This window comes from Collinsella sp. AM34-10, assembly GCF_003469185.1.
Lineage (GTDB): Bacteria > Actinomycetota > Coriobacteriia > Coriobacteriales > Coriobacteriaceae > Collinsella.
In genome coordinates, this window is sequence record NZ_QSIL01000010.1 from 1 (window position 1) to 42,318 (window position 42,318).

The following is a 42,318-nucleotide window of genomic DNA, read 5'->3' on the forward strand; positions in this document are numbered from 1 at the left end:
GGGAATGTAGAAGGGGGAGGCCTCGCGGCCTCCCCCTTTTTTGCGTTATATACAAGCTGTCCCTTGTGAACGGGCCCTTCTTTTGACTCTCTTACTGTTTGGCTGTTTTTTGAACTGTCGCTTTGTATTTGCGCGATAATATCTCGCATTGACGTTAGGGAGGGCTTGATGTTTACCGTTTTTGTTTTGGGCAATATTGCTTCGGGTAAATCGACTGCCTGCCGCTATCTGGAATCTCGCGGAGCCCTGCTTATCGATTTAGACGTTCTTGCCAAATCGCTGTACGTGCCGGGGTCGGATATCGTCAATGCTCTTGCTGAAGAGTTTGGCTGGGATATTTTGGACGAGGAGGGCGGCGTTCGAAGTAACATCCTCGCTTCTCGAGCTTTTGCCTCTCCTGATGCGGTTGCAAGGCTCAATAGCATTGTGCACCCCGTTCTCATTGAGCAGCTTTCGCTGAGGATTCTCGATCCTGTCTGCTGTACGGTTTCGACTCCTCGCTATCCCTTTGCGGCGGTCGAAGTATCTGCTCCAGCTGGCTTTGAGGACGCCTTTGGCCTTGCGGATGAAATTATGGTTGTTAGCGCTCCTTTGGAGGTCCGTCGCGAACGCGCTATTCACCGTGGTATGGAGGCATCCGATTTTGATGCTCGCTGTGCTTGCCAGCCCGATGAGTCTTCGCTTTGCAGTCTAGCCACTACCGTGATTGATAACGCGGCGGGCGATAGCTCGCTCTTTGTACAACTGGACGCATGGCTTGCCCGCCATGGCCTTATGGACGCTACGGATAAGGGGACGACAGATGCCTAAGACGCGCTTCTTTACGTGGTATCGCCTTGTGCCCCTGACTGTCGTTTTCGTCTTTGGCCTTATCTCGCTCGTTTACTCGTGTGCTCCCGCCGCTTTCTTTAAACCGTTCTATCCGATTGACTATGAGGCGTATGTAAAGCAGTCCAGCATTTCGCATAATCTCGATCCGTATCTGGTATGTGCCGTCATCAAGTCGGAATCAAACTGGGATCCCGAGGCGGAATCAAACCAGGGCGCCCAAGGTCTCATGCAACTTATGCCCGAAACCGCTCAGGATATGATCGCCAAGGGCCTTGTCGACGGGGACGAGTATTCTGCCGATAACCTGAATGACCCCGCTTCGAATATTGAATTTGGGTGCGCATATCTCTCGTACCTGCTGACATATTTCAATGGCTCGACGGATAGCGCTATTGCTGCTTACAATGCCGGAATGGGCAATGTCGATGGGTGGGCGCAGCAAAACACATCGCTCCATAACGCGATTACCTTCCCCGAGACGCAAGCTTATTTGATTCGTGTCAATAATGCATGGGTTCGCTATAAGACCCTCTATCCCGACCGGTTCGTATAGGACTATGCCTGCCGCCTGCGTATACTGCAGATGTATGAGTTAGGAGTATCCATGGCGGATTTTGAAGTTGAGCGTGTTGGCGGAGAGCTCAAACGCTTTGGCGTTGAGGGCTCTGAGGTGCCGTTTGAGGTCGTGTCTCCCTATGAGCCTGCAGGTTCCCAGCCAAAGGCCATTGAGTCGCTTGTGCAGGGTGTGAGGGACGGAGACCGCTATCAGGTTTTGCTGGGCGTAACCGGCTCGGGCAAGACCTTTACCATGGCCAAGACCATCGAAGCTCTCGGTAAGCCAACGCTGGTCATGGCCCCCAACAAAACCCTCGCCGCCCAGCTCGCGAGCGAGCTCAAAGAATTCTTTCCCAACAACGCCGTGGTCTACTTCGTCTCGTACTACGACTACTATCAGCCCGAGGCATATGTACCGCAGAGTGATACGTATATCGAGAAAGACTCCTCGATTAACGAGGAGGTCGAGATGCTGCGCCATCAGGCGACGGCATCGCTGCTTTCTCGACGGGATGTGATTGTCGTCGCATCGGTCTCGTGCATCTATGGCATCGGTTCTCCCGAGGACTATGCGGGCCTGGCGCCGAACGTCGATAAGAAGGTGCCGCTCGAGCGCGACGACTTCATCCATGCGCTCATTGACATTCAATACGACCGCAATGACTATGACCTGGCACGTGGCACCTTCCGCGTGCGCGGCGATGTTGTCGACGTATATCCGCCCTATGCCGAGCATCCGTTGCGCTTTGAGTTCTTTGGCGACGAGGTCGAGCTGATTGCCGAGATCGATGAGGTCACCGGCGAAATGCTACGTGAGTACGAAGCGATTCCCGTGTGGCCGGCTTCGCACTACGTGACCGAGAAGCCAAAGGTCAAGGCGGCCCTGAAATCAATCAGCGAAGAGTGCGAGAAGCGCGTGGCGGAGCTCAAGGCGACCGACAAGTTGCTCGAGGCGCAACGTCTGCAGCAGCGGACCGATTATGACCTCGAGATGCTCGAGACGATGGGCTTTTGCAACGGCATCGAAAACTACTCGCGCCATCTGGATGGACGTAAGCCGGGTGAACCGCCGTTTACCTTGATTGACTACTTCCCCAAGGATATGCTTTGCATCATCGACGAGAGCCATGTGACGGTGCCGCAGATTCGCGGTATGCACGAAGGCGACCGTTCGCGCAAAGTTACGCTTGTTGAGCATGGTTTTCGTCTTCCGTCGGCGCTCGATAACCGCCCGCTTCGTTTCGATGAGTTTGAGGCGAGGATTCCGCAGTTCATTTACGTCTCGGCCACGCCAGGCGACTATGAGTTGCGTGTGAGTCAAAACGATGTTGAACAGATCATTCGACCGACCGGCCTGCTCGATCCCAAAATCGACGTTCGTCCGGTCCGAGGCCAGATTGACGATCTTGAGGACGAGATTCGCGAGCGCGTGGCCCGTAAGGAGCGCGTGCTGGTGACCACGCTGACCAAGCGCATGGCCGAGGATCTGACCGATCACCTGCTCGATGCCGGCATTAAGGTCAACTACATGCACTCCGATACAGCGACGATGGACCGTGTCGAGATCCTGCGAACGCTGCGCGAGGGAAAGATTGATGTTCTCGTTGGCATCAACCTGCTCCGCGAGGGTCTGGATCTCCCCGAGGTCTCGCTGGTGGCAATTCTCGACGCTGACAAGGAAGGCTTCTTGCGCAATCGCCGTTCGTTGATTCAGACGATTGGCCGTGCGGCCCGTAATGCCGACGGCGAGGTCATCATGTATGCAGACGTTGTGACCGATTCGATGAAAGAAGCCATCGAGGAGACGCAGCGCCGTCGCGAGATTCAGATGGCATATAACGAAGAGCATGGCATTGTGCCCAAGACGGTCCGCAAGGCCATTAACGACATTTCGAGCTTTATTGCCGAGGCCGAAAAGACTGTGGGTTCCAAGGGGCGCTCGAAGGGCGACTCCCTTGGCCATGGCGCATTCTATACGCCCGATGAGTCGGGCGAGGGCGGCGTGCCGGAAACGGTGGCACCCGAGCAGACACTTGCGGAGCAGTTGGAAGAACTGCCGCATGACGAGCTTGTGCGGATCGTCGAAACCATGGAAGAGGATATGCGCAACGCTTCTGCCGCCATGGACTTTGAGGAGGCGGCGCGCCTGCGCGATGCTGTCGTTCAGATTCGGGCGATGCTCGAGGGTGCGTCTGAGGACGAGACGATCGAGCGCTTACGTTCGCAGGCCCGCAAGGGTTCCACGTTCGCATCGGGCAGAAAACGCCAGGGTGCACGGTTTAAGAAATAGCGAACAGGCCCCGAGTTCCCTGTGGAGCTCGGGGCCTGTGTCTTTTGCGTGCTGGAATTCGTGCGCTAGAGGTCTGCGATCAGGGCTTCGGCGCAACGGATGCCATCGGTAGCTGCGCTCATGATTCCTCCGGCATATCCGGCCCCCTCGCCGCAAGGGTAGAGCCCCGGGGTCGATACAGCGTGGCATTGACGGTCTCGAGTAACGGTGACCGGAGAGCTCGAGCGTGTCTCAACACCGGTGAGGACGGCATCGGGATGGTCGTAGCCACGCAGTTTTTTGCCGAGTAAGGGAATTCCCAGACGAAGCGACTCGATGATATGTTGCGGCAATGACTCATCGATTGCTGTCCAAGTCACGCCGAGCGGATAGGTGGGCTTTACCTTGCCGCATGTCGTGCTGGCGCGTTCTGCAAGGAAATCGCCGACGAGCTGTGCCGGTGCGTTCCAGTTGGAGCCGCCAAGGCGATAGGCAGCCCGCTCGCAAATGCGCTGGAGTTCTACGCCTGCAAGAGGATCGTCGCTGGGGAGATCGTCGGGCGTGACGTTAACGAGGAGAGCGGCGTTTGCGTTGCGGCCGGCGCGGGCGTTGAGACTGGCGCCGTTGACGCACAGATGGCCGGGCTCTGAAGAGGCTGCGACAACCTGTCCGCCAGGACACATGCAGAATGAGAATACGCTGCGGCCGTTGGGAAGATGGGTAACGAGCTTATAGGGGGCTGCTCCGAGCGCGGGATGACCCGCCGCGGGGCCATATTGCGCCCGATCGATATCACACTGCGGGTGTTCGATGCGAACGCCCATGGCAAACGTCTTTTGAGCGAGGGCGACATCATGGGTTTTGAGAACCTCGAATACGTCGCGGGCAGAATGACCGCAAGCAAGGATGAGATGCTTTGTGTTGATTGACTCGCTTGTCGCGTCGTGGGACGACTGGATGTCGATACCGACAATGGCGCCAGATGTGTCAGTGTGAATGTCAACGAGTTTCGTTCGATAGCGAACGGTTCCTCCGAGCTGTTCAATGCGCTGGGAGATGCTGGTAACGACGGCGGGGAGGATGTCGGAGCCAATATGCGGTTTTGCATCCCATAGAATATCGCGGGGAGCGCCCGCTTCGACGAAGGTCTCGAGGATAAGGCGATGGGCGGGATTTTTGGTTCCCGTATTGAGCTTGCCGTCCGAGAAGGTCCCCGCGCCGCCCAGACCAAACTGGATATTGCTCTCGGGGTCGAGGATGCGCTCCTTTAGAAAGAGGTCGATCGCATGTGAGCGGCGAAATGCCGGGTCGCCGCGCTCGATGAGCAGGGGTTTAAGGCCCGCTTCGGCAAGGGTCAGGGCGGCGAAGAGACCGGCGCAACCGGCGCCGACAACGACGGGACGCCCCTTGGGTGCATTCGGGACGGGGTTGGGGAATGAAGGAGCCTCGCCGTCAACCATGCGGATGCGCGAGCGGTTGCGCTCGGCGACGCGGTCGACCACTTCCTGTTCGAGTCGGGAGCTTGTCAGCTCAACTCGAAAGCTCAAAATAAAATGAACATCTCGCTTTTTACGGGCGTCGATTGACTTGCGATGGAGCTCAATGGCTTTAATCTGGGAATCCTCGCATCGAAGGGCTCGTTTGACGGCGCGTCTGCCAATAGCAAGGCAGGCGTTTTCGTCGCCGGCCTCATCGAGCGTCGCGTTGACTTGGGTGATTTCGATCATCGAGGTCTCCTTAGAGGCAAGAAAGAGGCCGTCCGGTATCCCAGACGGCCCGAATGCGTTTTTGATTATAGACTGCGCGGCTACAGGCTGCTTGCAGCGCGAATACCCGAGATCCAGGCCCACGCAAGGTTAAAGCCTCCGCAATCGGCGTCGATGTCGAGCGCTTCTCCGCAGACGTAAAGCGGGGCGCCTGTGGTGCTGTTCACGTAAAGATTGGGTGTCGAGACGCACTCGATAGATATGCCGCCACGCGTGACCTGTGCTGAGCGCTCCTCTGCCGTCCCTTCGACGGACAGTTTAAAGTGCTTGAGGATTGAGACCAGGTGGATGACATCGCGCGAGCCGGGATGGCACCGCTCGAATGCCGTACAGACGACGTGTGAGAGCTGCGGGGCGAGCATGCCGTCAAGCCAGTGGGAGTTTCGGGGCGAAAAATCGCCGAGCACGTTGACACGCTGCTCGAGCGTATCGAGCAGCTCATCTTTGGAGAAATCTGGAAAGAAGTCGATCAGAACAGTGTCGCCCTGGTTGATACGGCGAGAGAGATTGAAGGCGGCGACGCCTGAGATGCCGAAGGCACGGAACAGCACTTCGCCATCTTCTCGCCAGAGCTCTTCGTGGCTGCGCGAGAGCGTTAAGCGGGCTCGGACGCGCAGACCATCCAGAGTTCCGAGTGCCGTCCGGTCGCCGACGACTGATGCCGATACGGGGCACAGGACGGGGCGCAGGGGCGTCAAGGGAAGGCTAAACACCTCGGCGATGCCGGTGGGGTTGCCGCCCGTAGCGATAACCACGGCCCTTGCCTGCAGGGCATCGCTCGTGCGAGGAGTATCGGCTAACGCCTTTCGAAGCGAACGGAGCTCCGTCTTTCGGTCGCCGTGCTTTTTGGGTTTGAGTACATGAGCGGGACGGTCGATCTGAAGCGTCCAGCCTTCGGAAGCCTTATGAGCCGCAATGACGTTAGTTCCGCAGAGTAGGGTGATGCCCAAACGCTCGCATGCATTGAGGAGTGCATCGCGAACCGACTCGGCGCGAAGGGAGCGCGGGTATAGGCGGCCTTCCTCACGGATCGTCATGATGCCCAGCGAGGAGAAAAAACTCTCGAGATCTTGCTCGGGTTGGGGGCCCATGATGGATTCGACAAAGGCGGGGCGGTTATATCGCCGAATGTCGATGGATTCGTTTGAGAGGTTGCAGCGGCCGTTTCCGGTTGCGAGCAGCTTGAGACCGCAGGCGACGTCGCGCTCGACGACGCAGACCCTTTTGTCGACACGCGCCGCCGTAATGGCGGCGGCGAGGCCCGAGGCCCCGCCGCCGATCACCAAGACGTCATAGAAGGCGCTTGCGTTCACTTAGGCCTCGTCTGTCTTGTGCGGGGCGATGGCCTCAACGGCGGAGACGGCCTTGGGCAGCATGTCATCGGGCAGTGCGGTCTCGACTTCACCCTTATCGCAGGCCTCGGCGAGTGACGGATTGATGGGAAGCTGACCCAAGATGTCGAGGTTGTAGCGCTCGGCGACTTCGGGGAGCTTGCTCTTACCAAAGACCTCGATCTTCTTGCCGCAGTCGGGGCACTCGATATAGCTCATGTTCTCGACAATGCCCAGAATAGGGACGTTCATCTTCTCGGCCATGTTGACTGCCTTGGCGACGATCATCGAGACCAAGTCTTGCGGGCTCGTGACGATGACGATGCCATCGACGGGCAGCGATTGGAAAACGGTGAGCGCGACGTCACCCGTTCCCGGAGGCATATCGACCAGCAGGTAGTCGATGGGGCCCCACGAGGTCTCGCTCCAGAATTGCCTGATGGCGCCCGCGATAACCGGGCCACGCCAAAGGACGGGATCGGTTTCGTTTTGGAGCAACAGGTTGGAGCTCATGACCTTGACGCCGTGCTCGGAGATCTCGGGCAGCATGAGGTTGCCGAGGGCATGGACATGGCGTCCGCTCATGCTGAACATTTTGGGGATGGAGGGGCCGGTGATGTCGGCGTCGAGAATGCCAACCTTGTTGCCGCGGCGGGCGAGCTCGGTTGCGATGGCGCCCGTCACAAACGACTTGCCGACGCCTCCCTTGCCGGAAAGCACAGCGATAACGCGCTTGACCTCCGACAGCGTATTCTCTTCAAATTGCGACGGCGTTGATTGTCCGCCGGCTGCTTGTGCGTGCTCGCAACCCATGTATGACTCCTTTGTATATGTTGGGGCCGGAGCCCCGCGGTGTGACACGAGCGTCATTGTACCCTCGTTTGCGAGCGGGAGTCATTTGCGATGCATTTGGGCCGAGCGTGCTTGCAATACGATGGGTCCAAGCGAATGGGCGGGCTTACTGAACTTTGCTGGCGAACTCGAGGTATTGCATGCGCTGCAGCTTGTCGATCGTCGAGGCGTATGGGCTGTCTTCAGATTCCAAGTCGTAGCGCAGCCCGTCGGCACCAATATAGCCGGCGACATTGATGGTGGGCACATCTGACCTTGTTGCAAGCAGGGCCTTTTGATAGTCAGTGAGCGGGGCGCCGATCTTATTAAGGGTAATAGCTGCAATCTCGTTTGCCCCGACGGTGTCGTAGACGTTGAGCTCGGTATTGCCGGCGATTTCATAGTTGGCCCAGACGAAATAGGTCGACTGATAGATACGGAAAGCGTGGCTTGCCGTATCTTCCTGAGGGTACAGCTCGTCGTTGAGAGTCGTTGCGGCGCTCGGCTGATGGTCGCCAAAAAAGACAAGAACAACCGGTCTGCCGATATTGCGGAGCTCATTGATAAAGTACTCGAGGTCCCGGTCGGATGCATTGATGCAGGTGAGATAGGTATTGAGCGCGCTATTGGCGCCCTCGCTGGCTCCCTCGACCCAATAGTTTGTCAGCTCTTCGGCGGGAACGGTGCCATAGTCGTAGCCGCCGTGATTTTGCATCGTGACGTCAAAGATGAACTGCGGGGCTTCGTCGGTTCTGAGCAGGTCGAGTATCTTGTCGTAGGTGGCGTAGTCGCATACGCCGGCATGGTAATAGGGCGCACCTTCGAAATCGCCGATTGAAAGAAAGTCTCCAAAACCCAGCTGCTGATAGATTTTATCTCGATGGTAGTTGACGGGGTTTTGCGGGTGCATAGCAGTAGTAGTATACCCAAGCTCTTTAAGGTCCTTTGCCAGGCTGTTGACACTATTCATCTGATACAGCTGATAGGGGATTTTGCCTAATCCGACAAAGGCCGTTGTCGCTCCGGTCAAAAATTCGAATTCGGAGTTCGCCGTTCCGCCACCGGTGACCGAAGCGAGCATGGTGCCGCGAACAAGTGTGTCGGGAAGCGAGTTGTAGAATGCGGGACCGGTGTACCCGGCCGCCTGGAGCTGCTCAAAGCACGAAAGGTCGCTAAAACTCTCGTTCATGACGGCAACAATCGTCGGCTTGATTTCATTGAACTGGGCAACGGCCGCCGCGCGCTGCTCGCTCGAGCCATACGTGCTGTCGTAGGCGGCGGCGAGCTCCTGTTCGATGCTCTGCGCCTCATCGGGCGTATAGTCTTCGGGCTTTTCAATGGGCAACTCGTTGACCATTTCGGTGAACGAAGTGATAAAACCCTGAGACGCATACGTGGTGATGGGCTGCCAACGGTCAAATCCAAAATCCAGCGACTGCTCCAAGTCGATGTTGGAAAAGCCCAAGAGCCCCACAACGGTCACTAGCAGAAAAGCGCAGAGGTTAGCGGCGATTGCGGGGAAGACATGGGCGGGCGTACGGAGCTTTCGCGGTCGGATAAGCGAAAGAAGCCCCAGGGAAATCTCCAGCAGGGCGAGTGAGGTTACGATTCCTGCAGTGAAGGTGAACTCATATCCCTCACTTACTTCCATTGCGGTGCCCAATGCCAAAATGTCGCTCGGCAGGATGGCCTCGCCTTTAAACGTTATGACGAAGTGCTCGGCAATGCCAAGGGTGCAACAGACGACGGGCACGAGGGCCATGACGCCTCCATGACGCTGTCCCAGCAAATAAAGGGAGAGCAGAACCGTCGCGAGCAGCCCAACGGAAAACCCGAATGAGTTGGCGGGAATGCGATAGAACGTTTCGTTGCAGGCAATTTCGAGTGAAACGAACGAGAGCGCTGAAACAGCGGCGACGACAAGGATGTCGCGGCAAATACAGGCAACCGTTCCCGTCGCAAGATCGGTTTGGTCGATAAGTCCCGAAACCAAGGGCTCGACAAGAAGTATGACGGCGGCAGCACCGAGCGCCGAATAAGAAAGGACCCATAGGGAACAGTCCTCATTTACGAGCAATTGATTCGTAATCCATGCAGCTACCATGCCGAGCGGGATGAGGAGCATCGCGCACCAAAAGACGCGGGCAATGGGCGGTTTTTCGTTGTGTCTGATTGAAAAATACACGCGCACGACGACGGCGGCCACGATAAGGACGGCGATGAATATGGGCAGATTGGCCATGCCACTCGAAGTGATTTCAAGGGGGATATCTTCGGTCATGGACGTTCCTCTGTTACAGCAAATTAAGTTCAGTTTTAGATTACTCTAACCTTTCCACGGCATTTCGAGAAACAAAGCACCCGACACGCAAAGCAAAAGGTCTGCGAATCTTGTATTACGAACATCTGTGCGCGTTGAGTGCGTTAAACTCATCGACAGTGTGATTTGAGGTTATAGGAGGCAAGGAGCTTCCATGTCTGATTCTTCTATCGTTATCCGTGGTGCGCGCGAACACAACCTGCGCAATATCGATGTTTCCATCCCGCGCGACGAGCTCGTGGTCATTACCGGTCTTTCGGGCTCGGGCAAGAGCTCGCTGGCGTTTGACACGATCTATGCCGAGGGTCAGCGTCGCTACGTGGAAAGCCTGTCGAGTTATGCGCGCCAGTTTTTAGGCCAGATGGACAAGCCCGATCTAGACTCGATCGACGGCCTTTCGCCGGCCGTCTCGATCGATCAGAAGACGACGTCCAAGAATCCGCGCTCGACGGTGGGTACTGTAACTGAGATTTATGACTACCTTCGCTTGCTTTTTGCACGCGTGGGCACGCCACACTGCCCCGAGTGCGGTCGCGTTATCGAACGCCAGACCACCGACCAGGTCGCCGATAAGGTCCTGGCAGCGGGAGAGGGTCGTCGTGCGTTTGTGCTGGCACCGGTGGTGCGCGGGCGCAAAGGCGAGTACGCAAAATTGTTCGAGGATCTTCGGGCTGAGGGCTTTAGCCGCGTGCGTGTCGACGGCGAAGTACGCTCGCTCGACGACCCCATCGATCTGGACAAAAAGTTCAAGCACGATATCGAGGTCGTAGTCGACCGCATCGTGATTCGGGAAAACTCTCTGGGCCGTATCGCCGAGTCGGTTGAACAGGCGACTGCCTTGGCACACGGCAATGTGAACGTGTACATGCTGCCCGATCGCGATGCTCCCGAGGGAACCGAGGGCGAGCTGCTGGAGTATTCGTTGGCTCTGGCGTGCCCGGAGCACGGGCACTCCATCGACGACCTACAACCCCGCGACTTTTCGTTCAACGCGCCCTATGGTGCGTGTCCCGAGTGCGATGGTCTGGGCTTTAAGAAAACGGTCGATGCCGAGGCGCTGATTGAGGACCCGTCGAAGTCGATTGCCGATGGGGTCTTTGGAAGCCTGTTCGGCAATTCGAACTACTACCCCCAGATCTTCGCCGCGGTCTGTAAGCACTTTAAGGTGAGCGCGGATACACCGTGGGAAGACCTACCTCCGCGAGTGCGCCGTGCATTTTTGGATGGCATGGGCGACAAGAAGATTTCGGTGGACTATCAAAAGCTCGACGGTCGTCGCAGCCAGTGGGACACCAAGTTTTCGGGCGTGCGCAATATCCTGTACGAGCGCTATACCGAGACGACCAACGAGAACACTAAGGCGCGCCTGGAGAAGTACATTCGCGAGGAGCCGTGTTCGAGCTGCCATGGTGCTCGCCTGCGCCCCGAGATGCTCGCCGTCACCGTGGGCGGCAAGTCCATTTATGAGGTTTGTTGCCTGTCGTGCCGCGAGTCGCTCGAGTTTTTTGAGGACCTTGAGCTCACCGAGCGTCAACAATTCATCGGCGGTCGTATCGTCAAGGAAATCCTGGAACGCTTGCGTTTTCTGGTTGATGTCGGCCTTGATTATCTGACGCTCGATCGTGCTTCGGCGACGCTTTCCGGCGGTGAGGCGCAGCGCATTCGCCTGGCTACGCAGATCGGTGCGGGCCTCATGGGCGTTCTCTATATTCTGGACGAGCCTTCGATTGGTCTTCACCAGCGCGACAACGAGCGGCTGATTAAGACACTCGAGCGCCTGCGCGATATCGGCAACACCGTTATCGTCGTTGAACACGATGAGGACACGATTCGCGCTGCCGACTATGTGATCGATATGGGGCCAGGCGCGGGCGTCAACGGCGGGCACGTGGTCGCCGCGGGAACGCCTGCCGATATCATGGCGTGCCCCGATTCCATGACGGGTGCTTATTTGACCGGCAAGCGGATGATCCGCGTGCCAGACGAGCGCCGCAAGCCCGGCCGCGGCTGCCTTAAGATCACGGGCGCCCGCGCCAACAACCTCAAAAACGTTACCGCCAAGATTGAGTTCGGTACGCTCACAGTCGTTACCGGTGTTTCGGGATCGGGCAAGAGCTCCCTGGTCACCGATACGATTGCGCCCGCGCTTACGAATGCCATCCACCGTTCGACGCGTCCCGTGGGTCCGTACAAGAAGATTGAGGGCATCGAGTGCATCGATAAGGTGATCGACATTGACCAGTCGCCGATCGGTCGCACGCCGCGTTCGAACCCTGCGACCTATATTGGCCTGTGGGATGATCTGCGCGCGCTGTTTGCGAGCACGCCGGAGTCGAAGGCGCGTGGCTACTCGCCGGGACGCTTCTCCTTTAATGTGAGCGGCGGACGCTGCGAGGCGTGCAAGGGCGACGGCCAGATCAAGATTGAGATGCACTTTCTTCCCGATATTTATGTTCCCTGCGAGGCTTGTGGCGGCAAGCGCTATAACCGCGAGACGCTCGAGGTTACCTATCGTGGCAAGACTATCTCGGACGTACTTGACATGAGCGTGGCCGAGGCACTGGCTTTCTTTGGGAATATTCCGCAGATCAAGCGAAAGCTTCAAACCCTGTATGACGTCGGCCTAGGTTATGTGAGCTTGGGCCAGCCCGCCACGACGCTCTCGGGTGGTGAGGCGCAGCGCGTAAAGCTCGCCAAGGAGCTTCATCGCCGTCAGACGGGTAAGACGTTCTATATTTTGGACGAGCCTACGACCGGTCTTCATTTTGAGGACGTTCGCCAGTTACTTGATGTGTTGCAGCGTCTAGTCGATGCGGGCAATACGGTGTTGGTGATCGAGCACAACCTCGATGTCATCAAGGTCGCCGACCGTCTGATCGATATGGGTCCCGAGGGTGGCAACGGTGGCGGAACTGTCGTGGTCTCGGGTACGCCAGAGCAGGTTGCGGCATGCCCGCAGAGCTATACCGGCAAGTTCTTGGCGCCGTTGCTCAAACGCGATAAGGAGCGTCAAGCGCAACTCGATGCCTAATACATAGGTGTTTTTGAAACATGAGCGCCGCCGATTCCTTGCGATTCGGTGGCGCTCTCTTTGTCGAGATAGCGTATGCCGCGCAAATGGACATATACTTAAAAATTGCGTTCTTATATGAGGGAAAGGATATGCCATGCCGAAGGCCGTGAAGACGCCAAAGACCAACGCCATGCGTGAGCTGGAAAGCGCCGGCATCCCCTATGTTCTCCATACGTACGAAGACGATGACGACGAATCGTCGGGGCTGGGCGTCGCGATTTCCGAGCAGCTTGGCGAGGAGCCCGGTCAGGGATTTAAGACCCTGGTCTGCACGACGCCGTCCAACGACCATGTCGTGTGCTGCATTCCCGTTGCCGACGAGCTCGACCTCAAGGCCGCCGCGCGCGCCGCAGGCGAAAAGTCGCTGACCATGATGCATGTCAAAGATTTGCTTGCCGCGACGGGGTATGTCCGCGGCGGTTGCAGTCCGGTCGGTATGAAAAAACGCTTCCGGACTCTGATCGATGAGACATGCGTCCTTTGGGATACCATTTTTATCTCGGGTGGCAAGCGCGGCTATCAGCTTGAGCTTGCTCCCGATGACTTAGTTGCATTTTGCGGGGCGACGGTTGCCCCGATCACGAGAGAGGACTGAGCGATGCCGCAGGAAGAATCAAAGCGCGGAGCTCACTTTGCAAAAGGGTCGGCTCCTCAGACGCCCGCGCCCGAGGCCGCTTCGTTCGATAACGAGATTCGAAACGCCTGGTCCGCTGCCGCTGACCCGGGCGAGACGGCCGTGTACTTGCGTGCCGCCGGTGCCGGCACGGCACTTCCCCGTACGGTTCTTTCTTCGGCTCGTCCCGATGAGACGGCTGTCTTTTTGGCCGCCGCTCAATCGAGCGCCAGCGTGATGCCGATCGCCTCCGAGGCTCCTCGTGAGCCGCGTCCCGATGAGACGGCGGTGTTTTTGATGGCAGCCCAGGGAAAGAGCACACCGCAGAGCGCTCCTGCCGCTCATTCCGCCAAGCCCACGGCTCATGATGATGGCGAACCGCTTCTTTCGGATGACGAATGGTCGCCGCTTGGTTCGACCGATCCCGTCGAGGGCGTGGCCATCGACGGTGATGACGACTGGGACCCTCTGTCGTTTTCTGCCCGAACCGTCGCCGCCAATGAAGTTGACACGGTGTTTGGCGACCATGCCATATTCGATGATGATGCCGTATCCGGTAACAACATGCCGAACAGCGATGACGCCGCACCTGCTGATGACGCCGTTTTGGTTGACGATCCCTTTGCGATGACCGGCTCCTTTGCCGTCGTGGACGATTTGCCGCCACAAGATGAGGTTTATGAGGACTCTCAGGACGACGTAGACGATATGGGTTCGTCGGACTACTCCACGGTTGGTCGTTCTGCTGGCCTTATGACCGTGCTGACCATCGTGTCGCGTGTCACCGGGTTTATCCGCACGTGGGCCATGGCGGCCGCCATCGGTATGTCGCTGCTCTCGTCCTCCTATCAGGTTGCCAACAACCTGCCCAACATGCTCTACGAGCTCGTGATGGGCGGCATGCTCGTTACGGCGTTTTTGCCGGTGTATATGGGTGTGAGGCGCGAGCAGGGTCGCGAGGCATCGAACGAGTATGTCGGCAACCTGCTTGGTATTCTGCTTCTGCTGCTGGGCGGTATCTCGCTGCTGGGCACCGTGTTTGCTCCCGGCTTTATTTGGACGCAGTCGTTCCTTTCGGGCGATGGCGGCAGCATGGATACCGCTGCGTTCATGTTCCGCTTCTTTGCTATTCAAATTCTGTTTTATGGCTTGGGCTCGGTGTTCTCGGGCGTTCTCAACGCACACCGCGACTATTTCTGGTCGACGTTTGCCCCGGTTCTCAACAATGTCATCGTCATCGCCAGCTTTATGGGCTTTGCTCCCGTGTCTGCACAATTTGGCGAGCAGGCCGGTATTATCTTGATCGCAGTTGGTACGACCCTCGGCGTCTTTGTCCAGATGGCCTGCCAGATTCCCGCGCTTGGCAAGCATGGCGTGCATCCTCATATCCATATCGACTTTAAGGATCCCGCGCTGCGACAGACGATCGCGCTTGGTATCCCGACGCTGCTCGCCACGGTGTGCATGTTTGTCTCGACCTCCATTACCAATGCCGCCGCGCTGGTGGTGCAGCCCGAGACCGGCCCTTCCGTCATCGCATATGCGCGCCTGTGGTACACATTGCCCTATGCGCTGATCGCCGCCTCGCTTTCGACGGCACTCTATACCGAACTCTCTCACGATGCGCAGGAGAAGGATTACGACAGCGTCCGCACGGGCATTTCGCGCGGTGTCGCCCAGATGCTCTTCTTCCTGATTCCGTTTGCGATGTATCTGATCGTCTTCGCCCGTCCGCTCAACATGATCTACTGCGCCGGCAAGTTCGATGAATCCGGTGTGGCGCTGGTGTCGGAGTTCCTTATCTATCTGGCACTTTCCCTGCCGCTCTACGGCGTGGTCGTGCTGATGCAGAAGAGCTTCTCGGCCCTGCTCGATATGAAACCTTATAGCCGCTATTGCCTGTACTCCGCTATCGGCCAGGCCGGTTCTGTGCTGCTGTTTGGCGTGGTGCTGGGCTACGGTATGCCGGCAATTGCGCTTTCGTACGTCGTTGACTACGTGGTCTTGGTCGGATGCTCACTGTGGTGGCTGCGCCGTCGTCTGCATGGCCTTCAGGTCAAGTCTATCCTGCATGGCGGTTTCTTCGGCCTACTGTTCGGTGGCTTGGGCGCTGCCGCGGGCGCCGGCGTCATGTGGGCACTTGAGCACTTTGTCGGAGCGCTTGGCAGCTCGATCCTCATTACCCTGGGCTACGTTTGTGTTGCAGGCGTCGTCTCGCTCGCTGTAACTTTTGGTCTTGCCTTCGTCTTTAAGATGCCCGAGGTCTCGGCGCTGCTTCGTCGCAAGTAGGTGCGCGTGGCAGGTCACGACAACATTCCAACACTTGCCGAGCAGGTTTCGCGCGTTCCCACGCAACCCGGCTGCTACCTTTGGAAAGATGCCAAGGGTGATGTCATCTATGTGGGCAAGGCAAAAAACCTGCGTGCCCGTATGCGTCAATACGTGACGCTGCAGGACGAGCGTCAAAAGATCCCGCTCATGATGCAGCTGGTGGCGAGCTTCGACTATATCGTGGTGGAGACCGAGCACGAGGCATTGGTGCTCGAGCGCAATCTGATTGGCCAGTACCATCCGTACTTTAACGTCGATCTCAAAGACGATAAAAGCTATCCCTTTATCGCCATTACCAAGAGCGACTTGTTTCCGGCTATTAAATACACGCGAGAGCGTCATAAACCGGGAACGCGCTATTTTGGCCCCTATACCGATAGCCGTGCGGCGCGTGAGACCATCGATACGCTACGCAAGGTTATTCCTATTTGCTCGGCATCCTGTGCGGAATGGCGCCGCTGCCGCCGCATCGTCGAATCTCATAAGGGCGAAGAAGACATCGTCAATATGATTTGCGCGCAAAACGGGCGTCCCTGCTTTGACTACCATGTCGGGCGCGGGCCGGGCGCATGCATCGGCGCGATTTCCCCTGCCGACTATGCCAAGAACGTCAAACGTGTCGAACGTTTCTTGTCGGGCCATCGCAAGGATGTCGTTGACGAGCTTACGTCCGAGATGACGGAGGCAGCCGAGACGCTCGATTTTGAGCGTGCGGCGCGCGTCAAGCGTCGCCTGGAAGTCATTAGGGGCCTGGACGATCGCCAACAGGTCGTTTTTCCATCGAGCGTCGATATCGACGTCATCGGCTTCTATCGCGAAGAGACTATCTCTGCCGCCTGTGTCTTTGTCGTTCGCGAGGGCCGAACGGTTCGAACTTGTGAGTTCATCCTCGATAAAGGCCTGGATGTCGACGAGGAAGAGCTTCAATCGGGCTTTCTTAAGCGCTATTACGACGAGACGGCTGATATTCCAGCCGAGATCAATCTCTCTGTCGAGCTTGAGGACGCCGAAGCGTTGGGGGAGTGGCTTGCGGGCAAGCGCGAACGCTCTTGCCATCTCCATAGGCCGCAGCGCGGCGAAAAGCACCGCCTGCTCGATATGGCTTCCAAAAATGCGCGCCATGCCCTCATGCGCTACATGATGCGCACGGGGTATGCTGACGATCGCACTAATCAGGCGCTCCTGGAGCTCGAAAGCGCGCTGGCGCTGCCTGCGCCGCCGTTGCGCATCGAGTGCTTCGATATCTCGACGTTGCACGGCACCTTTACCGTCGCTTCGATGGTGGTATTTACCAACGGCCGTACCGACAAGGGCCAGTATCGTCGCTTTAAAATTCAGGCCGAATTGGACGAGGCGAACGACTTCGTATCGATGTCCGAGGTTCTGGGGCGTCGCTATGCTCCCGAGCGCATGGCGGACGAGCGCTTTGGCTCGCGCCCCGATTTGCTCGTTGTCGATGGCGGCAAACCGCAATTGACCGCTGCAATTAAGCAACTTGAGGCGCTTGGCCTCGATATACCAGTTTGTGGCTTGGCAAAGGCCGATGAGGAAGTTTTCGTGCCGTGGGACGAGACCCCCGTCGTGCTGCCGACCGGCTCCGCTTCGCTTTATCTGATCAAGCAGGTTCGCGATGAATCCCACCGATTTGCGATTACGTTCCATCGCGAGTTGCGCGATAAGGCTATGACGGTTTCGGTGCTTGACGACGTTCCGGGCGTGGGACCCACCAGAAAACGTGCCATTATGCGCCATTTTGGCTCGATGAAGCGTTTGCGCGCGGCAAGCGAGCAGGAGATTGCGGAAGTTCGAGGCGTTCCGGCCGATGTCGCCAAAGCGGTCCACGAGGCACTTGTTGCATGGAATGCCGAGCGCGCCCAAGCATCGGCCAGCCGTTCCGAAAACTAAACGCGCTTCTAAACAACTGATATACATGATTGGCTGATTTTCAATCATTTATTTCGCGGCGATTACCTGCTGATTTCGGGTTTTATTAACGCTAAAACGTTTGACTAGCCATGGCGAATAACCCTGCTATCCTGCGGGTTGACGAAGACTGATATCTCACCTCGTCGATACATACTGTCTGTCGAATCGTTTGTCAATGAATTCGGTGAACGGTAGTAAATACCGTTCAAGCGTATGTATGTATCGGTCGCCGAGCGCGGCACCCAAGTTGGGTTTGTCGGTAGGTAAGGTATATATCGTCCGCAAGTTGCGCGGGGGCAAGTCTAGGTGCTCCCGGGTAAGATTCTCTATTGATAGGAGAAGACATGGCCATCATCAACAAGGGTATGTCCAGGCGTTCGTTCCTCGGCCTCACCGGCAGCGTCGCTGCTGTCGCAGGGCTTGGTCTCACCGGCTGCGGTGGCAGCTCTAGCGACGAGGGTTCCGCTTCCGGTTCCACCGATTCCGCCAACCGTGGCGGCGGCGTGATCACCGCTGGTTCCGCTTACGCTCCGTCCAGCTTCGACCCCGCCAGCACCGGCTCCGCTGTGGGCCTGGGTGCTAACTGGCACGTCGTCGAGGGCCTCTACGGCATCGATTACCACGACTACAGCACCTTCAACGAGCTCGCCACCGACGACCCCAAGTCTGTGGACGACACCACTTTCGAGGTTACCATCCGCAAGGGCGCCAAGTTCTCCGATGGCACCGAGGTCACCGCTGACGATGTCGTTGCCTCCTACACCGCTTGCGCCGCTTCCGCTACCTATGCTCCGTTCTTCCAGCCCTTCGAGTCCATCGAGGCTAAGGACGCCAGCACCGTGACGGTCAAGACCAAGGTCCCCAACTTCTCTCTGCTCAAGGATCGTCTTGCCATCATCCGCGTTACCCCGGCCACCCAGACCGAGGAGGATCGCGCCAAGCAGCCGATCGGCTCCGGCCCCTGGATGTACGACTCTATCTCCGATACCGAGATCACCCTGGTTCCCAACCCCGAGTACAACGGTGAGTATGCTGCCGAGGATAAGAAGATCCAGTACAGCATCCTGACCGACCCCACCGCTCGCGTTACCGCTCAGCAGGAGGGCTCCACGCTCGTTATGGAGCTCGTTACCGCTGACGCCGTCGACCAGCTCGAGAGCGCCGGCTGCAAGATCGATAACGTTCAGGGTTTCGGCACCCGCTTCATCATGTTCAACGTCGCCAAGGAGCCTTGGAACAACGTCAAGGTCCGTCAGGCTGTCATGTATGCGCTCGACACCGAGAAGATGGTCAGCAACACCTTTGCCGGCCTTGCCACCGCTGCCAGCTGCTACCTGCCCAAGAGCTTCACCAATTATCATGAGGCTTCCACGGTGTACAAGACCGACGCCAAGAAGGCTAAGAAGCTCATCGAGGAGTCCGGCATCACCCCGGGTGCCATCACCCTGCGCACCACCGACAACGAGCAGATCAAGGGCATGGCCGCCCAGGTCAAGAACGACCTCGACGCTCTCGGCTTTGAGGTGACCATCCAGACCGATACCTCGCCGGCCACCTACGCTGCCATCGACGGCGGCGAGGCCTACGATATCCTCCTTGCCCCTGGCGATCCTTCCTGCTTCGGCGCTGACCCCGACCTGCTGCTCAACTGGTGGTATGGCGACAACGTCTGGATGCAGACCCGTTGCCCGTGGAAGGAGTCCGCTGAGTGGCAGAAGCTTCACGGTCTCATGGACGAGGCTCTTGCCGCCGAGGGCGACGAGCAGCAGAAGAAGTGGAACGAGTGCTTCGACATCATCGCCGACAACGCCGTTCTGTACCCCGTTGTCCACGTCAAGACCGTCTCCGCTTCCTGGGACGATCCGTCCACCGCGCCCAACGGCGAGGCTCTCGACGGCTTCAAGGGCATCGGCACGACGAGCATGTCCTTCAGGGGCGTTGCGACCGTCAAGGCGTAAGACTCGCTTGAGTCTGTATGCAGGATGTCGGCCGTTGGGACCGTATCCTCATAGTTGAAACAAAGACCCGGGCGGCAACGATGTCGCTCGGGTCTTGTAATGAGTATCCGTACTCATATACCAGTTGGTCCTACCGACAAAAGAAAGGGGAGAGAACGTGAACAACTTGCTACGTTTGATTGGAAGGCGTCTTGTGGCGCTGCCGATCATGGCATTGGGCGTCACCGTCCTGGTGTTCTTCCTTATGTCGTTCTCCAAGACCGACCCCGCCTACACGGCGTTGGGTGACGGTGCCTCGCCCGAGGCGGTTGCCGAGTACCATGAGAAGTATGGTCTGGACGACCCCTGGCCTGTGCGCTACGTGCGCTATATGGGCGATTTGATTCATGGCGACATGGGTACCTACGGCGCTGCCCGCAACTCCGTTGCCAAGCGCATCTCCACGGCCCTGCCCGTCACGATGCAGCTGACCTTCATCGGTCTTGCCATCGGTGCGGTCGTTTCGTTTTTGCTCGGCGTCATCGCGGCACTGTATCGCGACAAATGGCCGGACCAAGTGATCCGCGTCTTTTCCATCGCCGGCTTGGCAACCCCGTCGTTCTGGCTTGCCGTTCTGTTGATCCTGCTGTTCTCTTCCTACCTTAAGGTGCTCCCGGCATCGGGTGCTCTGCCTCACTTCACCACGAATCCGGTTGGCTATCTGGGACGTATGATCATGCCCGCTATCGCCTTGGCATTTCCGCTGACGGGCCAGATGACTCGTATCGTGCGTACCGCCATGGTCGAGGAGCTCGACAAGGACTATGTCCGTATGGCTCGTGGCGCCGGCGTTCCCGAGAAGGTCGTCGTCGGCATCAACGTTCTTCGCAATGCGCTGATCACCCCGGTCACCACCCTCGGTCTTAAGATCGGCTACCTCATGGGCGGCGCCGTCGTCATCGAGGTTATCTTCAACCTCCCCGGCATGGGCACTGCGATTCTGCAGGGCGTTCAGGGCAACGAGGCGAACCTGGTTCAGGGCGTCGTTATCGTCGTTGCTCTTGCCTTCATCATCATCAACATCGTGGTTGACATGCTCTACCTGCTCATCAACCCGCGCATCAGGACGGTGTAGATTATGGTAAAGATTCGAGAGAAGCAAACCGAGCAGCTCGAGAAGGCTGCCTCCAAGGGGCTCAAGCTCGGTGGCTGGAAGAAGATGACGCTGTCTTCTAAGATTGCCGCCGTCGTGCTGGTGCTGGTCGCCCTGACTGCGATTTTGGCGCCCCTTCTTGCCCCCTATAGCCCGGTCGAGATCTTTACGGCTCGCCAGGCTCCCGGCAACGGATTTATCTTCGGTACCGACGATAAGGGTCGCGACATTCTGTCGCGCATGCTCTACGGCGGACGTTACTCGCTGATTATCGGCTTTGGTGCTACCGCCATGGCTTTGGTCTGTGGTTCCGTTGTCGGCGCTCTTGCAGCGGTTTCGCGCAAGTCTATCTCTGAGGCGATCATGCGTATCCTGGACATCATCATGTCCATCCCGGGTATCGCCCTCGCAGCCGTTTTCGTTTCCATCCTGGGCAATTCCGTGCCGTCGATCATCTTTGCGATCGGCTTTATGTACACCCCGCAGATCGCCCGTATCGTGCGCGCCAACATCGTGTCCGAGTACGGTGAGGACTATGTCCGCGCGGTCATCGTGTCCGGCGCCAAGGCTCCGTGGATTCTGATCAAGCATGTTCTGCGTAACTGCATCGCTCCGATTATGGTCTTCACCGTTACCCTGGTCGCCGACGCCATTATCTTCGAGGCCTCGCTGACCTTCATCGGCGCCGGCATCCAGGAGCCCACCGCTACCTGGGGCAACATTCTCGCCGACGCACGCGGTGGCGTGCTCGCTGGCCGTTGGTGGCAGGCACTGTTCCCGGGCCTGGCCATCATGATCACCTGCCTGGCGCTCAACATCCTCTCCGAGGGCATTACCGACGCCATGGCCGCTGCTCCCTCCGCCGCCCTGGATCCGACCGATTCCTCCAAGCGCCGCGAGGCCGACCTGCTGGTTTCCGACCCCGTTCGTGCCTACAAGGAGCAGGCTCAGTCCCTGTCCGCCCGTCTTGGCGCACTGCGCGATGTCGAGCTCAAGCGTAACGACCGCCATGTGCCCGATGAGTCCGTTGAGCCGATCCTTTCGGTCCGCGATTTCTGCATCCAGTTTGAGCACCACGGTGATATCAACGTCGTCGACCACGTTAACTTTGACGTCCGTCCCGGCCAGACCATGGGCCTGGTAGGCGAGTCCGGCTGCGGTAAGTCCATCACCACGCTGGCCATCATGGGCCTGACCGACGATGACGAGCATCTTTCCGGCGAGGTTCTCTGGGAGGGCCGCGACCTGCTCAAGATGAGCAAGAAGGAGTGGTTCGGCCTGCGCGGTACCGATATCGCCATGGTCTATCAGGACGCCCTGTCCTCGCTCAACCCCTCCATGCTCATCTCTGCCCAGATGAAGCAGCTCACCAAGCGCGGCGGCACCCGTAGCGCCGAGGAACTCCTGGAGCTCGTGGGCCTCGACCCCAAGCGTACGCTCGAGAGCTATCCGCACGAGCTTTCCGGTGGTCAGCGTCAGCGCGTTCTGATCGCTATGGCCCTTACCCGCGACCCCAAGCTGGTTATCTGCGACGAGCCCACGACCGCTCTGGACGTTACGGTCCAGAAGCAGGTCATCAAGCTGCTCAACGACCTTCAGGCCAAGCTCGGCTTTGCCATGATCTTCGTTTCGCACGACCTGGCGCTGGTCGCCGAGGTCGCCCACAACATCACGGTTATGTACGCCGGCCAGGTTATTGAGCAGGCGCCCACCAAGGAGCTGCTCACCAACCCGATTCACGAGTACACCCGCGGCCTTCTGGGTTCCGTCCTGTCCATCGAGAGCGGTTCGGGCCGCCTGCACCAGGTGCCCGGCGCCGTTCCGAGCCCGCGCGATTTCCCCAAGGGCGATCGCTTCGCGCCCCGCTCGAGCCATCCGCGCATTGGCCTGGACACCCGTCCGGTCTTCAAGCGCGTGCCCGGCACCGAGCACTTCTATTCCGAGCTCCCCGACGAGGTGCTCAAGGCAAATGGTTTGACCCCTCACGCGGAGGTGATGTAGATGAGCGAGACCGCAGTCAACGGCGTCGAGCCGATCATCTTCCTTGATGACGTCCACGTCACCTTTAGGACCCGTACCGGCTCGATTCTGCACCCCAACCTGGTTCACGCCGTCCAGGGTGTAACGATTAAGCTCATGCCCGGACAGACCATCGGCATCGTCGGCGAGTCCGGTTGCGGAAAGTCCACCACGGCTAACGTCATGTGCGGCCTGCAGGCCCCCACGAGCGGCAAGGTCTACTTTAAGGGCAAGGACGTCACCAAGCGTACCGCCGAGGACCGTCGCCACATGGGTCGCGTCATCTCGGTCGTGTTCCAGAACCCGGCCACGGCGCTCAACCCCCGCATGGTCGTTCGCGAGCAACTGCTCGACCCCATGCGCGTCCACAACCTGGGTACCGAGGCCGAGCAGGAGAAGCGCGTCAAGGAGCTCTTGGAGCTCACCGGTCTGCCCTCCTCCGCCGCCGAGGTTCTTCCCGGCCAGCTTTCGGGCGGCCAGCGCCAGCGCGTCGCAATTGCCCGTGCCCTGTCGCTGAACCCCGATGCCATCATCGCCGACGAGCCCACCTCGGCTCTGGACGTTTCGGTCCGCGCGCAGATTCTCAACCTGCTGACCGACCTTAAGAAGGAACTCGGCCTGGCTATGGTGTTCATCAGCCATGACATCCAGACGGTCCGCTATATTTCCGACGACATCATCGTCATGAATGGCGGCAAGATCGTCGAGCAGGGCGAGGCCAAGCAGGTTTTCCAGCATCCTCGAGACCCCTACACTAAGATGCTGCTCGGCGCTGCGCCGTCGCTGCTGCATCCCAAGCTCGGCGAGTAACTTCGCTTTCCCTCCCGTGCGCCCGGTTCCCTTGCCGGGCGCACCTCCGTTGCGATTTCGAAAGGTTGGGTTCACGAGCCATGCCAAGTGCTCAGGAGCTACAACATCAATTTGGTGAATATCGAGGCGCTATGTCCCGTCCATCAGATTTCGATCTCTTTTGGAAGGATCGCATGGCCGAGGCTGACGCCGTCGGGCTTGACTATGCGATCGAGGCGGCATCGGTCACCGATGCCGTGACCTGCCAGCTTTTCGATCTCTGGTATACCGGCATGTGCGGCGCTCGCCTGCACGCCAAGTACCTTAAACCTGTCTCGGACGAGCCCGTGCCATTGGTACTTCAGTTCCATGGGTATCCGGGTGCAAGCCGCAGCTGGTTTGAGCAGGCGTCGTTTGCGGGCATGGGCATGGCACTCATCGCCCTCGACTGCCCCGGCCAAGGAGGTCCCTCCGAGGACATTGGTGGATTTGAGGGCACGACGGTCGCGGGCCATATCGTCGCCGGTATCGACGGCGACTCGGCCAACCTCTACTATGTCCGCTTGCACCAAGATATCCGCATTCTTTGCCGTATTGTTCGTGAGCTCGAGGGCATCGATCTTGCCCGTGTATTTGTGAACGGCGCATCGCAGGGCGGCGGTTTGGGCATTGCGACCTGTGCGCTTAACAGCGAGCTTATCAATCGCGCCGCCATCCTCTATCCCTTCCTGTCGGATTTCCGCCTGGTCTGGGATTTGGATGCCGACGACATTGCCTACGAGGGTCTGCGCTATTGGTCTCGCTGGTTTGACGAGGACTCGACTCGTATTGACGAGGCCTATGCCAAGCTGGCGTACTTCGATTCCAAGAACTTTGCCCCCATAGTCAAATGCCCCGTGCTGTTTGGCACGGGCACAGCCGATATCGTCTGTCCTCCGGCGACGCAGTTTGCAGTCTACAACAACCTGACCTGTGAAAAGCGTCATGAGTTCTTTGAAGGCTTCGGTCACGAGGAGATTCAGGATTTTGACGATCTGATCATTCCATTTTTCTGCAAGGGAGGGGAGGCTCATGTCTAAGTGCGAGAGCAATATCGATGAGCTGATTGTCCCCGAGCTTGCGGGAATTGCTGGGACGGTTTCGTCAAGGCTCTCTGATTTCCGGGATTGGCGCGGCGATGCTTCTGCGGATGTTTCCGAGTTGGAGACAGCCGCTTCGGACCTTGAGGTTTGCGGGCTGACCGTTACGGCGATTGATTTCGCCAATCCGTGCGCGCGCTACTCCGAGGTTTCCTTTGAGCTCGGCGGGTATGTCGTGCACGGCCGTTTGATTGAGCCCTCTGGTTGCGCCCGAAGATCCGAGCTTGTTCCGCTGTGTCTGATGTTCCATGACATCGACCGACCCGTGCGGGGATGGCATCACATGACGCGGTTTGCCGCCATGGGATATGCCGTGCTTGCGCTGGACGATGAGACTATTGGATCCAGCGATCTGCAGCAGGGGATTACCTCGCCTGCTTTTGTCGAGCGTGTCCGTTGGGGCTGCGCGTTGGCGAAGGTTGCGCGCAACCTTGATGGCATGGATCCCGACCGCATCTTTGCATGGGGCGAGGGCCTTGGCGGCGGTGTCGCGCTGGCGGTTTCTGCTCTGGACGAGCGGGGCCTTGCCTGCACGGCGCTTGCCAATCCGCTTCCCAGCGGTCTCGAGACGCTGTCGCCTCGGGTTCGTGGCTCGGTGCTCATGGGCACATCGCTCATGGATACCGTGAGTGATCCCAAGGGCCAGTTTGCCGTATTCAACGGTCTTGAGTGTGACCGGAGGCATATCATCTATGCCAAATACGCTCACGAGCGCATCAATGCGTTCGAAAACGAAGTCGTCGACTTCTTTAACCAAACGTTCTATTCGTGTTCTTTGGCCTAGACGGCCTGGACACCGCCAACAAGAGTGGGCGGCATAGGGCTGCCCGCCAGACAACTAAGGAGATTCTTGTGGCAACTCAGAAATTCACCGGCGTTATCCCTCCCGTCGTTGTTCCCGATACCGAAGACCACCAGCTCGACGTTGCCTCCTTTGAGCGCAGCATCAACCGCATGATCGATGCCGGCGTCGATGGCCTGTTCTTCCTGGGCTCCTCGGGCGAGGTCGTCTTCTCCACCGACGAGCGCCGTCGCCAGATTGTCGCAGAGGCCGTCCGTATCGTCGACCACCGCGTTCCCGTTCTGGTCGGCATCATCGACACCGAGACCGAGCGCATGATCGAGCACGGCAAGGTCGCTCAGGAGCTGGGCGCCGATGCGCTCGTCGCCACCTGCCCGTTCTATGCCCTGCAGGGCATGACCGAGGTCGAGGAGCACTTCCGCATCCTTCACGAGGAACTCGACCTGCCCATCTTCGCCTACGACATCCCCGTGTGCGTCCACACCAAGCTCCCCTGGAAGCTCCTTGCTAAGCTCGGCGCCGAGGGCGTCCTGGCTGGCGTCAAGGATTCCTCGGGCGATGACATCTCGTTCCGCTACCTCATTCAGGAGAACGAGAAGAACGGCCATCCGATGAGCATCCTTACCGGCCATGAGGTCGTCGTCGACGGTGCCTATCTCGGTGGCGCCGACGGTTCCGTTCCGGGCCTCGCCAACGTTGAGCCCGAGGGCTACGTTCGTCAGTGGAAGGCCGCTCAGACTGGTGACTGGGCTACCGTCAAGGCCGAGCAGGATCGCCTCAATGAGATTTCGCACATCTGGGATGTCACCTCGGGCGTCCAGGGCTATGCCGGTGGCGTCGGCGCCTTCAAGACCGCTATGAACCTCATGGGCATCTTCGACAGCCCGACCATGCCGCGCCCGGTGAAGGCCATGACCGGTGAGAACGTCGAGGCGATTCGCAAGGTCCTCCAGGACAACGGTCTCCTTTAAAGCTTTCCCAGGCACCCGACCTCGCCGTTCAACCGTGCGGCCATGACCCATTAGGCCAATGGCCGCACGGTTTCTCGGCGATCTCGGGCACCTGGAAAACCTTTACCGCGCTGTGACGGCTAGCCTGACGGCGCATTTCCTGTAGTTGTTTTGTCTCCGAAGGAGAACGACATGGAGAACAAGTACGTCTGCTCTGTCGATATCGGCGGAACTAAGATCGCGACTGCCATCATGGAGTACCCGGCTGACGGCGGTGTGCCCCATCCCGTTTTTGAGGCTGAGGTTCCCACCGAGGCCCAGGAGGGTGGCGAAGCGGTCTTCCAGCGCATCGAGGCGTCTATCAAGGCAGCTCTTGAGGCAAATCCCGATGTCGAGGTCCTCGGAGTTGGCATCGGCGCTGCCGGTGTCGTCGACCCCAAGACGGGCGCCATCGCGTATGCCAATGAGATTATGCCCGGCTGGTCCGGCGTTCAGTTGGGGCCGCGTCTGCGCGAGGACCTCGGCCTTCCCGTTGCCGTTGTAGGCGACGTGCAGGCTCATGCTCTGGGCGAGGCCCACTGGGGCGTCGGCAAGGGCAAGTTCTCCGTCTTGTGTTTGGGCATCGGTACGGGCATCGGCGGCGCATATGTCGAGAACGGCCGCGTGATGCAGGGCTTCCATGGTGCTGCCGGCCATATGGGCCACATCGAGTGCTCGGCTGCCGCCGGCATTCCCTGCGCCTGCGGGCGTTCCGGCCATCTGGAGTCGGTTGCTTCCGGAACATCAATCGGGCGCATGTACGATGAGCGTTTTGGCCGCGTCGACCCCAGCCGTCCTTCGGTCGGCCGTGACGTGAACGACCTGTGCCGCGCAGGCGACGCAAAGGCGACCGAGGTCATTCATGACGCCGGCTTTGCGCTGGGCGCCAGCCTGGGCTCGCTCGCTAACATCCTGGACCCTGAGGTCATCGTGCTTTCGGGCGGTGTGATTCACCAGGGTCCCGATTGGCGCTCGCAGACGTGGAAGGACTCGGTGCACGAGGGCTATGCCAGCCAGGCGCTCGACCCGCTTCAGGACACGCCGATCCTCATCGGCTCTCTGGAGGGCGACGCGCCGCTCATCGGTGCCGCCGAACACCTTCTTGCGTCGTTGAAGTAAACATAACTACCAAGTGCGCCTTCTGAGGTGCCGCAGATTGACGTGAAAGAGGAGCGAAGCGTACTTCGGTACGCGAGCGACGGTTTGAACGTCAAGGTGCGGTGTCTCAGAAGGCTATTTTGAGAAAGGTTGAGTCGAACATGACCGTTGATCCTTTGATTCAATCCCTGAAGGGCAAGCTCGTCGTGAGCGTTCAGGCCTATATGGGCGAGCCGCTTCGTACGCCCGAAACCATGGCTCAGATGTCTCGCGCCTGCGAGCTTGGCGGCGCCGCCGCTATTCGCTGCCAGGGTCTTGCCGACATCGCCGCCATTAAGGGCCGCTGCGAGGTTCCCGTCATCGGCTTGTGGAAGGATGGACACGAGGGCGTCTACATCACGCCGACGCTGCGTCATGCTCGCGCCTGCGTTGCCGCCGGTGCCGACATCGTGGCAATTGACGCCACTGATCGCCCGCGTCCCGATGGCAAGACCGTCGAGGACACCTTCCGTCCGCTGCACGAGGAGGGCGTGCTCCTGATGGCCGACTGTGCCACCATCGAGGACATTCGCCGTGCTGTCGACATGGGCTTCGACCTGGTGTCCACCACGCTTTCCCATGGTGTTGCCGCTATCGATTGCACCATGGCCGACGGTCCCGATCTGCCGCTCCTGCGCCAGGCGACCGAGGAGTTTCCCGGCCTTCCCATCATCTGCGAGGGCCGCGTGCATACGCCCGAGGAGGCCCGCGCCGCAATTGATGCGGGCGCCTGGGCAGTTGTCGTGGGCACTGCCATCACGCACCCCACGAGTATTACGAGTTGGTTCAAAGCCGCGCTTGAGGCGTAAGACGGACCTTGTATCCGCTCAGGGCGGTATACTCATTAAAGGCAATTGACCGCGCGGGATCCGGGTTGCTGGGTCCCGCGCTTGTTTTTAGGAGGCAGCACATGCAAAAGGGAGATGCCATGGATGCGGCGGAGCGCTCGGAGCGCATCCCCGATATCGTTATCATCACCGGAATGTCCGGATCGGGCCGAACGCAGGCCATGCATGTGTTCGAGGACATGGGCTATTTTTGTATCGATAACCTGCCCCCGCGTCTGATTGCCCAGCTTGCTGAGCTCGTTGGCATCAATACGGGTGTGGGTAGGCACCTTGCCGTCACCTGCGACCTGCGCAGCCAAGGCTTGTTCGATGAGTTGCTCGATGCCGTTGCCGCACTCGAGGAGCGCGAGATGAGCTGCGACATCGTTTTTCTCGAGGCCTCTGACGAGGTACTGATCCGTCGTTATAGCGAAAATCGCCGCCGTCATCCCATTGCCAAGCCGGGGGAGACTACGGCCGATGCGATTCAGCGCGAGCGCCTTCAGCTGCAGGGCGTGCGCGATCGAGCCGATATGATTATCGACACGAGCCGTCTGCGCACCTCTGCGCTGCGCAACAAATTGCGCATGGCGTTCTCCGAGCTGTCCGACCAGCAGCTCATGGACGTTCACGTGTTCTCGTTTGGCTTTAAGCACGGTATGCCCGTCGAGGCGGACATTATGATCGACGTTCGCTTTCTGCCCAATCCGTTCTACGATCCCGAGATGCGCACCATGACCGGTCTCGATAAGAAAGTCTCCGACTTTGTTCTGGACCATCCCAAGACCCAGGAGTTCTGGAAGGTCTGGACGCAGCTGCTCGATACGGTCATGCCCGGCTATATCGCGGAGGGCAAGCCGCAGCTTTCTATTGCCATCGGTTGCACGGGCGGTCAACACCGCAGCGTTGCCATCGCCGAGGCCACGGCACGTTATTTGGAAGGTGCCCAGTATCACGTGAGCATTTCCCATCGCGACTTGTCACGCGCCAACACGAAAGCATAGGCCTGCATGTCGTTTACCGCCGAGGTGCGTGACGAGCTCGCGCGCTGCGAACCCGAATGTGAATACTGCGATTTGTCGACGCTTGCCGCCCTGACGCGTGTGAGCGGTACACTTTCGCTGGCCGGCTCCGGGCGGTATCGTTTGACGGTCGCGACCGAGACGGGCGCCGTCGCGCGCACGATGATCACGCTGACGCATCGCATCCTTAAGCTCAAAACGGAATTCACCGTTCGTAAATCGGTCTTGCATAAGGTCCGTAACTATCTCATTACCCTGCCCGATCAACCCGACCTGGACAAGGCTCTGGTGCTGCTGGGCATTCTCGACCGCAGGGGAGGGCTCGTCGCCGGTGTTCCCCGGCACATCGTTGCCCGCCCCTGCTGCAGGCTTGCCTACATCCGCGGCGCGCTCATCGCCGGCGGTTTCGTGGCCGATCCCCGCGGCGACTTTCATTTGGAGATCGCGGTGCAGGGCGAGCAATATGCCAAGGGGCTCTGCGATCTGCTGGAGCAGATTGGGGTCCATGCGCGCGTCAACGCGCGGCGCGGGTCCTATGCCGTGTACATTAAGAGCGCCGAGGAGATCGAGCAGCTCCTAAAGCTGGTCGGAGCCAAGCGCAGCGTTGCCGAGATCGAGGAAGCGCGCGCGGTCAAATTGGTTAAGAACGACGTAAACCGTCGCGTGAATGCCGAGCTGGCCAATCAGACCAGAAGCGCGGGTGCCGCCCAGCATCAGCTTGCGCTGATCGATGAGCTCGAACTGCGGGGTTTGCGCGACACGCTTCCGGACGCCTTGGCGGTCTTTTGCGACCTGCGCGAGCGCTATCCCGATCTGTCACTGCGCGATTTGGGGGAGATGGCTGACCCTCCCTTGTCGAAGTCGGCCCTCTACCATCGAGTTTTGAGACTTGAAAAGCTCATTGAAGCAAACAGGTAGTTTAAAGTATCGACTTATATACGGATTTAGCTGCTATTTTATTCTTTAAAACGTTTTAACGTAAATTTGATTTTCAATTTCGAGCATTCTCGTGAAATTCAAGTCAAAAAAAAGGTATATTAGGCGAGTGGTTAGTTTGTGGGCCTCAACGGCGGGCGCTGTAGCTTGCGGGGGCCTTACGAAAGGAGACACAATGGCAGTAAAGGTTGCTATTAACGGCTTCGGTCGCATCGGTCGTCTGGCTTTCCGTCAGATGTTCGGTCATGAGGGCTCCGAGATCGTCGCTATCAACGACCTCACCTCTCCCGATATGCTCGCTTACCTGCTGAAGTACGACTCCACGCAGGGCAACTACGCTCGCGATCACGAGGTCGTTGCTGGCGAGGATTCCATCACCGTTGACGGCAAGGAGATCAAGATCTACAAGGAGGCCGACGCCAACAACCTGCCTTGGGGCGACCTCGACGTCGACGTCGTTCTCGAGTGCACCGGCTTCTACACCAGCAAGGCTAAGGCTCAGGCCCACATCAACGCTGGCGCCAAGAAGGTCGTCATCTCCGCTCCGGCCGGCAGCGATCTGCCCACCATCGTGTACAACGTCAACCACGAGACGCTGACCGCTGAGGACAACATCATCTCCGCTGCTTCCTGCACCACCAACTGCCTCGCCCCGATGGCCAAGGGTCTGAACGACTTCGCTCCCATCGTGTCCGGCATCATGACCACCATTCACGCCTGGACCGGCGACCAGATGCCGCTCGACGGCCCGCAGCGCAAGGGCAACAAGCGTCGTAGCCGCGCCTGCGCCGTCAACATCGTCCCCAACACCACCGGTGCTGCCAAGGCTATCGGCCTGGTTCTCCCCGAGCTCAACGGCAAGCTCATCGGTGCCGCCCAGCGCGTCCCGACGCCGACCGGCTCCATCACCAACCTCTACGCCGTCGTTGACAAGAAGGTCACCGTCGACGAGGTCAACGCCGCTATGAAGGCCTACGCTGCCACCATCTCCGAGACCTTCGGTTACAACGAGGACGACATCGTCTCCACCGACATCATCGGCGAGACCCATGGCTCCATCTTCGACGCCACTCAGACCATGTGCTCTGACCTCGGCAACGGCCAGACCCTCGTTCAGGTCACCTCTTGGTACGACAACGAGAACTCTTACACCTCTCAGATGGTCCGCACCATCAAGTACTTCGAGAAGTTCGTTGCTTAATTTAGCTTTTAGCGAATAGCTCGTTGAGCGTCTAAAGAAGGGCGCGGCCTTATAGGGCTTACACCCTAGGGTCGCGCCCTTTTTATAGGAAATCGTCTGCCGTAATGGGAGGCAGACACGTACGAAAGGTAGAAGCAAACATGGCCTTTACCAAGAAGACCGTCCGCGACATCGATGTCGACGGCAAGCGCGTTCTCGTCCGCGTTGACTTCAACGTGCCTATCAAGGATGGCGTCGTTGGCGACACCACCCGTATCAAGGCTGCCCTGCCCACCATCAACTATCTCGTTGAGCACAACGCTCGCGTCATCCTCATGAGCCACCTCGGCCGTCCCGATGGCACCGGCTTCCAGCCCGAGCTGTCCCTCGAGCCCGTCGCCAAGAAGCTCGCAGAGCTCTCTGGTCTCGACGTTGCCTTTGTCGCCGACACCTACGGCGAGAAGGCTGCCGAGGCTGTCGCTGCCGTCGAGCCGGGCAAGGTCCTCGTTCTCGAGAACGTCCGCTTCGATAAGCGTGAGAAGAAGAACGATCCCGAGATCGCCAAGAAGCTCGCTTCCTATGGTGACGTCTTCGTTCTCGATGCGTTCGGCACCGCTCACCGCGCCCAGGGTTCCGTCGTGGGCCCCGCCGCTTACCTGCCCGCCGTCGCTGGCTTCCTGCTCGAGAAGGAGGTCGACACGCTGACCGGCATCTTCGCCGAGCCGGAGCGCCCCTTCGTCGCTATCGTCGGCGGTTCCAAGGTTTCCTCCAAGATCGGCGTTCTCGATCACCTCATCGACTCCGCTGACACCCTGATCATTGGTGGCGGCATGGCCTACACCTTCTTCCTGGCTCAGGGCCTGTCCGTCGGTCAGTCCCTCAAGGAAGAGGACTGGGTCGAGCGCGCCGGCGAGATGCTCAAGAAGGCCGAGGAGAAGGGCGTCAAGATCCTGCTCCCCATCGACAACCGCGTTGCCGATCACTTTGGCGAGGACGCTGTCCCCGAGGTTGTTGCTTCCGATGCTATCCCCGACGATCGTGAGGGTATGGACATCGGCCCCAAGACCGAGGAGCTCTACGCCGAGGCTGTCAAGGGCGCCAAGACCGTGTTCTGGAATGGCCCCATGGGCGTCTTCGAGTTCGATAACTTCGCTCACGGCACCCAGGCTATCGCCGAGGCTGTCGCCGAGGCTGATTGCACCTCGATCATCGGTGGCGGCGACTCTGTCGCAGCCGTCAACAAGTTCAACCTGGCCGACAAGATGAGCTGGATCTCCACCGGTGGTGGCGCTTCCATGGAGCTCGTCGAGGGTAAGGCCCTGCCCGGAGTGGAGGCGCTTCTCGATGCCTAATCGCACCCTTCTTATCGCTGGTAACTGGAAGATGAACAACGACGTCGCCGAGGCCGCCAAGCTCGCCGACGAGCTGGCTCAGGCTCTGCCCGAGGTTCCGGCTGGCGTCGAGGTGCTCGTCTGCCCTCCGACCATCGACATCACCACGGTTCATGACCGTATTCAGGCTGCCCCCATCGCCCTCGGTGCACAGAACGTGTACTGGGAGGCCAAGGGTGCCTTCACCGGTGAGTCCTCTTGCGACATGCTCAAATCCGCTGGCTGCACCTACTGCATCATCGGTCACTCCGAGCGTCGTGACTACTTCCACGAGACCGACGAGGATCAGAACAAGAAGGCCAAGGCCCTCGTCGCCGCCGGTCTTGTTCCCGTCTTCTGCTGCGGTGAGTCCCTTGAGGTCCGCGAGGCCGGCACCTATGTCGAGCACGTCGTGAACCAGGTCAAGGCCGGCCTTGCTGGTCTTGAGATCACCTGCCCCAAGCAGGTCGTCGTCGCCTACGAGCCCATCTGGGCCATCGGCACCGGCAAGACCGCTACCGCCGAGGACGCTCAGGAGGTCTGCGGCGCTATCCGTGAGACCCTTAAGGAGATGTTCGGTGAGGAGCTCGCCGACGGCATCCGTGTCCTGTACGGTGGTTCCGCTAAGCCCGGCAACATTGCCGAGCTCGTCGCCAAGCCCGACGTTGACGGCGCCCTCGTGGGCGGCGCTTCGCTCAAGGCTGCCGACTTCGCTTCTATGGTCGTCAAGGCAGGCGAGTAGGACATATGGCACAGCGTCATCTTCCTGCACTCCTGATCATCATGGATGGTTGCGGCCTGGCTCCGGCCGATGGCGAGAACGCCGTCGCCGCTGCCAAGACGCCCTTCCTCGATAGCCTGTACGAGAAGTACCCCCACACCACGCTCGGCGCTTCGGGCGAGGACGTGGGTCTTCCCGATGGCCAGATGGGCAACTCCGAGGTGGGTCACCTCAACATCGGTGCCGGCCGCATCGTGTTCCAGGAGCTTTCGCGCATCAACAATGCCATCAAGGACGGCTCCATCGCCAAGAACGAGGTTTTCGTCAAGGCTATGGACGATGTCAAGGCCGACGGCAAGACCCTTCACCTCATGGGCCTTATGAGCCCTGGCGGTGTTCATTCTCACATGAACCACGTCGAGGCTCTGGTCAAGATGGCTGCCGAGCACGGTGTCAAGACCGTTCGCGTCCACGCCTTCATGGATGGCCGCGACGTTGACCCGCAGTCCGGTGCTGGCTACATGAGCGAGTTCTGCGCCTTCCTGGCTAAGATCTCCGAGGAGACCGGTTGCGACGCTCGCGTTGCCACCGTTTCGGGCCGTTATTGGGCCATGGACCGCGATAACCGTTGGGAGCGCATCCAGCGTGCCTACGATGTCATGGTCAACGCGTCCGATGCCGATACCGACCCCGTGGCCGGTATCAAGGCCTACTACGAGAAGGATCCGCGCGGCGATGAGTTCGTCGAGCCCTTCGCTGCCCACAACGAGGGCATCCACGAGGGCGACGCGGCCATCTTCTTCAACTTCCGTCCCGACCGCGCTCGTCAGATGACCCGCGTGTTCACGGACAAGGAGTTCGACGGCTTCGAGCGCGAGCAGATCAAGCTTTCGCACTTTGTGACGATGACCGAGTACGATCCGACGTTTGACGTCGAGGTCGCCTTCCCCAAGACGTTCCCCGAGAACGTCCTGGCCGACGTTATCGCCGCCAATGGCCTGAAGCAGCTGCACACCGCCGAGACCGAGAAGTACGCCCACGTGACGTTCTTCCTCAACGGCGGCATCGAGGAGCCCAAGGAGGGCGAGGAGCGCGTGCTCGTCGCTTCTCCCAAGGTCGCTACCTACGATCTGCAGCCCGAGATGAGCGCTCCCGAGGTTACCGAGAAGCTCGTCGCCGCAATCAACGAGGATCGCGCTGATTTCTACATCGTGAACTTCGCGAACTGCGACATGGTTGGTCACACCGGTGTCTTCGACGCCGCCGTTAAGGCCGTCGAGGCTGTTGACGATGCTTTGTCCAAGGTTGTCCCGGCGATTCTCGCCAAGGGTGGCTTTGCGCTGATTACCGCCGACCATGGCAACGCCGATCACATGTTTGACGTTGCTTCCGACGGTTCCAAGCATCCGTTTACGGCTCACACCACCAACCGCGTGCCGTTCATCATCGTTGATGATAAGGCCAAGCTCACCGGTATCGAGGACGGCCGTCTTTCGGATATCGCTCCGACCATGCTCACCATGGCTGGTATTGAGCCTTCCGCCGAGATGACGGGTCGCGTGCTCGCCACCGAGGCCTAATAGAAAACAAATACCGTTTTCTAGTAAGGGGGTTGTCCACAACCGGACGACCCCCTTTTTTGGTATTTCTGCCATTTCTACCCCGTCCCTAAATGGCAGGTGGGGGAGTGTTGAAGGTTGTGGTACAGTACTGGAGTTTGAGTTGTTCTATTAAGGAGCTTATCTATGGGTCCGTTCCAGATTCTTCTGTTTGTCGTTTGGGCTGTTTCTGCCGTGGCGCTGACGATTCTCGTTCTGATGCATTCCGGTAAGGGCACCGGCGTTTCGGATATGATCGCTAGCTCGCTGTATAACTCCAGCTCTGCCACGGGCGTCATGGAGCAGAACCTCGATCGCCTGACGGTAATTATGGCCGTCGTTTTTGCCGTGTGTGTCGTTCTGTGCATGTTCTTCTTCCCGCAGGGTATCGTCGGCTACTAAGCATCGGCGTATATACGTTTGTAAAGGGTCCCGCATGTGCGGGGCCCTTTTTGTTTACAGACTTGTAACAGAGTCAAAATATCCCCACATACTTCGCCCAACTAAAGAAATTCTCGACCGTTAACCGGAATTAGCCCCAAATCGTGCATAAAATGCGCTACTGTATTGCAAAACGTTGGTCTGTTGTGCATAACCAGCCATAGCAGCGGGCGGCGTTTTGATGGTTCGGATCGGATTGTCTCGACATATGTCCGACTGAACATTTCTTTGTCCTATCTCATAAGGAGGATGGCATGGCTGATTCTATGTTCCACCAGCCCGTTATGGGTCGTCGCGCCTTTGTCGGCGGTACCCTTGCTGCGAGCTCCATGGCTTTTCTTGCCGCATGCGGCAAGAAGGGCGGCGACACTTCCGGTTCTGAGTCCGGTTCGACGCTGAACTTCTACATCAACAACCCGGTCTGCATCGACCCCTACAACGTCCAGGAGGATCAGGGCACTCAGGTCGAGTACCAGCTCTTCGACGCTCTGACGGAGTACGACCCCGAGAAGGGCGAGATCGTTCCGCTGGCTTGCGAGTCCTTTGAGGCTAACGACGACGCCACCGAGTTCACCTTCAAGATCAAGAAGGCTAAGTTCCACAACGGTGACGACGTTACCTCCAAGTCCTTCAAGCTCGGTTGGGAGCGTCTAGTCAACACCAAGTCGGCCATCGCCACCGAGTATGGTCCTTCCGAGGTCTCCTATCACCTTTCCATGGTTGAGGGCTATGACGATCTGCTTGCCGGCAACGCTACCGAGCTCAGCGGTGTTACCTGCCCCGACGATGAGACCCTCGTCGTCAAGCTGTCTTCCGCTTACGCCGACTTCCCCTTCGTCGCCTCTCACCCGGCTCTGTCCCCGGTTCCCGAGTGCGCCGAGTCCGATGTCAAGAGCTTCTACCTTGCCCCGGTCGGTAACGGCCCGTTCATGATGGACGGTAAGTGGGAGGATGGCCAGGAGATCAACCTCAAGAAGTTTGACGATTACTATGGCGACAAGGCCAAGATCGATGGCATCCACTTCCAGGTCATCAAGGACATGGAGACCGCTTACAAGGAGTTCCAGGCCGGTAACCTCGATGTCTGCGACGTTCCCGTTGCTCAGATCGACGCCGCCAAGAAGGACCGTGGCGAGTCCAAGGACGGCTACACCATGGGTGACGGCGAGCATATGCTGCTCGGTGCCGAGCCTTCCACGTACTATCTGACCTGCAACACCACGGCCGAGCCGTTCAATAACGCCGACCTGCGCAAGGGCATCTCCCTGGCCATCAACCGTGAGGCCATCTGCAAGACCATCTACAAGGGTACCCGTACCCCCGCCGACGGTATTGTTCCTCCGGGAATCGCCGGCTACAAGGAGGGCGCATGGGAGTTCTGCGCCTATGACGTCGACAAGGCTAACGAGTACCTCGACAAAGTCGCTCCCGCTGGCGCTAACGGCGATCGTGGCATTAGCGTGACCCTTTCCTACAACCAGGACGGTGGTCACAAGGAGATCATGGAGTCCATCATCGGCGACCTCGCCAAGGTTGGCGTTACCGCTGTCTCCGATACCCCTGAGTGGTCTGCCCTGCTCGAGCAGTATCAGAACTTCAACTATCAGTTCGGCCGTCTGGGCTGGATCGCCGATTACCCGATCATGGACAACTTCCTGTACCCGCTGTTCCACTCCGACTCCCTCGGTGGCGACAACCGCTCCGGTTACAGCAACCCCGAGTTCGATGCCAAGGTCGACGAGGCCCGCACCACGGTTGATGACGAGGAGCGCATCGCCAAGATGCGGGAGGCCGACGCCATGGTCGCTGCCGACTGCCCGGTCATCCCGGTGATGTTCTACACGCACACCATCGCTGGCTCTGACCGCGTCAAGCATCTCTATGTTGATCCGCAGAAGCACGCCGATCTGGGTACCGCCGAGCTCGCCTAAGGGTTTTGCAGCTTCCGTGAGGGTCAAGTATTTACGTAGACCTCATGGGAAACATACAGTTCTCCCTAACCTGGGGTAAACTGGCTGATGGTAATTTTGGGATGCCGGTCTGGCGATCGGCATCCCATTTAGGTTAATCCCTAGATAGGGGAGTGGTATGGGTAAGTACATCGTTAAACGTGTGCTTCAGTTCATCCCGGTGTTTTTGGGCGTTACGCTGATTCTGTTCGCCCTCCAGAATATCGTGCCGGGAGATCCGATCAAGCTGATCGGTGGAGACAAGGCTCTGTCCCCCGAGGTGGAGCTTCAGCTTCGCGTTCGCTATCACCTGGTCCAGACGGACGAGGACGGCAACGCGATCCTTGACGAGAACGGCGACCCCGTTCAAACGTCGCTCGTGGACCGTTACTTGTATTACATGAACGGCCTGCTTCATGGCGATCTGGGCAATTCGTACCAGCGCAAGCTGCCGGTTACGGAAATCTTTGCCCAGAAGTATCCGTATACGGTCAAACTTGCCGCGTGCGCCATCGTGCTCGAGGCAATCATGGGTATCGGTGCGGGTATCATTTCGGCGGTTAAGCGTTATTCCTTCTGGGATATTTTGGTAACGCTCACCACGTCGATTCTCGTTGCCGTCCCAGCCTTCTGGCTCGGTATGTTGCTGCAGCTGTTCTTTGGCGTCATTCTCAAGGACGCCACGGGCGGTGCATTCTCCATGCCGATCTCGGGTGCCGGCGGTTCCAGCTCTCAGTATCAGGATTGGATGCACTATGTGCTTCCGACCATTACGCTGGCTTCGGTTTCGACCGCTTATGCCGCCCGCATTATGCGCTCGCAGCTGCTTGACGTCATGAACCAGGATTACATCCGTACGGCAAAGGCCAAGGGTCTCTCCAATCGCGCGATCATTATCAAGCATGCGCTTAAGAATGCACTCATCCCCGTCGTTACCTATATTGGTGTCGACTTCGGCGGCATGCTTTCGGGCGCCATCCTGACCGAGACGGTCTTTAACTGGCCCGGCATCGGCTTCGAGGTCTACCGCGCCATTAGCATGCGCGACTGGCCCATCGTTATGGGCGGCGTTACGCTCATTGTTGTCGTCGTTATGGTGATCAACCTGCTCGTCGACATTAGCTATGCATTCCTCGACCCGCGCATCCGCCTTGGCGGTCCGTCGGATAAGGCCTAAGGGAGGTACGTCTCATGCAGGAAACTGATTCTCAGTCTCAGGAGCAGGCTACCGCCACCAAGGCCGCATCTGCTCCCGCCAAGTCCCGCACGCTGTGGGGCGACGCTTTTAAGCGTCTTCGTAAGAACAAGCTCGCCGTTATCGGTGTCTGCTGGATCATCATCGTTGTTGTGGTCGCCCTGACCGCCGATCTGTGGGCTAAGCCCTGGCTCGGCTCTCCTACGGCTTCTGACTCGACGACCATGGCCGAGACTTCGCTGCTGGCTCCGTGTGCCGAGCACCCGTTTGGCACCGACTCTCTTGGTCGTGACATTCTCGTCCGTGTTATCTACGGTGCACGCGTTTCGCTTTCCGTCGGTATTATGGCCACCGCCATCTCCACGGTGATCGGTCTGGTCATGGGCGCCCTGGCCGGTTTCTATGGCGGCATCTGGGATACGATCATCATGCGCTGTGCGGACATCTTCCTGGCGTTCCCGTACGTGCTGTTCGTTGTTGCCATGATTGCCGTTATCGGTCGTGGTCTTCAGAATGTCTTTATCGCCATCGGCATTCTCGGCTGGCCTTCGATTGCGCGCGTCTTCCGATCCGCGATCCTGACGGTCAAAGAGAACGACTATGTTGACGCCGCTCGCGCTATGGGTGCATCCGATGCGCGTATCGTTATGCGCCATATCTTCCCGAACTCCGTTGCTTCTATCGTGGTCTATGCGACCATGAACATTGGTGGCGCTATTCTGACCGAGTCTGCCCTGTCCTTCCTCGGTATGGGCGTTATTCCGCCTACGCCTTCGTGGGGCTCTATGATTCAGGACGGTCAGCAGTATCTTCTGACTGCTCCCTGGATGATGATCATGCCCGGTCTGGCAATTCTCTCGACGGTGCTCGCCTTCACCCTGTTGGGTGACGGTCTGCGCGACGCCCTCGACGTCAAGATGAAGGACGCATAAGGATGAAGAAGAACAAGAACTATGTGGACCTGAAGGACCAGCCTGTTCCCGAGGGCCAGCATCTGCTCGAGGTCGATGACCTTAAGATGTATTTCCATACCGAGGATGGCGTCGTTCGCGCTGTCGACGGTGTCTCCTACACGCTCGATCGCGGCGAGACCTTGGGCGTCGTCGGTGAGTCCGGCTCCGGTAAGTCCGTGACCGCCATGACCATCATGGGCCTCATTTCGATGCCTCCGGGAAAGATCGAGGGCGGCGACGTTCGCTATCGCGGTCGTTCTATCCTCGAAATGACCGAGGAAGAGATGCAGCACATTCGCGGTAACGATATCGCGATGATCTTCCAGGATCCTATGACCTCCTTGAACCCGGTCTATAAGATCGGTAAGCAGGTGGGCGAGGGTCTTCGCTTGCACCGTGGCTATTCCAAGCAGGAGGCGCTCAAGCGTGCCACCGAGCTTTTGGACCTCGTTGGCATTCCCGAGCCCGAGAAGCGTGTCAACGAATACCCGCACCAGTTCTCCGGCGGTATGCGTCAGCGCGTCATGATCGCCATGGCCCTTGCCTGTGATCCCGATATTCTGATTGCCGACGAGCCCACGACTGCCTTGGACGTTACCATTCAGGCTCAGATTATTGAGCTTATGCAGGAGATGCAGGAGAAGAACGGCAACGCCATCATCATGATTACCCATGACCTGGGTGTTGTCGCCGATATGGCCGATAAGATCATGGTTATGTACGCCGGCCGTCCCGTCGAGTTCGGTACTGCTGAGGAAATCTTCTACGAGAGCCGCCATCCCTACACCTGGGGTCTTATCCGCTCCATCCCGGAGCAGGCTATCGATGAGAAGAAGCCGCTTACGCCGATTCACGGCAACCCGCCCTCGCTCATGAACCTGCCCGAGGGCTGCGTCTTCTCTCCTCGTTGCCCCTATGCGACGGACAAGTGCCGCAAGCAGCGCCCCGAGCGCGTTGTTACCGAGTCTGGTCATTACTCTGCGTGCCACTACTCCGGTGACCCCGAGTTCCTCAAGAACGCTCCTGAGACGTCCCGTACCCGCAAGGATTCCAAGAAGGGAGGCGAGGCGTAATGGCAGATACCAACGAGCGTACTCCGCTGCTTAAGGTCGAGCACCTCTCTAAGGAGTTCCCCGCTGAGTCCGGCATGTTCGCCAAGCGCTTCTCCAAGCGTGTCGTCTCTGCTGTGAATGACATTTCGTTCGAGATTTATCCGGGCGAGACCTTTGGCCTGGTCGGCGAGTCTGGCTGCGGTAAGTCCACCACGGGCCGCACCATCATGCGCCTGACCAAGCCGACGGCAGGCAAAGTGTTCTTCCAGGGCAAAGACGTTGCCGAGATGAGCAAGCACGAGATCAAGGATATGCGTCGCGAGATGCAGTTCATCTTCCAGGACCCCTATGCTTCGCTCAACCCTCGCATGACCATCGGCGAGATTGTTTCTGAGCCCATGACCATTCATGGCGTGGGTACCAAGGAAGAGCGTATCGAGCGCGTCCGCGAGCTTCTCGACGTTGTCGGTCTGAACCCCGAGCACATCAACCGCTATCCGCACGAGTTCTCGGGCGGTCAGCGTCAGCGTGTCGGCATCGCCCGCGCCTTCGCTTTGAAGCCCAAGCTGATCATCTGCGACGAGCCCGTTTCCGCTCTGGATGTTTCCATTCAGGCCCAGGTTCTGAACCTGCTCAAGGAACTTCAGGACAAGTTTGGTACGGCGTATCTGTTTATCGCCCACGACCTGTCCGTCGTGCAGCACATCTCCGATCGCGTTGCCGTTATGTATCTGGGCAAGATGGTCGAGGTTTCGGACTGGAAGACGCTCTATAGCGAGCCTCACCATCCGTACACGCAGTCGCTGCTGTCTGCTGTGCCGGTGCCCGATCCTGATATCCAGAAGACTCGTAAGCGCATCATCCTTGCCGGCGATCCGCCGTCACCGTTGGATCCGCCGACCGGTTGTCGTTTCCACACCCGCTGCCCGATCGCGCAGGACATCTGCTCCGAGAAGCTTCCTGAGTTTAAGGAAGTTGCCCCGGGCCACTGCTGCGCGTGTCACTTCGCCGAGCCGTTCCCGATCAAGGAATCGCACATCGACCTGTAGTCGGTTGTTCTCGTCCGGGCCCGCCCTGGTGTTACTTTTCAGAACGTCCTCGGACATGCAAGAAACCCCCGCTGCGCACTTCGTGCGGCGGGGGTTTCTTGCGTCCTGACGCTCCTATTTGGCAAGGTGTTTTTTAGAATCCATTTTGCGCTCGGCCTCGAAGGCCCGCCTGTCCCAATCGAGCGGAAGTCCGGCCTCGACCCATGCCTCGTAG

32 protein-coding genes are annotated in these 42,318 nt (G+C 58.7%); 28 read left to right on the plus strand and 4 right to left on the minus strand.

What is annotated here, in order from left to right:
• The first annotated feature begins 168 nt into the window (after nucleotides 1-168).
• The 3 genes from coaE to uvrB are packed head-to-tail and all read left to right on the plus strand — an operon-like array spanning nucleotide 169 to nucleotide 3,676.
• A complete protein-coding gene (gene coaE, locus DW823_RS09050) occupies nucleotides 169-810 on the plus strand; it encodes a dephospho-CoA kinase (RefSeq protein ID WP_118081915.1) in 642 nt (213 codons plus the stop codon).
• Complete coding sequence (locus DW823_RS09055; RefSeq protein ID WP_118081917.1) at nucleotides 803-1,384, plus strand: lytic transglycosylase domain-containing protein; 582 nt, start codon at nucleotides 803-805, stop codon at nucleotides 1,382-1,384. Before coaE ends, DW823_RS09055 begins: the two co-directional genes overlap by 8 nt.
• A 51-nt stretch (nucleotides 1,385-1,435) precedes the next feature.
• Nucleotides 1,436-3,676, plus strand: a complete 2,241-nt coding sequence (uvrB, locus tag DW823_RS09060; protein ID WP_118081919.1) for an excinuclease ABC subunit UvrB — start codon at nucleotides 1,436-1,438, stop codon at nucleotides 3,674-3,676.
• Between the two features lie 65 nt (nucleotides 3,677-3,741).
• Here uvrB and DW823_RS09065 read toward each other — a convergent pair whose 3' ends face one another.
• The 4 genes from DW823_RS09065 to DW823_RS09080 all read right to left on the minus strand — a co-directional run bounded on the left by DW823_RS09065 (nucleotide 3,742) and on the right by DW823_RS09080 (nucleotide 9,864).
• Complete coding sequence (locus tag DW823_RS09065) at nucleotides 3,742-5,382, minus strand: NAD(P)/FAD-dependent oxidoreductase (protein WP_118081921.1); 1,641 nt, start codon at nucleotides 5,380-5,382, stop codon at nucleotides 3,742-3,744.
• Nucleotides 5,383-5,462: 80 nt separating this feature from the next.
• Nucleotides 5,463-6,734 carry an NAD(P)/FAD-dependent oxidoreductase gene (locus DW823_RS09070; RefSeq protein WP_118081923.1) on the minus strand — a complete coding sequence of 424 codons (1,272 nt, stop codon included), beginning with the start codon at nucleotides 6,732-6,734 and terminating at the stop codon, nucleotides 5,463-5,465.
• Nucleotides 6,735-7,565, minus strand: a complete 831-nt coding sequence (locus tag DW823_RS09075) for an Mrp/NBP35 family ATP-binding protein (RefSeq protein ID WP_118081925.1) — start codon at nucleotides 7,563-7,565, stop codon at nucleotides 6,735-6,737. It lies immediately after the preceding gene.
• A gap of 145 nt (nucleotides 7,566-7,710) precedes the next feature.
• Nucleotides 7,711-9,864 (minus strand): LTA synthase family protein, encoded by a 2,154-nt coding sequence (locus DW823_RS09080; RefSeq protein ID WP_118081927.1) that lies wholly within the window; start codon nucleotides 9,862-9,864, stop codon nucleotides 7,711-7,713.
• Between the two features lie 193 nt (nucleotides 9,865-10,057).
• Here DW823_RS09080 and uvrA point away from each other — a divergent pair, with 193 nt between their 5' ends.
• From uvrA to DW823_RS09205, 25 genes are all read left to right on the plus strand, one after another.
• Nucleotides 10,058-12,934, plus strand: coding sequence for an excinuclease ABC subunit UvrA (uvrA, locus tag DW823_RS09085; protein ID WP_118081930.1), 2,877 nt, complete (start codon nucleotides 10,058-10,060; stop codon nucleotides 12,932-12,934).
• A gap of 136 nt (nucleotides 12,935-13,070) precedes the next feature.
• Entirely contained in the window at nucleotides 13,071-13,571 is a 501-nt protein-coding gene (gene ybaK, locus DW823_RS09090) for a Cys-tRNA(Pro) deacylase (protein ID WP_118081932.1), read from the plus strand.
• Between the two features lie 3 nt (nucleotides 13,572-13,574).
• Nucleotides 13,575-15,878: a murein biosynthesis integral membrane protein MurJ gene (gene murJ, locus DW823_RS09095; protein ID WP_233543073.1), complete on the plus strand. Its 2,304-nt coding sequence runs from the start codon at nucleotides 13,575-13,577 to the stop codon at nucleotides 15,876-15,878.
• Nucleotides 15,879-15,884: 6 nt separating this feature from the next.
• The gene (uvrC, locus tag DW823_RS09100) at nucleotides 15,885-17,825 is read left to right on the plus strand and encodes an excinuclease ABC subunit UvrC (RefSeq protein WP_369831731.1); all 1,941 of its coding nucleotides are present in this window, start codon (nucleotides 15,885-15,887) and stop codon (nucleotides 17,823-17,825) included.
• A 365-nt stretch (nucleotides 17,826-18,190) separates the two neighbouring features.
• Nucleotides 18,191-19,804: an ABC transporter substrate-binding protein gene (locus DW823_RS09105; protein ID WP_006236162.1), complete on the plus strand. Its 1,614-nt coding sequence runs from the start codon at nucleotides 18,191-18,193 to the stop codon at nucleotides 19,802-19,804.
• A 157-nt stretch (nucleotides 19,805-19,961) separates the two neighbouring features.
• Nucleotides 19,962-20,918, plus strand: coding sequence for an ABC transporter permease (locus DW823_RS09110; protein ID WP_035138896.1), 957 nt, complete (start codon nucleotides 19,962-19,964; stop codon nucleotides 20,916-20,918).
• A 3-nt stretch (nucleotides 20,919-20,921) separates the two neighbouring features.
• The gene (locus tag DW823_RS09115; protein ID WP_006236160.1) at nucleotides 20,922-22,937 is read left to right on the plus strand and encodes a dipeptide/oligopeptide/nickel ABC transporter permease/ATP-binding protein; all 2,016 of its coding nucleotides are present in this window, start codon (nucleotides 20,922-20,924) and stop codon (nucleotides 22,935-22,937) included.
• Nucleotides 22,938-23,765: an ABC transporter ATP-binding protein gene (locus DW823_RS09120; RefSeq protein ID WP_118081936.1), complete on the plus strand. Its 828-nt coding sequence runs from the start codon at nucleotides 22,938-22,940 to the stop codon at nucleotides 23,763-23,765.
• Between the two features lie 80 nt (nucleotides 23,766-23,845).
• The gene (locus DW823_RS09125; protein ID WP_118081939.1) at nucleotides 23,846-24,823 is read left to right on the plus strand and encodes an acetylxylan esterase; all 978 of its coding nucleotides are present in this window, start codon (nucleotides 23,846-23,848) and stop codon (nucleotides 24,821-24,823) included.
• The gene (locus tag DW823_RS09130; protein WP_118081942.1) at nucleotides 24,816-25,667 is read left to right on the plus strand and encodes an acetylxylan esterase; all 852 of its coding nucleotides are present in this window, start codon (nucleotides 24,816-24,818) and stop codon (nucleotides 25,665-25,667) included. Before DW823_RS09125 ends, DW823_RS09130 begins: the two co-directional genes overlap by 8 nt.
• 68 nt (nucleotides 25,668-25,735) lie before the next feature.
• Nucleotides 25,736-26,656, plus strand: a complete 921-nt coding sequence (locus DW823_RS09135) for a dihydrodipicolinate synthase family protein (RefSeq protein ID WP_118081944.1) — start codon at nucleotides 25,736-25,738, stop codon at nucleotides 26,654-26,656.
• Nucleotides 26,657-26,827: 171 nt separating this feature from the next.
• Nucleotides 26,828-27,793, plus strand: a complete 966-nt coding sequence (locus tag DW823_RS09140) for an ROK family protein (RefSeq protein ID WP_006236155.1) — start codon at nucleotides 26,828-26,830, stop codon at nucleotides 27,791-27,793.
• Nucleotides 27,794-27,933: 140 nt separating this feature from the next.
• On the plus strand, nucleotides 27,934-28,620 hold the full coding sequence (locus DW823_RS09145; RefSeq protein ID WP_022094877.1) for an N-acetylmannosamine-6-phosphate 2-epimerase: 687 nt from the start codon (nucleotides 27,934-27,936) through the stop codon (nucleotides 28,618-28,620).
• A 101-nt stretch (nucleotides 28,621-28,721) separates the two neighbouring features.
• Entirely contained in the window at nucleotides 28,722-29,642 is a 921-nt protein-coding gene (rapZ, locus tag DW823_RS09150; protein ID WP_118081946.1) for an RNase adapter RapZ, read from the plus strand.
• 6 nt (nucleotides 29,643-29,648) lie between these two features.
• Nucleotides 29,649-30,578: a DNA-binding protein WhiA gene (whiA, locus tag DW823_RS09155; protein ID WP_118081948.1), complete on the plus strand. Its 930-nt coding sequence runs from the start codon at nucleotides 29,649-29,651 to the stop codon at nucleotides 30,576-30,578.
• Nucleotides 30,579-30,771: 193 nt separating this feature from the next.
• Nucleotides 30,772-31,797 carry a type I glyceraldehyde-3-phosphate dehydrogenase gene (gene gap / locus DW823_RS09160; RefSeq protein WP_022094880.1) on the plus strand — a complete coding sequence of 342 codons (1,026 nt, stop codon included), beginning with the start codon at nucleotides 30,772-30,774 and terminating at the stop codon, nucleotides 31,795-31,797.
• A 140-nt stretch (nucleotides 31,798-31,937) separates the two neighbouring features.
• Nucleotides 31,938-33,128: a phosphoglycerate kinase gene (gene pgk / locus DW823_RS09165; RefSeq protein WP_022094881.1), complete on the plus strand. Its 1,191-nt coding sequence runs from the start codon at nucleotides 31,938-31,940 to the stop codon at nucleotides 33,126-33,128.
• The gene (gene tpiA / locus DW823_RS09170) at nucleotides 33,121-33,888 is read left to right on the plus strand and encodes a triose-phosphate isomerase (protein WP_089572945.1); all 768 of its coding nucleotides are present in this window, start codon (nucleotides 33,121-33,123) and stop codon (nucleotides 33,886-33,888) included. The genes pgk and tpiA overlap by 8 nt, the downstream gene beginning before the upstream one ends.
• A gap of 5 nt (nucleotides 33,889-33,893) precedes the next feature.
• Complete coding sequence (gene gpmI, locus DW823_RS09175) at nucleotides 33,894-35,447, plus strand: 2,3-bisphosphoglycerate-independent phosphoglycerate mutase (RefSeq protein WP_117848747.1); 1,554 nt, start codon at nucleotides 33,894-33,896, stop codon at nucleotides 35,445-35,447.
• A gap of 165 nt (nucleotides 35,448-35,612) precedes the next feature.
• Nucleotides 35,613-35,867 carry a preprotein translocase subunit SecG gene (gene secG, locus DW823_RS09180; protein ID WP_006236144.1) on the plus strand — a complete coding sequence of 85 codons (255 nt, stop codon included), beginning with the start codon at nucleotides 35,613-35,615 and terminating at the stop codon, nucleotides 35,865-35,867.
• A gap of 293 nt (nucleotides 35,868-36,160) precedes the next feature.
• Nucleotides 36,161-37,837 (plus strand): ABC transporter substrate-binding protein, encoded by a 1,677-nt coding sequence (locus DW823_RS09185; RefSeq protein WP_233543075.1) that lies wholly within the window; start codon nucleotides 36,161-36,163, stop codon nucleotides 37,835-37,837.
• A gap of 157 nt (nucleotides 37,838-37,994) precedes the next feature.
• On the plus strand, nucleotides 37,995-39,032 hold the full coding sequence (locus DW823_RS09190) for an ABC transporter permease (protein ID WP_117758574.1): 1,038 nt from the start codon (nucleotides 37,995-37,997) through the stop codon (nucleotides 39,030-39,032).
• Between the two features lie 14 nt (nucleotides 39,033-39,046).
• Entirely contained in the window at nucleotides 39,047-39,982 is a 936-nt protein-coding gene (locus tag DW823_RS09195) for an ABC transporter permease (RefSeq protein ID WP_117640785.1), read from the plus strand.
• 2 nt (nucleotides 39,983-39,984) lie between these two features.
• The gene (locus DW823_RS09200; protein WP_117564867.1) at nucleotides 39,985-41,076 is read left to right on the plus strand and encodes an ABC transporter ATP-binding protein; all 1,092 of its coding nucleotides are present in this window, start codon (nucleotides 39,985-39,987) and stop codon (nucleotides 41,074-41,076) included.
• Nucleotides 41,076-42,104, plus strand: a complete 1,029-nt coding sequence (locus DW823_RS09205; RefSeq protein ID WP_118081952.1) for an ABC transporter ATP-binding protein — start codon at nucleotides 41,076-41,078, stop codon at nucleotides 42,102-42,104. The genes DW823_RS09200 and DW823_RS09205 overlap by 1 nt, the downstream gene beginning before the upstream one ends.
• Nucleotides 42,105-42,318 lie beyond the last annotated feature (214 nt).

Excerpts from the sequence above, each read along its gene's own strand:
- coaE (WP_118081915.1), top strand. The coding sequence starts at position 169 with ATGTTTACCGTTTTTGTTTTGGGCAATATTGCTTCGGGTAAATCGACT.
- DW823_RS09055 (WP_118081917.1), top strand. The coding sequence starts at position 803 with ATGCCTAAGACGCGCTTCTTTACGTGGTATCGCCTTGTGCCCCTGACT.
- uvrB (WP_118081919.1), top strand. The coding sequence starts at position 1,436 with ATGGCGGATTTTGAAGTTGAGCGTGTTGGCGGAGAGCTCAAACGCTTT.
- DW823_RS09065 (WP_118081921.1), bottom strand. The coding sequence starts at position 5,382 with ATGATCGAAATCACCCAAGTCAACGCGACGCTCGATGAGGCCGGCGAC.
- DW823_RS09075 (WP_118081925.1), bottom strand. The coding sequence starts at position 7,565 with ATGGGTTGCGAGCACGCACAAGCAGCCGGCGGACAATCAACGCCGTCG.
- DW823_RS09080 (WP_118081927.1), bottom strand. The coding sequence starts at position 9,864 with ATGACCGAAGATATCCCCCTTGAAATCACTTCGAGTGGCATGGCCAAT.
- uvrA (WP_118081930.1), top strand. The coding sequence starts at position 10,058 with ATGTCTGATTCTTCTATCGTTATCCGTGGTGCGCGCGAACACAACCTG.
- ybaK (WP_118081932.1), top strand. The coding sequence starts at position 13,071 with ATGCCGAAGGCCGTGAAGACGCCAAAGACCAACGCCATGCGTGAGCTG.
- murJ (WP_233543073.1), top strand. The coding sequence starts at position 13,575 with ATGCCGCAGGAAGAATCAAAGCGCGGAGCTCACTTTGCAAAAGGGTCG.
- DW823_RS09105 (WP_006236162.1), top strand. The coding sequence starts at position 18,191 with ATGGCCATCATCAACAAGGGTATGTCCAGGCGTTCGTTCCTCGGCCTC.
- DW823_RS09115 (WP_006236160.1), top strand. The coding sequence starts at position 20,922 with ATGGTAAAGATTCGAGAGAAGCAAACCGAGCAGCTCGAGAAGGCTGCC.
- DW823_RS09120 (WP_118081936.1), top strand. The coding sequence starts at position 22,938 with ATGAGCGAGACCGCAGTCAACGGCGTCGAGCCGATCATCTTCCTTGAT.
- DW823_RS09125 (WP_118081939.1), top strand. The coding sequence starts at position 23,846 with ATGCCAAGTGCTCAGGAGCTACAACATCAATTTGGTGAATATCGAGGC.
- DW823_RS09130 (WP_118081942.1), top strand. The coding sequence starts at position 24,816 with ATGTCTAAGTGCGAGAGCAATATCGATGAGCTGATTGTCCCCGAGCTT.
- DW823_RS09140 (WP_006236155.1), top strand. The coding sequence starts at position 26,828 with ATGGAGAACAAGTACGTCTGCTCTGTCGATATCGGCGGAACTAAGATC.
- DW823_RS09145 (WP_022094877.1), top strand. The coding sequence starts at position 27,934 with ATGACCGTTGATCCTTTGATTCAATCCCTGAAGGGCAAGCTCGTCGTG.
- rapZ (WP_118081946.1), top strand. The coding sequence starts at position 28,722 with ATGCAAAAGGGAGATGCCATGGATGCGGCGGAGCGCTCGGAGCGCATC.
- whiA (WP_118081948.1), top strand. The coding sequence starts at position 29,649 with ATGTCGTTTACCGCCGAGGTGCGTGACGAGCTCGCGCGCTGCGAACCC.
- gap (WP_022094880.1), top strand. The coding sequence starts at position 30,772 with ATGGCAGTAAAGGTTGCTATTAACGGCTTCGGTCGCATCGGTCGTCTG.
- pgk (WP_022094881.1), top strand. The coding sequence starts at position 31,938 with ATGGCCTTTACCAAGAAGACCGTCCGCGACATCGATGTCGACGGCAAG.
- tpiA (WP_089572945.1), top strand. The coding sequence starts at position 33,121 with ATGCCTAATCGCACCCTTCTTATCGCTGGTAACTGGAAGATGAACAAC.
- gpmI (WP_117848747.1), top strand. The coding sequence starts at position 33,894 with ATGGCACAGCGTCATCTTCCTGCACTCCTGATCATCATGGATGGTTGC.
- secG (WP_006236144.1), top strand. The coding sequence starts at position 35,613 with ATGGGTCCGTTCCAGATTCTTCTGTTTGTCGTTTGGGCTGTTTCTGCC.
- DW823_RS09185 (WP_233543075.1), top strand. The coding sequence starts at position 36,161 with ATGGCTGATTCTATGTTCCACCAGCCCGTTATGGGTCGTCGCGCCTTT.
- DW823_RS09190 (WP_117758574.1), top strand. The coding sequence starts at position 37,995 with ATGGGTAAGTACATCGTTAAACGTGTGCTTCAGTTCATCCCGGTGTTT.
- DW823_RS09195 (WP_117640785.1), top strand. The coding sequence starts at position 39,047 with ATGCAGGAAACTGATTCTCAGTCTCAGGAGCAGGCTACCGCCACCAAG.
- DW823_RS09200 (WP_117564867.1), top strand. The coding sequence starts at position 39,985 with ATGAAGAAGAACAAGAACTATGTGGACCTGAAGGACCAGCCTGTTCCC.
- DW823_RS09205 (WP_118081952.1), top strand. The coding sequence starts at position 41,076 with ATGGCAGATACCAACGAGCGTACTCCGCTGCTTAAGGTCGAGCACCTC.